The organism is Flavobacterium sp. SH_e (genome assembly GCF_025717045.1).
In the GTDB taxonomy this organism is placed as follows: domain Bacteria; phylum Bacteroidota; class Bacteroidia; order Flavobacteriales; family Flavobacteriaceae; genus Flavobacterium.
On record NZ_JAOVZN010000002.1, the window covers coordinates 57672 to 115342 of the forward strand.

Genomic DNA, 57671 nt, shown 5'->3' on the forward strand with positions numbered 1-57671 from the left:
TATCTAGGTTTCCCTCTTTAAATTCAAGAAGCTGATTGTAGCTTATTTTATAAAAAGAAATTTTTAACTGATCGACATTCTTATAGCTAAGAAAAGCTCTTGCATTTTGATTGTTGTATGTATATCGCTGAAGCTGAACTTTTAATGACTTAGAAGTAATGACTGATTTTTTTTGCAAAGCCAATTTATAAGCTGTAGATCTATTATTTAGTTTTAAAATGCTGTCAAGTAAAGCTACAGCTTTGCTATTGTAATCAGGTTTTAAAGTTTTTGATGCCTCTTGTGCAAGAATTGAAGCTTTTTCAAATTGAATTTTCTGAATAAGTAAATCGTCTTTTACGGTTTTTTGAAAACGATTTATAATATTTAGATATTCCTCGGTCTTGATATTCAGTCCGTTTTTAAAAAGTACGATACGATCCCATTGATTTTCCGGTTTCGGATTTATGGTTTCTTGTTTCTGATAAAGAGATAATACGTGTCGTAAATCGTCAAAGTTGATGAAATCTAAATTCAATTTTGTGAAATCAGCAGAGTTTCCTAAAAGATCTTTTTTGTACTTATTTACGATTTCCTGATCAAGAGCAAAATAAGAAAATTTTGAGCTGTAAATGGCTATATTTTCTTTGATGATATAATCGAATAAGTTTTCATTTTTCAATTCTTCAGAAGAGGAATAATTAAAAATCTGATCATATTTAGAAAGGGGTGTATTTTTTAAAACCAGTTCATTTTCTAAACTCTGTTTTAATGCTGAATTAATTTCGTCTCTAAAATTAATTGATGTCCAGGTTAAAAAATCACCACTTACAATATTGGTATTGGTTCTTTTTTGAATTTCAGAAATACCTTGGGTATAATAATAGTTTAGGCATTTTGCGTAAATTAAATTCAAAATTGCTTTTGAAGGTATAGAAACGCAGTATATTTCTGTTTTTAAATTATTTAAAATTTTATTTTGAGCATTTTCCTCAATAACTAATAGATATTTCGAATGATAGAAAAAACATTTTATCATTTCGGCTTCATTCTTATTTGAAACGGCATCTTTATAGATTTTTTCAACTAATTCATTAGCTGATTTGGTTTTTCCTTCATTTTCGAAATCAATTACTTTTTCCCAATTTTTATCGTTTTGCTGTGCAAATATTGTGGTAGAGATAAATAATAAAACAAACAGAATATTTTTCATAAAGTAGTTTTTCTCTATAGAGAGTCGTTTTTTAATAAAGGTTGGGAAGATTTAAAAATATTTTCGTACAAAGTACTAATTTATCCATAAAAGCAAATAACACATTTTATATTTCATTATTTTTGAAGAATAATTATTGAGTTTAATTAGTTATTTGCTATTTCGATTAACCGATTAAACAGTTTAACGATTAAACATTTTAAATGAAAACACATTTCATCGCCATTGGCGGAAGCGCAATGCACAATCTAGCATTAGCATTACATAATAAAGGATACCAAGTTACAGGAAGTGACGATGCTATTTTTGAACCTTCAAAATCAAGATTAGAGAAAAAAGGAATTCTTCCTGCAGAATTGGGCTGGTTTCCAGAAAAAATCACTTCAGATATTGATGCAATTATTTTAGGAATGCACGCAAAAGCGGATAATCCTGAATTATTAAAAGCGCAGGAATTAGGTTTAAAGATTTATTCATATCCAGAATTTTTATACGAACAATCTAAAAATAAAACACGTGTTGTAATTGGTGGTTCTCATGGTAAAACAACGATTACTTCGATGATTCTTCATGTAATGCATTATCATAATATTGCGGTTGATTATATGGTTGGTGCGCAATTAGAAGGTTTTGATACGATGGTCCATTTGACAGAAGAAAATGATTTTATGGTTTTGGAAGGAGATGAATATTTGTCTTCACCAATTGACAGACGTCCGAAATTTCATTTGTATCAACCAAACATTGCTTTGATTTCTGGAATTGCTTGGGATCATATTAATGTTTTTCCAACGTATGAAAACTATGTTGAACAGTTTGAGATTTTCATCGAAAAAATTACAAACGGAGGAATTTTAGTTTACAACGAAAATGATCCAGAAGTAAAACGTGTTTCAGAAGCGGCTACAAATCCGATTAGAAAAATTGCTTATTCGACTCCTGAATATTCAGTAAGCGATGGTGTGACTTTATTAAAAACTCCAGAAGGCGATATGCCAATTGAAGTTTTTGGCGCACATAATTTAAATAATCTTGCTGGAGCAAAATGGATTTGCCAAAATATGGGTGTTGATGAAGCCGATTTCTACGAGGCAATTGCAAGCTTTAAAGGCGCTTCTAAACGTTTGGAAAAAATTGCCGAAGGAAAAGGAAAAGTGGCGTACAAAGATTTTGCACATTCGCCAAGTAAAGTAGCTGCGACAACAAAAGCGGTTAAAGAACAATATCCAAGTAGAACTTTAGTTGCCTGTTTAGAATTGCATACTTATAGCAGTTTAAATGCCGAGTTTTTAAAAGAATACGAAGGGGCTTTAGAATATGCAGATGTTGCGGTTGTTTTTTATTCTCCAGATGCGGTAAAAATTAAACAACTGGAAGAAGTAACTTATGAGCAAATTGCTACTGCATTCAACAGAAAAGATTTAATAATTTATACAAACCCAACTGAATTTAAGGAATACTTATTCAACTTAAATTTAGATAATTCTGCACTTTTATTAATGAGTTCAGGAAATTACGGAGGTTTAAATTTTGATGATGTTAAAGGATTGATTTCTTAATTAGTCAATTAAAAAATTAGATAATGTGTCAATTGCTTTGCAGTTGGCACATTTTTTTTAATTATCTAACTGTGTTTTGAAAGATTTTTCTTCTTTTTAAATATCTTCGCATCTTAAAATTATAATTATGGAAGTGGGACATTTTGCTATAAAAAATTGGTCTGATGATGACAAACCTCGCGAAAAACTTATGCTCAAAGGAAAAGATGCCTTGAGTGATGCTGAATTATTAGCAATTTTAATTGGTTCTGGAAGCCGAAATGAATCTGCGGTTGCATTAAGCCAGCGTATTTTAGCTAGTGTTGGTGGATTAAATTCATTAGCAAAATTATCTATTGCTCAATTAATGAAATTTAAAGGAATAGGAGAGGCAAAGGCTGTTACAATTGTTGCTTCTTTAGAGTTATGCGCACGTAGGAGATCAGAAAAAGCAGTTGAAATGACTAGAATAACTTCGAGTAAAAAGGTTTTCGATTTAATGCAGCCAATAATAGGAGATTTATCTCATGAAGAATTTTGGGTGCTTTTTCTTAATAATTCCAATAATGTGATTTCAAAGGCTCAATTGAGTAAAGGAGGTATTGGCGGTACAATTGTTGACGTCAGATTGATTTTTAAATTGGCATTTGAAAAATATGCTACAGCCTTGATTTTGTGTCATAATCATCCTTCTGGAAGTTTGATTCCCAGTGATGCCGATAAACAAATTACTAGAAAAATTCGCGAAGCAGGAAACAAGTTAGATGTTAAAGTTTTAGATCATATTATTATAACTGAATCAAAATATTATAGTTTTGTAGATGAAGGAATTTTTTAATAGATGAATACCAAGATTACAGACATTTTTTTTGACTTAGATCACACACTTTGGGATTTTGATAAAAATTCAGAAATGGCTTTTGATCGTATTTTTAAAAGTAAATATCAAGAGATTATTACTGAAGATTTTATCAAGGAATATATTCCAATTAATCAAGAATGTTGGAGATTATATCAGAATGATAAAATTACGCATCAAGAATTGCGTTATAATCGTTTAAAGTTTTCTTTTGATGCATTGAATTATGCTATCTCAGAAGAAAATATTTTTGAAATTGCTAATGATTATATTGAGTTTCTTACTGATAATAATTACCTTTTTGATGGTGCAATAGAAGTTTTGGAATATTTGAAACCTAAATATAAACTTCATATTATTACAAACGGCTTTGCAAATGTTCAGGAAAAGAAGATTAATAATGCTTCACTTGGAGGTTATTTCAGCACCATTACAAATTCTGAGTTAGCAGGCGTTAAAAAACCAAATAATATTATATTTGATTATGCATTGAATCTGGCGAAAACTTCAAAAGAGAACAGCATTATGATTGGTGACGATTTTGAAGCTGACGTGAATGGCGCTTTGAATGCAGGTTTAGATGCCATTTTCTTTAATGAAAAAAAGCTGGATATTTCCGGAAATTATAAACAGATTAACCATTTACTAGAACTAAAAAAATATTTATAATGATGAAGATTAAAATTTTACTTACTGCACTTTTATGCTCATTTATTGGATTTGCACAGTCTGTTAATGATTACAAAGCTGTAATTGTACCTTTAAGATATGATTTTACAAAAACAGATAATCAATATCGCATGGCTACATTAAGCAAATCAAATTTATTAAAAGCAGGTTTTGAAGCTTTTTATACAAATGAGCAACTTCCTGAAGGATATACAGATCGTTGTCAGGTTTTGTATATTGATGTAATTAAAGATAGTGCATTTTTGACAACTAAACTTATTGTGCAGTTCAAAGACTGTTTTGGACAGGTTGTTTATACATCTGAAGTTGGAAAAAGTAAAGAAAAAGATTATGAAGTAGCTTACAGAGAAGCGTTAGATAATGCTTTTAAGTCAGTTTATGCTTTGCATTATAAATATAGTGGCAAAGAAGTAGCAACTTCAAGAACGCCAGTTGCTGCAAAAGCGGCTGTTGCAACAAGTGCTGCAACTACTGTAGCTGCAACTCAAGCTGTTTCAGTTACTCCTTCTCCAGATTTAAAAGATCCAAACTTGTTATATGCACAGCCAACAGAATCTGGATATCAGTTAATCGATAAAACACCAAAAGTAGTTATGAAACTTTTCAAAACTTCTCAAAGTAATGTTTTCATCGCTTCAAAAGATAATGTTCAAGGCTCTTTAATCTTAAAAGAAGATGGTCAATGGTATTTTGAATCTTATCAGAATGATAAATTAGTTTCAGAAAAAATTGTAGTTAAATTCTAAAGACAAAATACGGTTTAATAACCGTATTTATCTTTCCAACGGTTCTTTAAAAATTCGCGATTGCTATTCTCTCGAGAATTGCTTCCCGGATTATAAAGAACCGTTTCTTTTATAGCGTCTGGTAAGAATTCTTGTTCGGCAAAATTATTAGCATAATCATGCGAATATTTATATTCATCTCCATATCCTAATTCCTTCATTAATTTAGTTGGAGCATTTCGCAAATGAAGTGGAACAGGTAAGTCTCCAGTTTGTTTTACCAATTGCTGCGCATTACCAATTGCCATATAAGAAGCATTGCTTTTTGGCGATGTAGCCAAATAAATTGCACATTGACTTAAAATGATACGGCTTTCTGGATATCCGATCGTAGTAACAGCTTGAAATGTGTTATTTGCCATTATAAAAGCTGTCGGATTAGCATTTCCAATATCTTCACTTGACAAAATAAGCATTCTTCTGGCAATAAATTTCACATCTTCACCTCCTTCAATCATTCTTGCCAGCCAATAAACCGCACCGTTGGGATCGCTGCCACGAATTGATTTTATAAATGCCGAAATAATATCATAATGCTGTTCGCCGGTTTTATCATACAAGACAGTGTTTTGCTGTACTAGCTCCAAAACACGATCGTTCGTTATAGTGATTTCGTCACCCGAAGAAGCATTAATGACAAGTTCGAAAACATTAAGCAGTTTTCTACCATCACCACCCGAAATACGTAGCAAAGCTTCAGTTTCTTTAAGATTTATCTTTTTTGTCAATAAATAGGCATCAGTTTTCATTGCGCGTTCTAAAAGGGCCTCTAAATCGGCTTTTGTAAAAGCGTTTAAGATATAAACTTGACAACGTGACAATAATGCAGGAATAACCTCGAAACTCGGATTTTCTGTCGTAGCACCAACCAAGGTAATCCATCCTTTTTCTACAGCAGCCAAAAGTGAGTCCTGTTGTGATTTACTAAATCTATGTATCTCGTCAATAAATAGAATAGGATTTTTGGCGGTAAAAAGTCCACCACTTTGTTTTGCTTTATCGATAACATCGCGAATATCTTTCACTCCAGAATTGATGGCACTTAATATATAAAAAGGTCTTTTTGATTCTTGGGCAATGATTTGTGCCAATGTTGTTTTTCCGGTGCCAGGAGGTCCCCAAAAGATCAACGAAGGAATTATTCCTTTTGAAATTTGTTGTGTTAACGAACCGTTTGGTCCAACCAAATGCTGCTGGCTGATATAATCTTCTAATTTTTGCGGACGAATGCGCTCTGCTAATGGTGCTTCCATTTTACAAAATTACTATTTTAAGATTTAAATTTAATTTATTGAAAGTTAAAACAGCTTGCATATTGAAGGATTGTTCTAATTTGAGACAATTTAATGTTTTCTGATATGACAAATTATCAGTAAAATATTTTTGGATAGTTTTTTGAGTTCTCCTAAATGTTATTTTGTAAAAATATGGGCGATAGTAATTTTAAGTTTTCAAATTCGGTTATAGGACTTCCATTGTTTTTTGTCCTTTTTTTATGGATTGTCTATTGGCTACAGATCCGTTTTGATTTTGATTTTTACCGTTACGGAATTTATCCAAGAGATTTTCTATGCTTGCAAGGTGTTTTATTCAGCCCGTTCATTCATGAAAATTTAGATCATTTATACAATAATAGTATTCCATTATTAATCCTGTTGGCAGCGATGCAATATTTTTATCCAAAACAAACATTTGGCGTTATTGTATACGGAATAATATTTTCAGGATTAATTACTTGGTTAGTTGGAAGAGAGAATTTTCATATCGGCGCTAGCGGATTAATTTATGTTTTGGTAAGTTTCATTTTCTTTAAAGGAATTCAAACCAAATATTACAGATTGGTGGCTTTATCTTTGACTGTAATTTTGCTTTATGGTGGAATGATATGGTATGTTTTTCCAGATGTTGATCAATCTATTTCTTGGGAAGGGCATTTAGCAGGTCTTATTACGGGTTTTGTTCTTACATTGTTTTATAAAGCACCCGAATATGCAAAACCAATTGTTTACGATTGGCAGCGACCAGATTTTGATCCAAGCAATGATCCTTTTATGAAGCATTTTGATGAAAATGGAGATTTTATAAATATATCTAATGAAGAGGAGGAACAAATGGATTATTTCTCTTCAAGCCATCGAGTAAATTATATTATTACTAAGACTACAGAATCAGATAGTGAAAACTAAAACAGCGATTTCTTTAGAGAAAAAGAGTAAATTTGTTAGTGTAACAAATTAATTTTTAGCATTATGGAGAAAATAAAACTTTTAGTTTTGTTCTTGTGTTTTATTTTTAATACAAAAGGTATTGCGCAATGTGAAATCAAAAATAGGGTACAGGCAGATGGAAGTATGATATATTACTTTGAGCCTACTGTATTTTATACAACAAAATCAAAATCGCTTAAAATTAATATTGTTACTGACAAAGAGAATTATTTTGTTGCATTACAGCCAACTCCGTTTCCCGAAAAGAAAGTTGGAAAAAAAATCAAAGACGATTTAATAATCCATCTCGCAGATAATAAAACCTATAAATTAGTACATTACGACACACAATATAGACGTAATGATTCTATTATGCAGGTTCTTTATTTGATAGATAATAAAGATCTTGATGCGTTTTCAAATTATGAAGCGGTTAGTGCAGAAATTAATATGCAGGGCACAGAATTTATGAGAAGCTATAATTTTAAGCTTCATAAAAATGCTATAATCGAGCAGCTTAAATGCTTTTTAAAGAAAGAAGAAGATTAAACTATTCTTCGTCTTTTGCTTCAGGATGTTTTTTGGCTTCGATTTTCTTTTTAAGGTTTCGAATTAGGTTATTGAAAGTTACGGTAAGCGAGGCAGCATTAGTTGTTTGATTTCCATTGTTACGTGGAAGATATTCGTTACAATAGGTTAATTCAACCTGAAGGTCATCTGAAAATAAATAACCAGCTCCAATATTTAAACGATTCCGATCAAAGAAACTTTCACCCGTGACTTTTGTTCCAGATTTGAAATAAAGCTCATCTGAAGCAATTGCATATACAACGCCACTTCTTAATATTTTACTATTGATAGGTTGTATATATTTAATTTGCTGGCGATATCGAAAAACGTTTTCATAATCATCATCTTGATTTCTCATATGGCGGAATTCAGTACGCATTCTTGTGCTTAGAGTATATCCTGTTTTATGAAAATAGTATATGCCTTGAAGGGCAAAACGTGTTTCGGGAGATTCAAACTGACCTATTTCGGGTACATCTCTATTATTAAAATAAGCAATAAAAGCAGAGAATTTCCATCTTGGAGAAAAGTAGTAATGTCCCCATCCTCTTATAGATCTCTGTATAGTATTTTCGAATAAGTTTGGCGAAGATTCGGTACTGCTGTAAGCTGAGGCAAAATCTATTTCAGTGGCCCATTTTTTACTCAAGGTCTGGTTAAACTGAATTTCATTCCAAAACTGATTATATGTAGTATTTTGTCCGTAGCTGTTTGCAATTAATAAAATTACAAACAGGCATCGGAAAAGTATAATTTTTAGTTTTGAATTAGATTTTGAAAGCATTAATTAAAGGTATTTAATTATTCATTCGCATCTGAAATCTGAATTTTTTTAGCTTCTTTGTCGAACAGCTTCATACAGAAAAGCGCCGCAGGCAACCGAAACGTTTAATGATCCAATTGTACCAAACATTGGCAGCTTAGCTTTTTCATCTACTATTTTTAAAACTGAAGGATTGATTCCTCGATCTTCAGAACCCATAATAATCGCTACTGGTTCTGATAATGATACATCATATATGTTTTGGTCTGTTTTTTCAGTTGCAGCTACTGTTTTAATCCCAGAGCCTTGTAAATAGAAAATAGCATCTTTGATGTGTTCAACTTTGGAGATAGGGACATTAAAAACAGCTCCAGCCGAAGTTTTAACCGTGTCTCCATTCACAGGTGCTGAACCTGCTTTTTGTATGATGATTCCATTTACACCTGTACATTCTGCGGTTCTAATAATAGCACCAAAATTTCTTGCGTCAGAGATTTGATCTAATATTAAGAAAAGAGGTTTTTTGCCAGACTCGATTGTTGATTCAACAAGATGTTCTAAATCAATGAAGCCAATAGGAGAGATAGTTGCTACAGCTCCTTGGTGATTATTTGGAGTAAGACGATTTAGTTTTTCAACAGGAACATAAGAGAAGTTAACGTTTGCGCGTTTCATTACCTTCATTAAGTCTTTCATAAGTTCACCAGAAATATCTTTCTGGATGAATACTTTGTCTACTTCTTTTCCTGCCTGAATTGCTTCTATGATGGCTCTAATGCCAAATATTTGATGTTCTTTTTCCATTGGACAAATATAGGTAATATGTTTATATAAAAAAACCACCCCAAATGAATGGGGTGGTTTAAATAATAATTCTTTATAGAAATATTAATGTTCGTCTTCTATGAAACCAGTTCTTCTATAACCTTTAATTTCATAAATAGTTCCTGGATCATCTGAAAATTCAGCTTTAAAAGAGATACCGTCAACAGTATGGCCTCCAGTAGTTGTAGCTCCTTTTGGAGTGACTTTCCCTTCTGTAATGTTTACATTAACGTCATATGTTTCGATAACATCTTCTGTGTCAGGATCATCGTCAACTACGCTACTTGCTAAATTACTTCCTGCGAATGATGATGAACTTAAGGTAATTGGCGTTTTAACTTTAAAATTCCAAATATGACCTTCATCATCAAGCCAAATTTCTTTTCCATCATTTGCTGATGTATTGTAAGTAGAAATAAGAGCATAATCTGCTACCACTGTTCCATTAACTAATGTTTGGACATACCATTCTCCAGACATTGATTCAGTTGATGTTCCTCCTGGATCAGTGTCTCCAACTTCGTCACAAGCTACAAATGACGTAAGTACAAGCATTGCTGCAAGTACACGTGTTATGTTTAGTTTTATATTTTTCATTTTCTATAATTTAAATTTGAACTTTTTTCAGTACTACGTCAAAAGTGTAACCTGAAGACCATACTGTAGAGAATTTTACTGTTTGAGCAGCTGGGTCAGCAGTTAAACCTGACATAACGCAACCACCTCCGAAAGTACCAACTGTAAAAGTACTGATTGTATAATTGTTGTTTGGAATGCTGTTAGCAGTAACAATTACCGGACGTGCTAAATAACCGTCACCGTAATTTCTACCAACTGCGTAGTAAAGACCAATACCATCAGAAATTTCGTAAGTACCATTAGCGTTTTGCCAAATTTGTACATATTTCATGTTAGTGTATTGAGCAGTTAGAGAACCATTTCTAGTTGTAGTTGCTGTGTAAAGACCAGAAATACTATTAACTAAATCTCCATCGTCTACTACGTTTACAGTTCTAACAATTGTACCAGAAAAACCATCTTTGTTACTAGCAGAATAAGTAATTCTGTAAGTATCAGCAACATTAGTGTCTAATGTTTTTCCTCCTCTATAAGCTCCAACTACAGTTGAAGTAGCTGTGATTGGAGTAGTTCCTTCCAATGCAACTACACCAGGATCAGTAAAAGGTTCACCTTTTTTGATGTTTATTACATCTGAGCCATTAAGTTCAAGGGTTGGGTAAACAGTAACTCTTGATACTCCACCAGTTGAGTCGGCATCACAAGAAGTAAGTAGCAAAGCGCTAACTACTACTGTCATTATGTTTAAAAATATCTTTTTCATTGTTTATTTTTTATTAGTTAGCATCCCACCAAACTGGCTCAGTAATAGCTTTTAAAGCTGGAGCATTTGGATTTCTTGATTTTACGTTGTTAGGTAAAACAACTCTTTTTGGGAATTTACCTCCTGTAACATTCTCTACAGATACAGAGAATTGACCAGGAATATAAGACTCGCTTGATTGTGCTACAGTAGATACTTTAGGGTATCCTGTTCTGCTTTGCTCGAAGAATGATTCGTAACCGTTTCCAGGGAAACTAGCGATCCATTTTTGAGTAATAACAGCTTCAACTTGAGCAGCAGTTCCTGTTGCAGGGAATTCATAAGCTCCACCAGCAGCTAATAAAGCAGCAGCAGTTGTTCCGCCCCATCTTGTAATAGAAGCAGTAACACCAGCATCATATTTAGCTTTTGCACCAGTTCCACCATAGTATCTTGAAAGAGCTTCAGCTTGTAAGAAATAGCTCTCTTCTTTGCTAATGAAAAATACTGGAGTTGTTGGGCTTAATGTTACTAATGAAAGTCCAGTCGCAGTGTTTTCAAAATCACCTTGGTTATTTGGATTTCCAGCTCCGTAATATTTACCTAAACGTGGGTCAGCATTATCTTGTAAGTAAGAGTATAAAGTTTTACTTGCTCTAAGGTTAAGAGTAGTATTTAACTGTCTTCTGTCAGACTCATATAAAGGGTTACTTCTATCAGCAGCATCTTCAAATTGAGTCATAGCAGCATCAACATCTAAGAATGCAGCACCTGAGTTAATTAAAGTTGTAATTCCAGATTGAGCTAAAGAAGGATCAACTTCAGTTAATCTCAAGTGTAATTTTAATAACAAAGTGTTAGCATATTTTGTCCAGCTTGTCATGTTCCCAGCGAAAATAAAATCGTCAGCAGCAGGAGCATCACCTTTAGAAGCGCTTAAGTCTTTAGATAAAGCTAATTTCAAATCAGCAATCATTAAGTCATAAACTTCTTTTTGAGTGTTGAATTTAGGCTGTAAAATGTTTACATTGTTAGCTTCAGTGTAAGGAATTGCATCATACAAATCTGTTAAAACTTGAGATCCTTGAACTTCAAGTGTAGTTGCAATTAAGTAATAATTCCAGTTTCCTTCAGCTAGTGCTTGCGCTTTTACAACTCTAATGTCGTTTAAAGCATCATACATTGCTGTATAACCTGCTTGGTAATCGTTTGTTCCAATACTGTATGAATCAACGTCTTTGTATTGATTTGAAGTATTGTTTTGTGTCCAAAATTGTGACCAAAATCCACCGATAATGGCGTAGTATGATCCTTGAGCACCAGCTAGACCTGCAATACCAGCAGGAAGAATGGTACTGTTTGCTTGTCCAGGAGGCAATGCATCTGGATCTCTATTAATGTCAAATGTTTCATCACATGACACTAATAAGAAAAGAGCTGTAATTAATGTTACTATCTTTTTCATTTTTTCTATATTTTTTTTAGAATGATAATTTTAAAACTCCACCAACTGATCTTTGTGATGGGTTAGTACCGAACTCTCCAAAATCAGAACCTACACCTGTTCCGTAAGTACCAGTCTCAGGATCTGTATAAGGATTCTCTCCTGGAGTCCACATAAACAAGTTTCTTGCGTAAACTCCTAAAGTGATTTTGTTTAATCCCATGTTTTTGCTAAGTGCAGAAGGGAAATCGTAGTTTAAATTTATCTCTCTTAATCTTACAAATGTTTTGTCAATTACGTGAGTTCTTTCAATACCAGGATTGTTAGAAGTATTGTAGAATGTTGTTACTTTATCCCAAGCAATTGGAGTAGTGTTTTCTGTATAAGTTACAGCACCAGTTGTAGCATCTATATGCTCATTAACTGAGTTAGGAACAATAAATGGATTTCTGTCGTTGTAAGTAGTTTCAATACCATTACCTACGAAGTGAGAAAGTCTCTTAGTGTAAGAGTAGAATTCACCTCCTTGTTTCCAGTCCATTGATAAACCTAAGTTAAAGTTTTTGTATTTGAAGTTGTTTTGTAATCCCATTACGAAATCTCTTTGAGAGTTTCCGATTTTTTGGATATCATCACTTACTTCATACATACCAGTTGTAGGGTTTACAATATATTGTCCAGCAGCATTTGTTTTTGGAACTTGAGAAAAGAATGTACCAAGAGGCTCTCCTTTTGCAGCAGAATAAGTAACGCCGTAAGCTGTTGCTACGTCGATTCTGTCAAATCCATCAGCTAATTTAGTAACCTCACTCATGTTTTTAGTGAAAGTGTAAGTTAAGTTCCAAGTAAAGTCTTTGTTTTTAATTGGACTAGCACTAATAGAAAGCTCGATACCTTTATTTACTAATTCAGCAGCATTAATAAATTTTGAAGTATAACCAGTAGATGGATCTAATGGTAAAGCAACAATCAAATCAGAAGTTGTTTTGTGATATAAAGCGATATCATAGCTAATTCTGTTTTTGAAGAAAGATCCCTCAGCACCAACTTCATATTCTTTAGTTGTTTCTGGTTTTAAATCAGCATTTCCTAGTCTTGCAGCAGCTTCGTAGAAACTGATTCCTCCAATTGGAGATGCAATAATACCAAAATTAGCAGCAGCAGATCCAGGAACATAAGAGTTCTCAGTTACATAAGCTTGTGTATCGTTTGCAATTTTAGAACCTGCAGCTCTTAGTTTTAAGAATGTGTCTCCGTTATCAATTACGATAGCACCAAGAGATAATGCTGGGTAAAAATATGCATTGTTTCCAATTGGTAAAGTTGAAGTAACATCTTCTCTACCTGTAATTGTAGCAAAATATCTGTTTTTGAAAGCAAACTCGGCAGAAGCATAAACAGCTCCTGTTTTTCTCAAAGAGTTACTTTGAGTAATTGTTGGTCTAACAGCTGAGTTAGAAAGTTCGTAGTATCCAGGGATACCTAAGTTAGTAATTGTATTGAACAATTGATCAGACTCTCTTTTGTTGTAGTTGAAACCACCTAAAAGGTTTAAAGTCCAATCTTCACTTAAATTTGTATTGTAGTTTAAGTTAAAGAATGTATCAAATTCGCTGAATTCTGATCTTCCTTCTGTAACCCCCCCAACAACTTTGTTAGCTCCAGCAACAGCTTGTGGAGTACCTGGAAGATAATCTACAATTGCTCCGTAGCTTTTTTGTCTTTCAGTTCTAAGGTTACCACCAATTTGCCAAGTAGCTGTTAATTTATCAGTTATTTTATAGCTTAAATTAACGTTTCCAAAAATATTACTTCCGTAGATTTTTGTGCTATTCTCATTGATTGAGAAATAAGGATTAGTTGCGTAAGGTGTAAAATAGTAATCTGGAGTATTGAAGATATTGTTTTTGTAATCTCTTAAATCTACAACGCTAATATCTCTTGGGATTTGTAATAAATCTTGTTGTAAAGTAGATCCTTGTCCAGCATCATCACCTTGTCCAGTGTTAACAACACTTTGATCTTTGTAAACATAGTTTAATGCAGTTCTCAAAGTGAATTTTTTTCCTTTTAAACCACCATTGAAACCAACAGATTGTTTTTTGTATAAATCAGTGTCAGTAGGAACAACCCCATCACTGTTTACATTAGAAAATACTAAAGAGAAATCAGATGTGTCTCCACCACCGCTTAAGTTTACAGATTGTGTAGATAAAATACCAGTGTCGTAGAAATCTCTAACGTTATCATTTAATCCAACATAAGGCTTAATTTGTTGAGTTCCATTGTACACAGTTCCCCAAGGTCTAACCTCTCCATTGAATGCAGGTCCCCAAGAACCATTTTCGTTACTGTATGTGTTAGTTCCAGAGTATCCAGCTCCGTTCCATCCTTGTCCAAATTGGTTTTGTAAGTGTGGAACTCTAGCAACTTCACTAAATTCAGTTGAAGCTAACATGTCAACTTTAATTCCTGTGTTTGCTTTACCTTTTTTAGTTGTAATGATGATTACACCACCACCAGCTCTAGATCCATATAACGCAGATGCAGCAGCTCCTTTAAGAACTGTCATACTTTCAATGTTATTTGGGTCAAGATCTGTAATACCATTTCCTGAATCGTAAGATCTTGTAGAAGATGTTGATCCACTGTAGCTATTGTTAATTGGCGTTCCATCAACAACATAAAGTGGTCCACCTGGTTGAGTAATTGTGTTGAAACCACGAATTACAACTTTAGTAGAAGCTCCTGGTTGAGATGGAGCAGTAATATCAACTCCGGCAATTTTACCAGAAAGAGTTTCAAATGGGTTTGTGTTGACTACTTGAGTAAGTGCATCTGCTTTTAAAGTTGTAGTTGCATAACCAAGAGCTTTTTTCTCTCTTTTGATACCGAAAGCTGTTACAACTACGCCTTCAAGTTCTTGAGCTCCTGCATCTGCTAATTTTACATTTACAGTAGAAGAACTTGCTGCTACTTCTTGAGTTTTCATCCCAATGTAGCTAAATACCAAAATTTGGCTTGGTGATACTTTGATCGAGAATTTACCATCAAAGTCAGTTTGTGTTCCTGTTTTAGTTCCTTTAACTAATACACTAACACCCGGTAAAGGCATTCCTGCATTATCAGAAACTGTACCAGAAACAGCTCTTTCTTGCGCAAAAGAAAGTTGCGCGACTAGTACTAATAACAGTACTAAGAATCCATTGAACTTTAGTTTCATTTTTAAATATTTTGAATTAGTCCGACAAAAATCTTAATAATTTGTTAATCTACCTAATATAAAAAGCTTTTTTTTTAGTTAAATAATGATTTTGAGGTGAGTTTTTGCTGTTTTATCGATTAAAACAGGCTTAAAATTACAAAAGCGTAATTTTTAGTGTTAAATTTGATAATAATTAAAAATTTTGTCAACCGCTTAAATGTTAAATTTATAGACGAAGGGTATTTAAATGTTTTTTTTATAACTTTTATCTTAAAAAAACGTCTGGATTAACTGCTGAAATTTGTTAAAAAATCGTGAACCTTTAATATTCAGCGTTAATAGATATGTGAAAATTTTATGTTTTGATATGTCTTCGAAAACAAAAAGAAAGAGTTTTGTCTATTATATAGATTAAAAATAATGTTTCCTTTTGGATTGTTTTAAGAGTTTTTTGTTTTGCGATTTTCTTATATTTTTAATGGAATTAAGTTTAATGTAAAATTATGGTTAATAGTTTTTTTAAAATAAAAAAGCGGTCGCATGATATTTTGCAACCGCTTTTTATTTATTGTAATATTATAAGTTAGAATTTATCCCAAAACAACTTAGTTTCTGCAGCGTCGCCACCAATTGCGGCACTTGCTTCTGTATAACTTGCTTTATTTAATGATTGCTCTATAATTGGATAAGTATAGCGCATTGGAAAACCTGATACGGCATCAGGCGGTGCAAGTAAAACAGGAAAGTCTAATCTTCTGTAGAATGACCAGCCCTCAAATGAATTGTTATAAAAAGCGATCCAGCTTTGAGTTCCTATTTTTTGTTTCCATGTTCCTTCAGCAGTTGTGTAAGCAACATCAGGATTCGCTAAGTAAGTTGTAGCATCAGCTTCTGTACCTCCCCAGTCTAAAATGGAAGCGGTTATTGCTGCATTATAATGTGCTTCTGCATCTGAAGGAGTTCCATATAAAGATCTTTCAGCAGCTTCAGCCAATAGAAATTCAGCTTCAGCATAGTCTAAGATTGTTCCTGGAAAGTCTGGAGCCTGAATCGTTGGCGTAATATGTGTTTTTTGTGCGAATGAATTGCTCGCGCCATTTTCTCCTCCAATATATTCGATTTCTGGTGTCGATGGATCATCCATATTGTCGTCAAAGTATTTTGAACGTCTTGGGTCACTCAAATTGTTCATCATATCTATTATAGTGCTCGTTGGAACAAAATCAGAACGACCGCTCGCAACAAGATCTACATATAATGGATTGGTGTTTGGTGTAGCTGTAAGATACTTTAAATCTGCATTGTCAAGATTTGATGAGAATACAAATGGAGCTGCACTTGATACAGTCGCTTGTGCCAATGCACTTTCGGTAGGGATATCGGAAATGGTTATACCCATTCTTAATTTTAGAGTATTTGCAAACTTAATCCATTTTGTTATATCTCCACCATATATTCTGTCATTGTCTCCAAAGCTTTTACCGCCAGTATCTAATTTGGCTATTGCATTGTTTAATCGCGAGATTAAATCTTTGTAAATTGTTAAGCCGTCATCGTACTTTGGTGTTTTGTAGTTAAGGTTTATAGCTTGAGAATATGGAACATTCCCGAATGTCTCAACTAATATAGCATAGGTGTAAACGTTTAAAACTTCTATGATTGCAAGTTTGTTTTGTTTGTCTAAAGGGTTTTCTGTTAGGCCAAGGGGTGTATTGGTAATGTTTTTGGCACTTTGATCTAAGTCCTTTAGTACGTCTTTATACAAGAATTGCCAGTGTTGTTCTGGGATTGTTCTTGTAACTAAGTCGTAATTACTTTCGTCTGTGTAAACTGTCTCTGTGAAATATTGATTAATTAATCTAATAATGTTATTGTTGACATTTGTGTTTGTCATTTGATCAACCAAACTTTTTTGGGCACTTGTAAACAAAGCTTCTCCCGGTACATTTGATGGATCTTTTACGTTCACATTTAATTTTTCTATATCATCAGAGCAGGACGAAAATGTTACTGCGGTTAGTATGATTATAAATATCTTTTTCATGATTTCTTGATTTTAAAATTGGATTTTAATGTTGAAGCTAATGTCTCTTGTAGATGGTAAAGATCCTGTTGAGTAGCCTTGTAAGTTACCAGCTCCTAATCCTGATTCAGGATCTGCATCTGGTAAGTTTTTGTGTATAATCCAAAGATTTGTTCCAACAACGCTAAAAGTCATTCCGTTCATGAATGTGTTTTTTAATACCTTTTCTGGTAAAGAATATGTAATTGCTGTTTGTCTTAGTTTGATATAGCTCGCATCATATACAAATGCTTCATCTGGCAAACCTCTTCTGTACCCTTGAGCTCCAAAACGGCTTGCTTCAATTCTGGTAGTATTTACTGAGCCATCAGGGTTTACTCCTGGATTTATAAATCCTCCACTATCAGATCCAGAAGTCAAAGGGTTTCTGATAGGGTTTCCTAATTCATTTAAATAAGCTGTGTCATCTGGCAGACCTGTTGCTAAACCATAATAACGGTCTAGTGAGAATATCTGTCCGCCTTTTTGCATATCTATTAAGAATTCAAAAGAGAAGTTTTTATAAGTGAATTTGTTGTTTAAACCTCCTGTGTAATCTGGATTTGCATTTCCAATTGCATTATCTGATGTTGAAGTTTTTATATATTGACCATTACTTGGGTCAACAACTCGCTGTCCGTTTAAGTAAGTGTATTTTGTACCATATATTACACCATATGGCTGTCCGATAGCGGCATTTATTGTTACACCTCCTTGAAAAGATCCTAATTGTAAATTATCGATACCATCTAATAGGTCTAATACTTTGTTGCGATTTCTGGCAAAGTTTAAATTTACTTCCCACGAAAAACTATCTGTTTTTATCGGAGTACCATTTAAACTTATTTCAATTCCTTTGTTTTCAATTTCTCCAGCATTAATCAATTCGTATAAATATCCAGTAGAAGCAGTAAGCCTTAATGGGATTATCTGGTCAATCGAATTAGATTTGTAGTATGAGAAATCAAAGCCTAATCTTTTTTTGAAGAAAGAAAGTTCTAAACCTGCTTCGTAGCTTTTTGTGCGTTCTGGTTTTAGGTTCGGATTGTTCTTAGTGTCTTTTACTGATGCTGATGCTGCTCCAAATGCTGTGTTAACTGCATAAGTGTCTAGGACTCTGTCAAAACCGGGGCTGTTTCCAACTTCAGCATAGTTAAGTCTTACTTTTCCAAAGGATAGCCAGTCTGCCTTTACGAATTTAGAGAATACAAAACTGGTAGAAACAGAAGGGTAGTAGTAAGAACTATTTGCTTCGGGAAGAGTCGAAGAGTGGTCTCTTCTGATTGTTCCTTCAAGGAATAAATAATCTTCATATCCGAAAGATGCGCTTCCGTAAAGACCATCCACGCCTATAGCTTCATCTCTTTCAATAGGTGCTAATAATGGACTTACAGTATTTTGTAAGGAATATAATTTTGGTATAGCAAGTCCGCCGTTTGTTGCTGCGAATATTGAATTGTAGTAACTTCTTCTAATGTTGACTCCGACAACACCTTTTAAGTTTAACTTTTCTGTGATGTCTGTGTTGTAGTTCAACATGAAGTCATAGTTGTATTCGCTGAAGCCAATGTTTTTTCTTGAGTAGCCTGATGATGCTGGGCTTCTGTTAAGAGAGCCATCGCCACCTCCAGTTCCAATTCCGAAATTAGATGGTACACTTCCAATAGCTCTTCTTTCTTCTTGTAGTTCGTCATACGTGTCAACGGAAACTCGGCCAAAAGCATCTAACCAACTTGCGATTTTATAGTTTAAAGAAACATTTCCAATAAACCTGCTTCTGCTATCTGATTCGTAATTTTCATAGCGTTGAAAATAAGGGTTATCCCAAAATATTGGAGTCGGATTAGTGTATGAGTTAGGATTCCATGTTACATTTCTTCCAGTAAGTTGATAAGCTTGTTTTAGGCCTTGTATGTCAACGTTAGTTTGCCACCATTGTCTGAAATTTCCAGCGATGTTATCATTGTATCCTGTGCTGTTTCTACCAATTGTATTCGTTTTTGTAAAATTTCCATATCCCGCTACGGTTAATTTGTCGTTGATCAGGGTAGACGCGTTCAATGTGAAAGTGTTTCTCTTTAAACTACTGTTTGGCATTAAACCAGTTTGGTCAAGATTATTGGCTCCTAATCTTAGATAGCCATTTTCTAAGCCTTTGTCTATTGAGAAGGAATTGGTAAGAGCTACTGGTTTTTCAAAAAAAGTAATTGGACCATTTTTTGCAGCTACCCAAGGTGTAGCTTTCATGTAATTTGGTGATTCAGGGTAAAATGCATCCCATTGATAAACCATTAAATTTGGATCGAAAGCTTGACCATACGAAGCGTCTTCAGTTAATGGAGTTACATTATCTAAAATTCCATCTCCATTTATATCAATATGATCTAAATACGAATCTTCGTCTGGACCATAATAAGGTCCATATCCACCACCATATTGTTTTTGATATTTTATGAAAGTGCTTTTGTCGATAGAACCAATTGTTACACCTGAATTAACAGTAATGGAGAAACCTTTTGCTTTTTTGTTTCCTTTTTTTGTTGTTATAACAACAACTCCATTAGCGGCTCTTGATCCATAAAGTGCGCTTGCGGCAGAGCCTTTAAGGACGTTGATGGATTCGATGTCTTCAGGATTAATGTCTGATGCGGCGCTTCCGTAGTCATAACCAGCTCCTGATTGTTCCTGATCTCTAGTGTTTGAATTGTTGTTGCTTACTGGAACCCCATCAATAACAAATAAAGCTTGATTGTTTCCTGTTAGAGAAGAATTTCCTCTAATTACGATATTGGTGGAGCCTCCAAAATTTGTTGTTCTTTTTACTTGTACTCCAGAAACTTTTCCTGATATCGCATTTACAAAGTTGTCGCTTTTAACTGCGGCAAGGTTTTCTCCTTTAACTTCTTGAGTTGCATAACCAAGAGATTTTTTCTCTCTTGATAATCCTAAAGCTGTAACTACAACTCCTTCGAGTTGTTGTGCATCGCTTGATAGTTTAGCATTAACTTTTGTTGAGCTAGCTGGGAATTCCTGGGATTTCATTCCAATGTAGCTAAAAACTAAAACTTGACTTGGTGTTGCTTTGATAGAATATTTTCCATCAAAATCGGTTTGCGTTCCAGTTTTTGTTCCTTTTACTAGTACACTTACACCTGGTAAAGGCATATTTGCATCATCAGTAACAATTCCTGAAACAGTTCTTTCTTGCGCAAAGGTTAGTTGCGCGATTAGTGCTAGTAAAAGCACTAAGAATCTGTTAAACTTTGGTTTCATATTTGGTAAATATTTTGAATTAGTTATGTAATATTCGTAATTACTTACTAAAATTCCTAATATTTTGTTAACAGATTTTTGGAATAGCCTAAAATTTAACATTATAACAGATTGTAAGGATGCTGTTATAAAATTTTATTTCGGTTTGATTTGTGCTTCCATTGGCTATAATTATCTTTAATAAGCCATTTTTTGTTAGTAGTCCTAAACCTACGCCAGCACTGATTAAACTGTTGAATTTTTCGCTATTTTTTATTGAAGTTTGATCTTGGTAAATTCCATAATCAAGTATAGTATGTATGTATAAATTTGAACTAAGTAAATATCTGTATTCGGTAATAAATAGATTTGCAATATTTCCTTGTAAGCTATTTTCTGAGAAACCTCGAATTGAATTTAATCCTCCAAATCTGAAAAGTTCATTTGTTATATAATTATCGCTTTTTAAATATAAGATTTGGGGGTTGATGTAGATAAAGTTTTTTTTGTTTAATTCGAAATTGTAAGATAGATTTAGGTTGGCATAAAATTGATTCGTTGCTGCTGCGGTTTCGTCTGTGTTGTTTGTGGTTCTTTTTCCATAACCTAATAATAGATTTGCATATGATTTTCTTGGAAGCAAATAATTAGAGACGTTGTTTTTTTTGTATTCTAAAGTAGAGGTAAGATATGAGTTTTTGAAATCGCTGAGTGTTGTGCTGTTAGTATTCTGAATGTCACTTGATTCTGTTGATTGGTACCCGATATACACTTTAGAATTGTAGTTTAAATAGTATCCTAAATCTATTGCGGTCTTTGTGTTTTGAAATGTACTGTCCTGTTTAAAGATATTTAGTTGGGCTTTTATTCCTAATGCGGTTTTAAAAATATAAGGAACTTCAAGTCTTGTGTTGAATGTTGTCTGTTTATTGCCATCACTTTTCCAGTATAATGAAAATTGTTCACCTGCATGAAGAGTGTTTATTAAAGAAATATCTAAATATCCGTTAAGTTGTATTTTTTTGCTATCATCATTTGAAAATCCAATATAGCCATCAAAAGTGTTTGCTTTTCTTTTGTCAAGATAAGCGTAGACTTTTGTCGAGTCTTTGGTGAATAAGATTTCTGGATATTTGGTTTGAGAAATAAACTCAAAACTATTAATATCGTCAGAAAGTTTTTTAACAGTTTCTTGGTTGAAGGTGTTATTGAGGTATTTTCTGTTTAATTGTTTTAATGCTCCTTTAGGAAAATAATCTTTCAAAGAAGGATTGGTGTAATTTACAATAATTGAGTTGAGTGTTCTTTTTTTTTCGGAATCAAAATTTAAGTCAGCGTAAATTATAGAGTTCTTTTTTTTGATATTTTCCAGTTTGATTTTTGAAAATGCAAAACCGGCTTTTTCCTTGTCTGATATTTCTTGGGTTAAAAAATTTTCAAGTTCTGAGTAGGGAATAATTATGCTGTCTTTTGATGTTTTTTTTGAATCGTACAAGAGGCTATTTGTACCTATATATATATGTAGTTCTTTTATCTTATTTTTTAAGTCTATTATAGCTGTATAGGTGCTGTCATTTACCTTCTTGTTTTCTAGTGTTTTGGAATCTATGTAGCCTTGTTTTGTTAGTTTGTTTAAAGTTTCGGAAATTTCGTTGTTGAGAGATTTTATGTTAACATGTTTTCTGATGTAAGGAATGGAATCGATTGTTGAGTTTTGTTGTTTGTTAATTCCATTTATATTTAGATAAAAAGATTGCGCAAAACAATTTGTTGATAGAAGTAAAATGAGTATGTAATGTAATTGTTTCAAAAGCAATTGTTTTGTTAGTTAAATGTAAAGCAAATATCTAATGTTTCTTTGTGAAATCATAGATATAAATAATGTTGTTGAAAATTAATGATTTAACGTTTGTATAGTGAAAAATATTTTATACATTTGCAACCCCGTAAAAAGCGGGAATTTAATAAACATAATAATTTTTAGTATTAATTATGCCAACAATTCAACAATTAGTAAGAACAGGAAGAACTCAGATCACTAAGAAGAGTAAATCGGTTGCTTTAGATTCTTGTCCTCAAAGAAGAGGGGTTTGTACGCGTGTTTACACTACTACACCAAAAAAACCAAACTCTGCAATGCGTAAAGTTGCGCGTGTACGTTTGACAAATGGTAATGAGGTGAATGCTTACATCCCAGGAGAAGGACACAATCTACAAGAGCACTCGATAGTATTAGTGCGAGGTGGAAGGGTAAAAGATTTACCAGGTGTTAGATATCACATCGTTCGTGGAGCGCTTGATACGTCAGGTGTTGCAGGAAGAACGCAAAGAAGATCTAAGTACGGTGCTAAACGCCCAAAAGAAGCAAAAAAGTAATTTAAAAACTTTTAAGAAAAAGACATGAGAAAAAGAGCGGCAAAGAAAAGACCACTTTTACCGGATCCAAGGTTTAATGACCAATTAGTAACACGTTTTGTGAACAACTTAATGTGGGATGGTAAGAAATCTACAGCTTTTAAAGTATTTTATGATGCTATTGATATCATCGAGACTAAAAAGCAAAACGATGAGAAGACTTCATTAGAGATCTGGAAAGATGCTTTAACAAACGTTATGCCTCACGTAGAAGTACGTAGCCGTAGAGTTGGTGGAGCTACATTCCAAATCCCAATGCAAATTCGTCCAGACAGAAAAATTTCTATGGCAATGAAGTGGTTGATACTTTATTCTAGAAGAAGAAATGAAAAATCTATGGCACAACGTTTAGCGTCAGAGTGTTTAGCTGCTGCTAAAGAAGAAGGTGCTGCGGTTAAGAAAAGAATGGATACTCACAAAATGGCAGAAGCTAACAAAGCATTCTCTCACTTTAGATTTTAATTCGTAAGAAATGGCTAGAGATTTAAAATATACAAGAAATATCGGAATCGCTGCTCACATTGATGCTGGTAAGACAACAACAACTGAGCGTATTCTTTTTTATACTGGAAAGTCACACAAAATTGGTGAGGTGCACGATGGTGCTGCAACAATGGACTGGATGGCTCAAGAGCAAGAAAGAGGTATTACAATTACTTCTGCTGCTACAACTTGTACTTGGAACTTTCCAACTGTACAAGGTAAAGTTATTCCAGAATCGTTACCATACCACTTTAATATTATTGATACTCCTGGACACGTTGACTTTACTGTAGAGGTAAACCGTTCTTTGCGTGTACTTGATGGTTTAGTTTTCTTATTTAGTGCTGTTGATGGTGTTGAGCCTCAATCAGAAACTAACTGGAGGCTTGCTGATCAATATAGAGTTCCTCGTATGGGATTCGTAAATAAAATGGACCGTCAAGGTGCTAACTTTTTAGCTGTATGCGGACAGGTTAAAGATATGTTGAAATCGAATGCGGTTGCAATTACTTTGCCTATTGGAGATGAAGCGGATTTCAAAGGTATTGTTGACTTAGTTAAAAATCAAGCTATCGTATGGCATGATGAAACTCAAGGTGCTACTTTTGACGTTGTTGATATTCCAGCTGATATGGTTGATGATGTTAAGCATTACCGTTCTATTCTTATCGAAGAGATTGCGACTTATGACGAGAATCTTTTAGATAAGTACATGGAAGATGAAAATTCTATTACTGAAGAAGAAATCAACAACGCTTTAAGAGCGGCTACTATTGATATGGCAATCATTCCTATGCTTGCTGGTTCTTCTTTCAAAAACAAAGGTGTTCAATTTATGTTGGATGCTGTTTGTAAGTATTTACCATCTCCATTAGATAAAGAAGGTATTGAAGGAATTCACCCTGATGATGCTGAATTATTAGAAGAAGATCAAACTAAAATTATCCGTAGACCAGATGTAAAAGAGCCGTTCGCTGCTTTGGCATTTAAAATTGCTACTGACCCATTCGTAGGTCGTTTAGCTTTCTTCCGTGCTTATTCTGGACGTTTGGATGCTGGTTCTTATGTTTTAAATACTCGTTCTGGTAACAAAGAGAGAATCTCTCGTATTTACCAAATGCACGCTAACAAACAAAATCCAATCGAATTTATTGAGGCTGGAGATATTGGAGCTGCTGTAGGATTTAAAGATATCAAAACTGGAGATACTTTATCTGACGAGAAGCACCCAATTATCTTGGAATCTATGAAGTTCCCAGAGCCAGTAATTGGTATTGCTATCGAGCCTAAAACTAAAGCTGACGTTGATAAAATGGGTATGGCTTTGGCTAAATTAGCTGAAGAGGATCCAACATTTACTGTAAGAACTGACGAGGCTTCAGGTCAAACTATTATTTCTGGTATGGGTGAGCTTCACTTAGATATCTTAGTTGATCGTATGAAACGTGAGTTTAAAGTAGAGGTTAATCAAGGTGAGCCACAAGTTGAGTACAAAGAGGCGTTTACTAAATCTGCTCAACATAGAGAAACTTACAAAAAACAATCTGGAGGTCGTGGTAAATTCGGTGATATCGTATTTAGAATCGAGCCTGCTGATGAAGTTGATGGTAAAGTTCCTGTAGGATTACAGTTTGTTAACGAGGTAAAAGGTGGTAACGTTCCTAAAGAATATATCCCTGCTGTTGAAAAAGGTTTCCGTGAGGCTATGAAAACAGGTCCATTAGCTGGATATGCTGTTGATAGTTTAAAAGTAACTTTATTAGACGGATCTTTCCACCCTGTGGATTCTGATGCTCTTTCTTTTGAATTAGCTGCTAGAATGGGTTATAAAGAATCTGGACGTGCTGCTGGAGCTGTTATTCTTGAGCCAATCATGAAAATCGAAGTTATTACTCCTGAAGAAAACATGGGTGATATCGTAGGTGACTTGAACCGTCGTAGAGGTCAAGTTAATGACATGGGTGATAGAAATGGTGCTAAGACTATCAAAGCTGATGTGCCTTTATCAGAAATGTTTGGTTATGTAACAACATTAAGAACATTATCTTCTGGTAGAGCTACTTCAACAATGGAGTTCTCTCACTATGCAGAAACACCTTCTAATATTTCAGAAGAGGTAATCAAAAAAGCAAAAGGTAACGCTTAATTTTAAGAAAATGAGTCAAAAAATCAGAATAAAACTAAAATCTTACGATCACATGTTGGTAGATAAATCTGCTGAAAAGATCGTAAAAACAGTAAAAACTACTGGAGCAGTTGTAACAGGTCCAATTCCGTTGCCAACTCACAAAAAACTTTTCACTGTCTTACGTTCTCCGCACGTTAACAAAAAAGCGAGAGAGCAGTTTGAAGTAATGTCATACAAGAGATTGATTGATATTTATTCATCTTCATCTAAAACTATTGATGCTTTAATGAAACTTGAATTGCCAAGTGGAGTTGAAGTTGAAATTAAAGTATAATTTTTTATATTTTTTTTATATAAAAAGCGAGACAGGAATGTCTCGCTTTTTTTTGTTGTTAAATAGTTGTTTTTGATATAATATTTCTACAGTTGTAAAATTTGACAAATGCTGTAAATGTCTTTGTTTTAAGGAGGTGCGACGGTTTTTTGTTGCGAATTTTTTAAATAATTGTTAAGTGTGATATTGGTTTTGGTGGAAAAGTGTGATTTGTGTTTTTGAGTAAAAGAAGCTTGTTTTGGTGTTGTTTTGATGCTTGGATTTTGATAATGAGCGATTTAATTTTTGTAACCGTTTGGTTTATTCAATTTTAATATCTACTTTTGCACTCCCTGTTTGGAAATTTCTGTTATTTTCAAATTGAAGGGAATTTTAGTAATTAATAATTAATATTTATGTCTGGGTTAATTGGTAAGAAAATCGGCATGACTAGTATTTTCGACGAAAACGGGAAAAACATTCCTTGTACAGTAATCGAAGCTGGTCCATGCGTTGTTACCCAAGTCAGAACCAACGAGGTTGACGGGTATGAAGCGTTGCAACTTGGTTTCGATGACAAAAACGAGAAACATTCTACTAAAGCTGCTTTAGGGCACTTTAAAAAAGCTGGAACTGTTGCTAAGAAAAAAGTCGTTGAATTCCAAGATTTTGCAACTGAACAAAAATTAGGAGATCTTATTGATGTTACTATTTTTGAAGAAGGAGAATTTGTAGATGTACAAGGTGTGTCTAAAGGTAAAGGTTTCCAAGGTGTTGTTAAACGTCACGGTTTTGGTGGAGTTGGACAAGCTACTCATGGTCAGCACAACCGTTTAAGAGCGCCAGGTTCTGTAGGAGCTTCTTCTTATCCATCTAGAGTATTCAAAGGAATGCGTATGGCTGGAAGAATGGGAGGAGAAAATGTAAAAGTTCAAAACCTTAGAGTTTTAAAAGTAGTTGCTGAGAAGAATCTACTTGTTGTTAAAGGGTGTATTCCTGGACACAAAAACTCTTATGTAATCATTCAGAAGTAATGGAAGTAAAAGTATTAGATTTCAACGGAAAAGATACTGGAAGAAAAGTTCAACTTTCTGATTCAGTATTCGCAATTGAACCAAACAATCACGCTGTATATCTTGATGTTAAGCAATATCTTGCTAATCAAAGACAAGGTACTCACAAGGCTAAAGAAAGAGCTGAAGTAACTGGAAGTACACGTAAGATTAAAAAACAAAAAGGAACTGGTACTGCTCGTGCAGGAAGTGTTAAGAGTCCATTGTTTAAAGGTGGTGGAACAGTTTTCGGACCAAGACCTAGAAGTTATTCATTCAAATTGAATAAAGGATTGAAGAGATTAGCTAGAAAATCAGCTTTCTCAATCAAAGCAAAAGAGTCAAATATTGTAGTTTTAGAAGACTTTAATTTTGAAGTTCCAAACACTAAAAATTTCATTAACGTTTTGAAAGCTTTAGGGTTAGAGAATAAAAAATCTTTATTTGTGTTGGGTGAGTCAAATAAAAACGTATATTTGTCGTCACGTAATTTAAAGGCTTCAAACGTCGTAACTAGCTCAGAATTAAGCACTTACGCAATATTAAACGCTAACAATTTAGTGCTTTTGGAAGGTTCTTTAGAGTTAATTGAAGAAAATTTAAGTAAATAATAGGAATATGAGCATTATTATTAGACCTATAGTAACGGAAAAAGTAACCAAAGAAAGTGAAGTTCTAAACCGCTTCGGATTCGTTGTTAACAAAAAAGCAAACAAAGTTGAAATTAAGAAAGCTGTTGAAGCTGCTTATGGAGTAACTATCGTTTCTGTTAATACAATGAATGTGAGACCAGATAGATCTACTAAATACACTAAAAGTGGTTTAATCAGTGGAAAGACAAATGCTTATAAAAAAGCAATTGTACAAGTACAAGAAGGAGAAACAATTGATTTTTACAACAATATCTAAGATAGAAAAATGTCAGTAAGAAAATTAAAACCTATTACCCCGGGTCAGCGATTTAGAGTTGTGAATGGTTATGACGCTATTACAACTGATAAGCCGGAACGCTCTTTGATAGCGCCGATAAAAAACTCAGGAGGTAGAAATAGTCAAGGAAAGATGACCATGCGTTATACGGGTGGTGGTCACAAGCAGAGATATCGTATCATCGATTTCAAAAGAACTAAAGATGGAATACCAGCTACAGTTAAATCAATCGAATACGATCCAAATCGTACTGCATTTATCGCTTTATTAGCTTATGCTGATGGAGAGAAAACTTATATTATCGCTCAAAACGGATTGAAAGTGGGTCAGAAATTAGTTTCTGGACCAGAGTCTCAACCAGAGATTGGTAATACTTTGCCTTTAAGCAGAATTCCTCTTGGAACTGTTATATCTTGTATTGAGTTACGTCCAGGACAAGGAGCTGTTATCGCTCGTTCAGCTGGAACTTTTGCTCAGTTAATGGCAAGAGACGGGAAATACGCAACAATTAAAATGCCATCAGGTGAGACAAGATTAATCTTGTTAACTTGTTCGGCTACAATTGGAGCTGTTTCTAACTCTGACCACCAATTAGTTGTATCTGGTAAAGCAGGTAGAACAAGATGGTTAGGAAGAAGACCTAGAACTAGACCGGTAGCGATGAACCCTGTTGATCACCCTATGGGAGGTGGTGAAGGACGTTCTTCTGGAGGGCACCCACGTTCAAGAAACGGATTGCCAGCTAAAGGTTACAGAACTCGTTCTAAGAAAAACCCGAGTAACAAGTATATCGTAGAACGTAGAAAGAAATAATAAGATATGGCACGTTCATTAAAAAAAGGACCTTTCGTTCATTATAAATTAGACAAGAAAGTTCAAGAAAACGTAGAAAGTGGTAAAAATGCAGTTGTTAAGACTTGGTCTAGAGCTTCAATGATTACACCAGATTTCGTTGGACAAACTATCGCAGTTCATAACGGTCGTCAATTTGTACCAGTTTACGTAACAGAAAACATGGTAGGTCACAAATTAGGAGAGTTTTCACCAACTAGATCTTTTAGAGGTCATGCTGGAGCAAAAAATAAAGGTAAAAAATAAAAGAAGCAATGGGAGTTCGTAAAAGAGAAACAGCAGATGCGAGAAAAGAGGCTAATAAGTCTATCGCTTTCGCAAAATTGAATAACTGCCCTACTTCACCTAGAAAAATGCGCTTAGTAGCGGACTTGGTAAGAGGTCAGAAGGTAGAAAGAGCACTTAACATTTTAAGATTCAGTTCTAAAGAAGCTTCAAGAAAATTAGAAAAACTATTATTATCTGCAATCAATAACTGGGAGCAAAAAAATAGTGAAGGTAATTTAGAAGAAGCTGGATTATTTGTTAAAGAGATCAGAGTAGATGGTGGAATGATGTTAAAAAGACTTCGTCCAGCTCCTCAAGGTCGTGCACACAGAATCAGAAAACGTTCTAATCACGTAACAATCGTGCTTGGAGCTATCAATAACACACAAAGCAATTCTTAAGCAGCATGGGACAAAAGACAAATCCAATTGGAAATAGACTTGGTATCATCAGAGGATGGGACTCAAACTGGTATGGTGGAAATGATTACGGCGATAAATTAGCTGAAGATCACAAAATCAGAAAGTATATCCACGCTCGTTTATCAAAAGCTAGTGTATCTAAAGTAATCATCGAGAGAACTTTGAAACTTGTAACCGTTACTATCACTACTGCTAGACCTGGTATCATTATCGGAAAAGGTGGGCAAGAGGTAGACAAGTTGAAAGAAGAACTTAAGAAAGTTACTGACAAAGAGGTTCAAATCAACATCTTTGAAATTAAAAGACCTGAGTTAGATGCTTATCTTGTGGCTACAAGCATCGCTCGTCAAATCGAAAGCCGTATTTCTTACAGACGTGCAATCAAAATGGCTATTGCTGCTTCTATGCGTATGAACGCTGAAGGTATCAAAGTTTTGATTTCTGGTCGTTTGAATGGTGCTGAGATGGCGCGTTCGGAAGGTTTCAAAGAAGGTAGAATTCCTCTATCAACTTTCAGAGCTGACATTGATTATGCTCTTGCTGAAGCTCACACTACTTACGGTAGAATGGGGATTAAAGTGTGGATCATGAAAGGTGAAGTTTACGGTAAGAGAGAACTTTCTCCACTTGCTGGAATGGACAAAAAACAATCTGGTACAGGTGGTGGAAAAGGTGGAGATGCTCCTAGAGGCAAATCTAACTTTAACAAAGGTGGAAAACCAGACGCTCGTAAAAGAAAGTAAATTTTTAAACTAAAGAAAAATGTTACAGCCTAAAAGAACAAAATACCGTAAGGTACAAAAAGGTAGAATGAAGGGTAACTCTCAAAGAGGGCATGAACTTTCAAATGGAATGTTTGGAATTAAATCTGTACATGAAGATGGAATGTTTTTAACATCTCGTCAAATCGAAGCTGCGCGTATCGCTGCAACTCGTTACATGAAGAGAGAGGGACAATTATGGATTAAAATTTTCCCAGACAAACCTATTACTAAGAAGCCTCTTGAAGTACGTATGGGTAAAGGTAAAGGAGCAGTTGAGTATTGGGCTGCTGTTGTTAAACCAGGAAGAATTATGTTTGAAGTTGGAGGAGTTCCATTGTCAGTTGCAAAAGAGGCTTTACGTCTTGCGGCTCAAAAGCTTCCAGTTAAAACTAAGTTCGTCGTTGCTAGAGATTTCGAAGCATAATCTATATTTATTATGAAACAATCAGAAATAAAAGATCTTTCTGCAGCGGAGTTGCAAGAAAAGCTTAGTCAAACTAAGAAAGTATATGCTGACCTAAAAATGGCTCATGCTATCTCTCCAATTGCTAACCCACTTCAAATTAGAAGCGTTAGAAGAACAGTTGCAAGATTGGCTACAGAGTTAACTAAAAGAGAGTTACAATAATTGTATTCTGCTGAAAGATGGAAGAAAAAAGAAATTTAAGAAAAGAAAGAATAGGTGTTGTTACTTCAAATAAGATGGATAAATCTATCGTTATTGCTGAAGTAAGAAAAGTAAAACACCCATTATACGGTAAGTTCGTGTTGAAAACTAAGAAATATGTTGCACACGACGAAACAAACGACTGTAACATTGGAGATACTGTAAGAATTAGCGAAACGCGTCCTTTAAGTAAAACAAAATGTTGGAGATTAGTTGAAATCTTAGAAAGAGCTAAATAATTATGGTACAACAAGAATCAAGACTAAAAGTAGCAGATAACACGGGAGCTAAAGAAGTTTTAACTATTCGTGTTTTAGGAGGTACTAAAAGAAGATATGCCTCTGTTGGTGACAAAATTGTAGTTTCTATCAAAGATGCAACTCCAAACGGAAACGTGAAAAAAGGGGCTGTTTCAACTGCAGTTGTTGTGCGTACTAAAAAAGAAGTGAGAAGAGCTGATGGTTCTTATATCCGTTTCGATGACAATGCATGTGTTCTTTTGAACGCTGCAGGAGAAATGAGAGGAACTCGTGTTTTTGGTCCGGTAGCAAGAGAACTTCGTGAAAAACAATTCATGAAAATTGTATCATTAGCACCAGAAGTGCTTTAATTCGTTTTAAGATGATAAAGCTAAAAATAAAATCAGGAGATATCGTAAGAGTTATTGCTGGAGACCATAAAGGTGCTGAAGGTAAAGTTTTACGTGTTTACCGTGAAAAAAACAAAGCGATCGTTGAAGGTGTAAACATGGTTTCTAAACATACTAAACCAAGTGCTAAAAACCCTCAAGGTGGTATCGTTAAGAAAGAAGCTTCTATTCAAATTTCTAACATTGCTTTAATTGATCCTAAAACTAAGGAAACAACTAGAGTAGGTATTAGAGTAGAAGGAGATAAGAAAGTAAGATTTTCAAAAAAATCTAATCAAGTACTATAGTAATGGCATATACACCTAGACTAAAAGAAGAATATAAGAGTAGAGTAATCTCTGCTCTTAAAGAAGAATTCGGATATACAAACGTGATGCAAGTTCCTAAACTTGAAAAAATCGTTTTGAGCCGTGGAGTTGGTGCAGCTGTATCTGATAAAAAACTTATTGACTATGCGGTTGATGAGTTAACAAAGATCACTGGACAAAAAGCAGTTTCTACAATCTCTAAGAAAGACGTTGCGTCTTTCAAATTGAGAAAAGGAATGCCTATTGGAGCAAAAGTTACTTTGCGTGGAGAAAGAATGTATGAGTTTTTAGATAGACTTATCACTTCTGCTTTGCCACGTGTTAGAGATTTTGGTGGTATTAAAGCTACTGGATTCGACGGAAGAGGTAACTACAATCTTGGAGTTTTAGAGCAAATCATTTTCCCAGAAATTGATATTGACAAAGTAAACAAAATTTCAGGAATGGATATTACTTTTGTTACTACTGCAAAAACAGACAAGGAGGCAAAGTCATTATTGGCTGAATTAGGATTACCTTTTAAAAAGAATTAAGACATGGCTAAAGAATCAATGAAAGCCCGCGAGGTTAAAAGAGAGAAAACGGTAGCTAAATATGCTGAGAAGAGAAAAGCTTTATTAGAAGCTGGAGACTACGAAGGTTTACAAAGATTACCTAAAAATGCTTCACCAGTTCGTTTACACAATCGTTGTAAATTAACAGGTAGACCTAGAGGTTATATCCGTCAATTCGGTATTTCACGTGTAACTTTCCGTGAAATGGCTAACAATGGGTTAATTCCAGGAGTTAAAAAGGCTTCTTGGTAATCTCGCAATAAGTTATTACTTTTGCAAACCAAAAAATAATTTTAATTGATTAAAGGTTCGGGAGACACCCGTCTCCCGAAAACCATAATCGCAATCAAATACATATGTATACAGATCCTATTGCAGATTATTTGACTAGAGTTCGTAACGCTGTGGCTGCAAACCACAAAGTTGTTGAAATTCCAGCATCTAATCTTAAAAAAGAGATAACTAAGATCTTATTTGATCAAGGTTACATCTTAAGTTACAAATTTGAGCAGAACACTGTACAAGGTTCTATCAAAATCGCTTTAAAGTACGATAAAGATACTAAAGAGCCTGTAATCAAAGATATCCAAAGAATTAGTAAACCAGGTTTACGTAAGTACGCTGGTGCTGCCAAATTACCTAGAATCCTTAATGGATTAGGAATTGCTATTGTTTCTACATCAAAAGGTTTGATGACTGGAAAACAAGCTAAGCAGTTAAATGTAGGTGGTGAGGTAATTTGTTACGTATACTAATTTTAAACACTAGATAAGATGTCAAGAATAGGTAAAAGCCCAATTGTAATCCCTGCTGGTGTAACTGTTGAAGTTAAAGACGGTATTATTACAGTAAAAGGAAAAAGAGGTCAACTAGTTCAGGAGTTTTCGGACGTAAATGTAACAGTTGAAGGCGATCAAGTTTTAGTAGAAAGATCGTCTGATCATAAAGACCATAGAGCAAAACACGGATTATTTAGATCTTTGATCAATAATATGATTGTTGGTGTTTCTGAAGGTTTCACAAAAGAACTAGAATTAGTTGGAGTAGGTTATAGAGCTTCAAACCAAGGTCAAAAATTAGATTTAGCTCTTGGATATTCTCACAATATTGTTTTAGAGATTGCTCCTGAAGTATCTTTGGAAACAGTATCTGAAAAAGGTAAGAACCCAATCGTAAAATTAACATCATTTGATAAACAACTTTTAGGACAAGTTGCTGCGAAAATCAGAAGTTTCCGTAAGCCAGAGCCATACAAAGGTAAAGGTGTTAAATTTGTGGGTGAAGTATTAAGAAGAAAAGCAGGTAAATCAGCTTAAAATATAAGATTATGTCATTAACAAAATCTGAGAGAAGACAGAGAATTAAATTCAGAATTAGAAAATCGGTTAGTGGTACTGCTGCAAGACCTAGACTTTCTGTTTTTAGAAGTAATAAAGAAATTTACGCTCAAATCATTGATGATGTAAATGGAGTTACTATATTAGCTGCATCTTCAAGAGAAAAAGAAATAGGAAAAGGTACTAACGTTGAAGTAGCTGCTGCTGTTGGAAAACTAGTTGCGGAGAAAGCGTTAAAAGCTGGGATTGATACCATCACTTTTGATAGAGGTGGATATTTGTATCACGGTCGTATTAAATCATTAGCAGAAGGCGCAAGAGCCGCTGGACTTAAATTCTAATATATTATGTCTAAATACAAAAATGTAGAATTGGTAAAACCTAGTGGTCTTGAATTAAAAGATCGTCTAGTTAGTGTTAATCGTGTTACTAAAGTTACAAAAGGAGGTAGAGCTTTCGGTTTTTCTGCTATTGTAGTTGTAGGTGATGAAAATGGAGTAGTTGGTCACGGATTAGGAAAATCTAAAGACGTTTCTGAAGCAATTGCGAAAGCAGTAGAAGATGCTAAGAAAAACTTAGTTAGAATTCCTTTGAATGGACAATCTGTTCCTCACGAACAAAAAGGTAAATTTGGTGGTGCACGTGTATTCTTAATTCCAGCATCTCATGGTACTGGAGTTATTGCTGGTGGAGCTGTTCGTTCAGTTCTTGAATCAGTAGGTATTCACGATGTATTGTCTAAATCTCAAGGATCATCAAATCCACATAACGTAGTAAAAGCAACTTTTGATGCTTTATTGCAAATGAGAAGCGCTCATACTGTTGCAAAACAGAGAGGAGTTTCTTTAGAAAAAGTTTTTAAAGGTTAATTAGGAAATTATGGCTAAATTATTAGTAAAACAAGTAAGAAGCAAAATCAACTGCCCTCTTTCTCAAAAAAGAGGATTGGAAGCTTTAGGTCTACGTAAAATTGGACAAGTTGTGGAGCATGAGTCAAATCCTGCTATCCTTGGGATGATAAACAAAGTTAAACACTTAGTTTCTGTAGAAGAAGCTAAATAACAAATACTGTTATGAATTTAAGTAACTTACAACCTGCTGAGGGGTCTACACACAATCAAAATAAAAGATTAGGTAGAGGAGAAGGTTCTGGAAAAGGTGGTACCGCTGCACGTGGACACAAAGGAGCAAAATCTCGTTCTGGTTATTCTAAAAAGATTGGTTTTGAAGGGGGTCAGATGCCACTTCAAAGACGTGTACCTAAGTTTGGTTTCAAAAACATCAATCGTAAAGAATACGAAGGTGTTAATTTAGATACTCTTCAATTATTAGTTGATAACGGTGTAATTACTGATTCTGTTTCTATGACAGATTTCGTAGCAAATCGTCTAGCTTCTAAAAATGAAATCGTTAAGATTTTAGGTAGAGGAGAATTGAAAGCAAAATTAAAAGTAACTGCCCACAAATTTACTGCTACTGCAAAAGCTGCTATTGAAGCTGCTGGTGGAGAAGCTGTAACTATATAACTTATCTATTAAGATGAAGAAATTTATTGAATCAATAAGTAATGTTTGGAAAATCGAAGAACTAAAGAATAGAATCTTAATTACATTGGGATTGCTTTTAGTATATCGTTTTGGAGCACACGTTACGCTTCCTGGAATTGACGCAACGCAATTGACTGGTTTAGCGGGACAAACTAAAAATGGTCTAGGATCTATTCTAGACATGTTCACCGGGGGTGCTTTCTCTAAGGCTTCAGTTTTTGCCTTAGGTATCATGCCTTATATTTCTGCGTCTATTGTTGTTCAGTTGATGGGGATTGCGATTCCATATTTACAAAAACTTCAAAATGATGGGGAAAGTGGTAGAAAAAAGATTAATCAAATCACTCGTTGGTTGACAATCGCTATCACATTGGTTCAAGGTCCAACTTATATCTATAATTTATACAGAACATTGCCTAGTAATGCATTTTTGCTAGGCTTTAATTCTCCTGAATTTTTGTTCTCGTCTGTTATCATTTTAGTTACTGGTACAATTTTTGCTATGTGGCTGGGTGAAAAAATTACAGATAAAGGTATTGGAAATGGTATTTCATTGTTAATTATGGTTGGTATTTTAGCTCGTTTACCGCAAGCTTTTATCCAAGAGTTTACAACTCGTGTTACCAATAACAATGGAGGTCCAATGTTATTAGTTATTGAAATTATTGTGTGGTTATTAGTTATCATTTCTTGTGTATTGCTTACAATGGCAGTACGTAGAATCCCTGTACAGTATGCTCGTCGTACAACTACAGGAGATTACGAGCAAGATTTGGCAGGAGGTAATAGACAATGGATTCCCCTTAAGCTTAATGCTTCTGGAGTTATGCCAATTATTTTTGCTCAGGCAATTATGTTTATTCCTGCGGCTGTAGCTGGATTGTCTAAATCAGATACATCACAATCTATTGTTGGTGCATTTAGTAATATGTTTGGTTTCTGGTATAATTTTGTTTTTGCAACTTTAATTATTGTATTTACATTCTTTTATACTGCAATCACTGTACCTACTAACAAAATGGCTGATGATTTAAAGAGAAGCGGCGGTTTTATTCCTGGAGTTCGTCCTGGAGCAGAAACTTCTGATTTCCTTGATAAAGTGATGTCTTTAATAACTTTCCCAGGATCTTTATTCCTTGCTTTGATTGCTGTGTTCCCAGCTATTGTTGTAAGTATTATGGATGTACAACAATCTTGGGCAATGTTTTTTGGGGGTACCTCATTAATAATTATGGTTGGTGTTGCAATAGATACTATTCAACAGATCAATTCATACTTGTTAAACAAACATTATGATGGTTTAATGAAGACTGGTAAAAATAGAAAAGCGGTAGCTTAATATATTTATGGCAAAACAATCAGCAATAGAACAAGACGGATCAATAATTGAAGCATTATCAAATGCTATGTTCCGTGTGGAGTTAGAAAATGGACATATTGTAATTGCTCATATTTCTGGTAAAATGCGAATGCATTACATCAAATTACTACCTGGTGATAAGGTGAAACTAGAAATGAGTCCTTACGATTTGTCAAAAGCAAGAATTACTTATCGATATTAAAGGATATTCACTATGAAAGTTAGAGCATCAGTAAAAAAGAGAAGTGCCGAGTGCATTATCGTGCGTAGAAAAGGGAGACTGTACGTAATAAACAAAAAGAATCCTAGATTTAAACAAAGACAAGGATAATTATGGCAAGAATAGCAGGGGTAGATATCCCAAAAAACAAAAGAGGTGTTATCGCACTTACCTATATTTTCGGATTAGGAAAAAGTAGAGCTATTGAGATTTTAGAAAAAGCTCAAGTTAGCCAAGATAAAAAAGTTCAAGATTGGAATGATGATGAGATCGGAGCGATTCGTGAAGCTGTTTCATTTTACAAAATTGAAGGAGAATTACGTTCTGAAATTTCTTTAAACATTAAACGTTTAATGGATATTGGATGTTACAGAGGTATTCGTCATAGATCTGGTCTTCCATTAAGAGGACAAAGAACTAAAAACAACTCAAGAACAAGAAAAGGTAAAAGAAAAACTGTTGCTAACAAGAAAAAAGCAACTAAATAATAAGTAATATGGCTAAAGCAACTGCAAAAAAACGTAAAGTTATCGTTGAATCAACGGGTGAGGCTCATATTTCTGCCACTTTTAATAACATTATTATTTCTTTGACTAATAAGAAAGGTGAAGTTATCTCTTGGTCTTCAGCTGGTAAAATGGGTTTCAGAGGTTCTAAAAAGAACACTCCTTATGCAGCTCAAATGGCAGCAGAAGATTGCGCTAAAGTAGCACTTGAGGCAGGACTTAAAAAAGTGAAAGTTTATGTAAAAGGACCAGGTAATGGACGTGAGTCTGCTATCCGTTCTATTCATAACGGTGGAATTGAAGTTACAGAGATTATCGATGTTACTCCAATGCCACACAACGGATGTCGTCCTCCAAAAAGACGTAGAGTTTAATTTTTTATTTTTATAGTATAAACAAGGTAGAACATAGATTATCGAAGGATTAGACCTGAATTCATAATTTCTACCTTAAAATTTTTTTTAAAATGGCAAGATATACTGGTCCTAAAACCAAAATCGCTCGTAAATTTGGCGAAGCAATCTTCGGAGATGATAAATCTTTCGAAAAAAGAAATTACCCACCTGGACAACACGGGATGGCTAAAAAAAGAGGAAAAAAATCTGAGTATGCTGTTCAGTTAATGGAAAAGCAAAAAGCTAAATATTCTTACGGAATTTTAGAAAAACAATTCAGAAATTTATTCGAAAAAGCATCAGCGACTAAAGGAGTAACTGGTGAAGTTCTATTACAATTATGCGAAGCAAGATTAGATAATGTTGTTTTTAGAATGGGAATTGCTCCATCTAGAAGAGGTGCGCGTCAAATCGTTTCTCACAGACACATTACTGTAAATGGAGAGGTTGTTAATATTCCTTCTTACCACCTTAAGCCTGGTGATAAAGTTGCAGTTCGTGAAAAATCTAAATCTTTAGAAGCTATCGAACGTTCTTTATCAAATTCAAGTCATGTTTATGAATGGATTACTTGGAACAATGATCTTAAAGAAGGAACTTTCGTTTCTGTACCTGCGAGACTTCAAATTCCAGAAAACATTAAAGAACAATTAATCGTAGAGTTGTACAACAAATAATAATTGACTTAGTCGAAATTTATGGCAATATTTAATTTTCAAAAGCCCGATAAAGTTATCATGATCGATTCAACCGATTTTGAAGGTAAATTTGAGTTTAGACCTTTAGAACCTGGTTATGGATTGACAGTTGGTAATGCACTTAGAAGAGTTTTGCTTTCAGCGTTAGAAGGTTATGCAATTACATCTGTTCGTATCGAAGGTGTAGATCATGAGTTTTCTACTATTTCAGGTGTTGTTGAGGATGTTACCGAGATTATCCTTAATCTAAAACAAGTACGTTTCAAACGTCAAATTGAAGATATCGATAATGAATCAGTTACTATTTCTGTTTCTGGTAAAGATCAATTGACAGCAGGTGATTTTCAAAAATTTATCTCAGGTTTTCAAGTTTTGAATCCAGACCTTGTTATCTGTAATTTAGATTCTAAAATCAAATTGAATTTCGATTTAACTATCGAAAAAGGTAGAGGATACGTGCCTGCTGAAGAAAACAAAAAACAGAATGCTGCAATTGGAACAATTTTTACAGATTCTATTTTTACTCCGGTAAAAAATGTAAAATATGCAATCGAAAATTTCCGTGTAGAGCAAAAAACAGATTACGAAAAATTAGTTTTTGAAATCAAAACTGATGGATCTATTAATCCTAAAGATGCCCTTACTGAAGCTGCTAAAGTTTTAATTCACCATTTCATGTTGTTTTCTGATGAAAGAATTACACTTGAGGCTGACGAAATTGCACAAACAGAATCGTATGATGAAGAGTCATTGCATATGAGACAATTGCTTAAAACTAAGCTTGTTGATATGGATTTATCTGTGAGAGCATTAAATTGCTTGAAAGCGGCTGAAGTTGATACACTTGGTGATTTAGTATCGTTCAATAAAAATGACCTAATGAAATTCCGTAATTTCGGTAAAAAATCTTTAACTGAACTTGATGAACTTGTTGCAGTGAAGAATTTAACTTTCGGAATGGATTTAGCTAAATACAAATTAGATAAAGAATAATTTACTTCATATTTTGCTCTCCATAGTGGATTGTAGCAAGATGAAGATAAAAAAAACACGTCATGAGACACGGAAAAAAATTCAACCACTTAAGCAGACAGACTGGACATAGAAAAGCTATGTTGGCTAATATGGCTTGTTCTCTTATCGAGCACAAACGTATTAACACTACTGTTGCTAAAGCTAAAGCGCTTAAACAATTTGTTGAGCCTTTAATTACAAAATCAAAAGAGGATACGACTCACAACCGTCGTATTGTTTTTGCTTACTTACGTAATAAATACGCTGTAACTGATTTGTTCAGAGATGTTGCTGCTAAAGTAGGTGACCGTCCAGGTGGATACACTCGTATCATTAAAGTTGGAAATCGTTTGGGAGATAACGCTGATATGGCGATGATCGAACTTGTTGACTTCAATGAGCTTTACAACGGAGGTAAAAAAGAAGTTAAAAAAGCGAAAAGCCGTCGTGGTGGAAAAGCTAAAAAAGCTGAAACTGCTGCTCCAGAAGCTCCTGCTGCTGAAACAGAAACGACTACTGAAGCTTCTGAATAATTATGAGAGTAATCATTCTATAATATTAAAGGATAAACTAATTTTTAGTTTATCCTTTTTTTTTGATTTTTTTGAAACCAGAAAAATGTAACTTATTTAAAATGTTAGGTTTTATTTTTACGAATGAAAGTTTTAAAAAATCTTGGAAGCGCTCTTTTAAAGAAGTAAATTTGCAAAATATCTAATTATAAATGAAGCTTTTTAAGTTTCATACACAATTAAAAAAACAATACAAATTAAAGAATGAAATACACAACACGACAAAGCGCCATTTTATTACTAAGTGATGGAACTATTTTTCATGGAAAGTCTATCGGTATTAGCGGTAAAACTTTTGGTGAAGTTTGTTTTAATACTGGAATGACCGGATATCAGGAGATTTTTACAGATCCTTCGTATTTTGGGCAAATTATGGTTACTACTAATCCACACATCGGGAATTATGGTATAAATGATTTAGAAGTTGAATCAGACAGCGTGAAAATTGCTGGTTTAGTTTGTAAAAATTTTAGCTTTAACTATTCTAGAGAAGGTGCTTCTGGTAGCCTAGAAGATTATTTTGCAAAACAAAATTTAATCTGTATCTCTGATGTGGATACTAGAGCTCTGGTTAGTTATATTCGTGATAATGGTGCAATGAATGCTGTTATCTGTACAGATGGAACTTCAATTGAAGATCTGAAAAAAGAATTGGCAAATGTGCCAAATATGGAAGGTCTTGAGTTAGCCTCAAAAGTGTCTACAAAAGAGCCTTATTTTGTAGGGGATGAAAATGCGACATACAAAATTTCGGCACTTGACCTTGGAATTAAAAAGAATATTTTAAGAAACTTTGCAAAAAGAGATTGTTATATTAAGGTTTTTCCATACGATACAAGTTACGAGGAGTTAAGCGCGTTTAATCCAGACGGATATTTCTTGTCTAATGGACCTGGAGATCCGGACCCGCTTTATGGAGTAATAGAGGTTGCTAAGAACATTATTGCAGATGATAAACCTTTGTTTGGAATCTGTTTAGGTCATCAGATTATTGCATTAGCAAATGGAGTTCAGACTTATAAAATGTTTGGAGGGCACCGAGGAATTAATCATCCAGTAAAAAATCTTCTTACAGGTAAAGGGGAGATTACTTCTCAAAATCATGGATTCGCTGTAAAAAGAGAAGCTTTAGAAGGTCATCCAGAGTTAGAACTGACTCATATACATTTAAATGATGATACAGTTGCAGGAATGCGAATGAAGAATAAGAATTGTTTTTCTGTTCAATATCACCCAGAAGCTAGTCCGGGACCACATGATTCGTCATATTTGTTTGATCAATTTGTTGAGAACATTAAAAGTAGTAAGGTCTAAAACGATGTAGTTAATAAATAAAGGTGTTTAATGGCTAAAATGCGTTTATAGTATTAAATATTTTTATAATTTCGAAAAAAAAATATAATTTATTAATAAAAAACAAAAATAATGAGTATTATAATTAAAGTTCACGCAAGACAAATTCTTGATTCTAGAGGTAATCCTACTATTGAAGTTGATGTAGTAACTGAAAATGGAGTTTTAGGTAGAGCTGCTGTTCCATCTGGAGCATCAACTGGAGAGCACGAAGCTGTTGAATTACGTGATGGAGGTAAGGCTTACCTAGGTAAGGGTGTTTTGAATGCAGTGAACAATGTAAATACTGTTATTGCTGAAGAATTAGTTGGGACTTCTGTTTTCGAGCAAAACACAATTGACCAATTAATGATTGATTTGGATGGAACTCCAAACAAATCTAAATTAGGGGCTAATGCTATTTTAGGTGTTTCTTTGGCTGCAGCAAAAGCTGCTGCTAATGAACTTGGTCTGCCATTATACAGATATGTAGGTGGAGTTTCTGCTAATACATTGCCTGTTCCGATGATGAACATTATCAATGGAGGTTCTCACTCTGATGCACCTATCGCATTCCAAGAGTTTATGATTTTCCCAGTAAAAGCAACTTCTTTTACACATGCAATGCAAATGGGAACTGAAATTTTCCACAACTTGAAAAAAGTATTACACGATAGAGGTTTAAGTACTGCAGTAGGTGACGAAGGAGGTTTTGCTCCAAACTTAGCTGGTGGAACTGAAGATGCTTTAGATACTATTAAACTTGCGGTTGAAAAAGCAGGATATTCTTTCGGTGACGAAATTATGATTGCTCTTGACTGTGCTGCTTCTGAGTTTTATGTAAACGGTAAATACGATTACACTAAATTTGAAGGAGAAACTGGAAAAATTAGAACTTCTGAAGAACAAGCTCAATATTTAGCTGAGTTAGCTTCTAAATATCCAATTATTTCTATCGAAGACGGTATGTACGAAGATGACTGGGATGGATGGAAAGCTTTAACTGAAAAAATCGGAGACAAAGTACAATTAGTTGGTGATGATTTATTCGTTACTAATGTTGAACGTTTGTCAACTGGTATCGAAAAAGGAATTGCTAACTCAATCTTAGTAAAAGTAAATCAAATTGGTACTCTAACTGAAACTATCGCAGCTGTAAACATGGCAAAAAATGCTGGTTATACATCTGTAATGTCTCACCGTTCTGGAGAAACTGAAGATAATACAATTGCAGATTTAGCTGTTGCTTTAAACTGTGGTCAAATTAAAACTGGTTCTGCGTCTCGTTCAGATCGTATGGCTAAATACAATCAATTATTGAGAATTGAAGAAGAATTAGGAAATACAGCTTATTTCCCTGGTTTAAATGCTTTTAAAATCAAATAATTGAACGAATTATATATTGGGAAAAACCATCTGTTTTTGCAGATGGTTTTTTTTTGGACTTTTAACAAATTCATAGCAGTATTCTTTTTTTAATTAGTCTTAAATTCATTAGATTTGATAAATTATTATTTAAAGAATTATTTCCAGTATATTATGTCAAAAATAGCTACATTAGAAATAGATGGTAAAAAGATTGAGCTTCCGGTAATCACAGGGAGTGAAAACGAATCAGCTATCGATATCAACAAATTACGTGATTTAACGGGTGTTATTACAATTGATCCAGGTTATAAAAATTCAGGATCTTGTACAAGTGAAATCACTTTCCTAGATGGAGAAGAGGGAATTTTACGTTACAGAGGATATTCAATCGAAGATCTTGCTGAAAAAGCTAGTTTCTTAGAAGTTTCTTATCTTTTGATTTTTGGAGAATTGCCAACCGCTGCACAATTAGAAGAATTCGAAAATGGTATTAAAAAACATTCTTTGGTAAACGAAGAAATGAAAAATATCATTGACGGTTTCCCTAAAACGGCTCACCCAATGGGAGTGTTATCTGCTTTAACTAGCGCATTGACAGCTTTTAATCCTAAAGCGGTTAATGTTGATAACGAAAAAGAAATGTACGAAGCTATTTGTAAAACAATGGCAAAATTTTTAGTGATAGCTACATGGACTTACAGAAAATCTATGGGGTATCCTTTAAATTATTATGATAATACAAAAGGGTATGTAGAAAGTTTTATGCAATTAATGTTTAAATTACCTACAGGGCCTTATGCTGCAAATCCAGTAATCGTAAATGCTTTAGATAAATTATTCATTCTTCACGCAGATCACGAGCAAAACTGTTCTACATCTACAGTTAGAATGGTAGGTTCATCTCACGCTGGTTTATTTGCTTCAGTTTCTGCAGGAGTTTCTGCACTTTGGGGACCACTTCACGGTGGAGCAAATCAAGCTGTACTTGAAATGCTAGAAGAAATTAACAAAGACGGTGGAGATACAGATAAATTTTTAGCGAAAGCAAAAGATAAAAATGATCCATTCCGTTTAATGGGATTCGGACACAGAGTTTACAAAAACTTTGATCCAAGAGCTAAAATCATCAAAAAAGCAGCGACAGAAGTATTAGAAACGTTGGGTGTTGAAGATCCGATTTTAGAGATTGCAAGAAAATTAGAAAAAGCAGCTCTTGAAGATGAATACTTCAAATCAAGAAATTTATATCCAAACGTTGATTTCTACTCTGGGATTATTTACAGAGCATTAGGAATTCCGACAGATATGTTTACCGTTATGTTTGCAATTGGAAGGCTTCCAGGTTGGATAGCTCAATGGAAAGAAATGCGTGAAAACAAAGAGCCAATCGGAAGACCGAGACAAATTTATACTGGACATCCTTTAAGAGAGTTCAAGTCTAATAAATAAAAAAACGAAAGCTTCACTTACATGTGAAGCTTTTTTTATCTTTGCTCAAAATATAATAAAGTTATGTTGCAATTAAATGTAAAGAACGAAACGTCTCGGCTTCGTGCTGTAGTTCTGGGTTCTGCTGTTCATAATGGTCCAACTCCAACTATAGAAGAGGCGTATGACCCTAAATCATTGGAACATATTAAGGCAGGAACTTATCCTGTAGAAAAAGATATGGTTGCTGAAATGGATGCTTTTAATGCTGTTTTCAAAAAGTATGATGTTGCCGTTTATCGCCCAGAAATGATTGAAAATTACAATCAGATTTTTGCTAGAGATATAGGTTTTGTAATTGATGATGTTTTTGTAAAATCTAATATTCTACCAGATAGAGAACGCGAATTAGATGCAATTCAATATGTAATTGATCAGATTGACCCAATAAAAGTAGTTCGTCCTCCAGAAGAAGTCCATATAGAAGGAGGAGACGTTATGCTTTGGAATGATCATATTTTTATTGGGACTTATAAAGGAAGTGATTATAAAGATTACATTACGGCAAGAACCAATATGCAAGGTGTAAATTATATCAAATCTTTGTTTCCTAATAAAATTGTGAAAGAGTTTGATTTAGTAAAATCTAAATTGGAAGCAAGAGATAATGCATTGCATTTAGATTGTTGTTTTCAACCTGTTGGGAAAGATAAAGGTATTATATATAAAAGAGGTTTTCGTGAAGAAGCTGATTATTTGTATTTAGTGAAACTTTTTGGAAAAGAAAATCTATTTCATATTGAAAGAAATGAAATGTATAATATGTTTTCAAACGTGTTTTCAATTGATGAAAATGTTGTTGTTTCTGAAAAGAATTTTACAAGATTGAATAACTGGCTTCGTGAAAATGGTTTTACTGTGGAAGAAATTCCGTATGCTGAAATTTCGAAACAGGAAGGTTTGTTGAGATGTTCAACTTTACCATTAATTAGAGACTAAAAATAGTTTTTTTCAAGTTTGAGGTTTCAAGTTTTTAGAAGACACGAAACCTGAAACCTGAAACTTGAAACTTGAAACGAGAAAATATATAAAAAATGAGACAAACTACTAATGCTATCGTGATGATTCGCCCAGTTGCATTCAGAATGAATGAACAAACGGCTGTCAATAATTATTATCAAAAGGTGTTAGACGGACTTTTGCCAAGTACTGTTAATGCTAAAGCGCAACAAGAATTTGATGCTTTTGTAGAAAAGCTAAGAGCGGTTGGCGTTGATGTAACAGTTGTTGATGATAATTTAGAGACTGATACTCCAGATAGTATTTTTCCAAATAACTGGGTTTCGTTTCATGAAAATGGAGATGTAGCATTGTATCCAATGTTTGCAGAAAACCGTCGTCAAGAACGTCGTGAAGATATTTTGGATACTTTGGAAGAAAAAGGATTTGAAATTACCAATATAATGGACTATACTTCTGCAGAAGAAGATGGCATTTTCTTAGAAGGAACAGGAAGTTTATTATTAGATAGAGCAAACGGAAAAGCATATTGCGCTTTATCACCAAGAGCTGACGAAGAATTGTTTATAGAGTTCTGTGAAGATTTTGATTATGCTCCAGTTATTTTCGAAGCTTTTCAAACAGTTGATGGAGAACGAAAACTAATTTATCATACTAATGTTATGATGTGTTTAGGCGAAACTTTTGCAGTAATTTGTGCAGATTCGATTGATGACAAGAAAGAACGCAAAATGGTTCTGGATAGTCTTAAGCAAGATCAAAAAGAAGTTGTTTTGATTACCGAAGCTCAAGTAAATAATTTTGCAGGAAATATGCTGGAAGTTCGAGGGAAAGATGATAAACGATATATTGTAATGAGTGCATCAGCTCATCAAAGTTTAACTCCGAAACAAATAGCACAATTAGAAAACCATGCTGAAATTTTAAGTTCAAGTTTGGATACAATTGAAGCTTGTGGTGGTGGAAGTGCAAGATGTATGATGGCCGAAATTTTCTTACCAAGAAGTTAAAATAAAAGATCTAATAAAAAGAAAGGGATAAAATCATGTTGCGATTTTATCCCTTTCTTTTTTAATATTTGATTAAACTAAAAATTTCCTTTAATAATATTTACAATTGCACTTACAATATATTGTATGCCAATTGAAATAACTATAAAGCCAACAATTCTAGAGATTGCAACAATTCCTGAAGCACCTAATATTCTTGCTAAATAATGAGCACTTTTTAGAATGGCAAAAATAGCAACTGCAATGGCAAGAATCGCTAATGAAGAAATTATGATTTCGTTTAACTCGTGATGTTCTTGATAAAAAGCAATTAAAAGGGACATTGAGCCAGGACCAGCAAGCATCGGAATTGCCAAAGGGGTTAATGCAATATCATTTCTCTGTTGTGCTTCATTTTCAATTTTTTTATTGATCCCGCGCTTTTTATTGAATTTCCCTGAAAGTAAAGAGAAACCAGAATTCACAATTACTATTCCGCCGGCAATTCTTAAAGCATCGATGCTAATTCCGAAAAAGGTTAGGACATATTGGCCGATGAAATAAGAAACTAATAATATTATAAAAACGTTAATTGCGGTCCAAAGCGAAATTCGAGATCTTTCTTTTTGGGAGTCGTGTTGCGTTAATCCAACAAAGATTGGCACAGTTCCGATTGGGTTTAGTACCGAGAATAATGCGGCAAATAAGTAAATGAATAATTCCATAGAATATTGGTTAGTGAAGTAAAAGTAGTTATTTTTTGATGTTTTGTATGAAATTATGTTAGAATAATATTTTTTAATTGCTATTGATTCTGAATCAAAGACATAGGATTAAATGGTTCTTTTTAATTACTTTTGCAGTCTAAATAAAAACAATGAAAAGTAAAAAAACACTAGTTATAGGAGCATCAACAAATTCAGATCGTTATTCATATAGAGCCGTAAATATGCTGGTAGGAAAAGGGCATTCTGTTTTAGCAATTGGACAAAAAGCAGGAGAAGTTGCTGGCGTGAAAATTCAAACTAAAGCCATACCAGTTAAAAATATTGACACAATTACTTTGTACCTAAACCCAGTACGTCAAAGAGATTATTACAATTATATTATTGAAGCACATCCTAAACGTGTAATTTTTAATCCGGGAACTGAAAATCCAGAATTGTACCAATTATTGGAGTTAAATGATATTCAGGTTGAAGTAGCTTGTACATTAGTTTTATTGGCAACAAATCAATATTAAGAACTTTAAAAATGAGAATAGGCTTCGGAAAACAATATTGAAATAGGTGTTTTTTCTGGATAAAATTCCAGTATTTATAAGCATTGAATTTAATTGCTGTAATGCGAGCTAAACCATTAAAAGTATTACTTTTGTCGTCATGGAATTTTCATCAAAATTAATCGAAAAAGCGGTAAACGAAATGTCGCAATTGCCTGGTATTGGTAAGCGTACAGCTCTTCGGCTAGTTCTTCATCTGCTAAAACAGCCTAAAGAACAAACTTCTTTTTTATCTCAGGCATTATTAAATATGCGTGAGGATATCAAATTTTGCGAAAGTTGCCATAATATTTCGGACACTAAAATCTGCGAAATTTGTGCAAATCATCTCAGAAATCATGAGACGATATGTGTTGTAGAAGATATTCGTGATGTTATGGCGATTGAGAATACAGGTCAGTACAAAGGAATTTATCATGTTCTTGGAGGAAAGATTTCACCTATTGAAGGAGTTGGTCCAAATCAGCTAAATATTTCAAGTTTGGTTGAGAAGGTAAAATCTGGCAAAGTGGCTGAAATTATTTTTGCTTTAAGTTCGACGATGGAAGGAGATACAACAAATTTTTACATCTATAAACAAATTATAGATGCAGAAATTATAATCTCTACAATTGCTCGAGGAATATCTGTTGGAGATGAATTAGAATATGCAGACGAAGTAACATTAGGAAGGAGTATTTTGCATAGAGTTCCTTTTGAAAAAACATTTAAAAATAATTAAACTAAACCCCCAAATGACAAGTAGGTTTTTCGATACATTAAAGGAAAAGCTATATTTGCGATAAAATTGAACCAATGACAAAAAAAAGCTTTTTTCTATTTTTCTTAATGTCAATATTATTTACATCGTGTATTCCAATTAAAGATTTGGTTTATCTTCAAGACAAAAATAATTCAGATGAGAAGACAACTATTGCAGCTGTGGAATCAAAACCATATCGATTACAAGTAAATGATGTTCTAAGTGTTAATATAAAAGCAATTGATCCAAAATTGGTTTCTATCTTCAATACAACGGAAAGTCAAAGTAATCAAACTTCAAAATCAGAAGCAGGTCTTTATTTTGATGGTTTTACAGTTGATGATCATGGTAATATTAGAATGCCAATTTTAGGTGAAATTAATGTAATTGGCTATACTCTCGAAGAAGTTCGCTTGAAAATTGAAAAAAAATTGCTTGAGGAATATTTTAAAAGTGAAGCAAATGTTTTTGTAACAGTTAAATTAGCGGGTTTTAGATATACAATCAATGGAGAAGTCGGAAATACAGGAACTAAAGTGTTATTTAAGGAAAACGTTACCATTCTGGAAGCTGTAGCAAATGCTGGAGATATTACTACTGTAGGTAATAGGAAAGAAGTTACTGTAATTCGTCAAAGTCCAACGGGAGTTCAAATGCATAATATTGATCTTACAGATGTAAATGTCATGAAATCACCATATTATTATTTGCAACCGAATGATTATATCTATATCAAACCAGTGAAACAAAAAACGTGGGGAACTGGGCAGACAGGATTACAATCGTTAACTACAATTATTACCTTATTGTCTTTGGCAACAACGGTTTTCCTTATTGTTAAATAAAAAAAGATTTTTAAAATGTTAGATATTAAAGACTTTTCCATTTTTGAGAATCATTATAATTTTGATTTTAAAGGTTTTTTGTTGAAAATTGCTAGTTACTGGAAATGGTTTCTGATTAGTTTAATTATTACTTTCACAATTGCTTATCAAGTAAACATTCGTAAAGAAAAAATTTACGGAATGCAGACTTTGGTTTCTATTAAAGAGGAAAGTAATCCTTTTTTTACTTCTAATACAAGTTTAGTTTTTAACTGGGGAGGAATTTCAGATCAAGTAAATGGAATTTCTACAATTTTGCAATCCAGATCTCACAATGAGTTAGTAGTTGATAAACTTCAATTCTATATTGATTATTTAGAGCAAGGAAAGTATAATTTTATAGATTCTTATGGAGCTGTACCGTTTTATATAGATATCGACAAAACAAAAGGACAGATTGCAAATACATTAATAAGTATAAAATTTCTTAGCGAAAATGAATATGAAATTCAAATTCCGTTCGAAAATAGCTCAGTTCCATTAATCACTTATAGCACTAATACCTATGGTAATACTTCTGTACAACCAGTTAGTTTTGTAAAAAGATATAGAGTTGGAGATCGAGTAGAGCTTCCTTTCTTAAATTGGAAACTTCAAATAACAGATAATCCTGGCTTTTATAAAGGGAAAGAATATTTTATAAAATTTAATGATTTTGATGGGACGGTGGCTCGCTACAGAGGAGTAAGCGTAGAGCCATTAAAAAATAGCGGTTCAATATTAACCTTGTCTTTACAGGGAACAAATAAAGCAAGAATGGTGGATTATTTAAATTCTACTGTAAAAATGCTTATTAAAATACAACTTGATGGTAAAAACCAATTTGCGACAAATACTATTAGGTTTATAGACAGTACCCTTGTTGCAATGGAGTCTCAACTTAAGCAAACAGGTAATGAATTAAAGTCTTTTCAAAAAGATAAAAATATTTTTGAAATCGAAGATGGTGGAGCTAAAGTTTCAGATAAGATAATGAATTTTGATGTTGAAAGAGATCAAGTAACTAGAAAGATCGCGTATTATAATTCATTAAAATCATATCTAAACAGTAGTGATGATTACTCCAGATTGCCAGCTCCATCAGTTGCGGGAATTGAAGATCAGAATATTGTTGCCAATGTTTCAAAGCTTATAGCACTTTCGGCTCAAAGATCTGAAATGGCATATGCCGTAAAGAGTGAAAAAATATTTAAAGATTTTGATAACCAAATGGCAGCAGTAAAAAATGTTCTTCAAGAGAATATTGCTACTGCAAAAGCATCTTTATTGTATGACTTGTCTTTAGTCAATGCTAAAATTGGTCAGGCAGAAAGTACAGTTAAAAGACTTCCGGCAGAACAACAGGAATTATTGAAAATCAAAAGAAAGTATGATTTAAACGATAATATTTATACCGAGTTTCTTCAAAAAAGAAATGAGGCAGAAATTGTAAAAGCTTCTAATTTATCGGATATTCATTTTATAGATCCGGCAAAAGACATAGGAGGTGGGCTTATTGGGCCTAAAACCTCAGTGAATTATGTATTGGCTTTGTTTTCAGGAATTTTAATTCCGTTGTTATTTGTTTTTGTAATTTTCTTTATCAATAATTCGATTCAAAATACAGAAGATATTAGTAAGATAACCCAAATACCATTACTTGGGGTTATTGGAGTGAATAAGGATTCTGTAAATTTAGCTGTTTTTGATAAACCCAAGTCCGCTCTTTCTGAGGCTTTCAGAGGAATACGATCTTCACTTCAGTTTTTATATAAAAAACAGAAAGTAAATGGGGCAAAAACTTTAATGATTACCTCTTCAATTAGTGGGGAAGGAAAAACGTTTTGCTCTATCAATATAGCAACAGTTTTTGCTTTAAGCGAAAAGAAAACGGTAATTGTTGGTTTGGATTTAAGAAAACCAAGATTAGCAGATGAGTTTAAATTAACTACGCCTCTTGGAGTTGTTAATTATCTAATTAGACAAAATAGTTTAGAAGAAATTACTAACTCAACTCCTATTCCAAATCTAGATGTAATACTTTCAGGACCAATTCCTCCAAATCCTTCAGAGCTTATTTTAAGTGATGCTATGAAAGAATTAATCGATGAATTAAAATTGAAATATGATTACATAATTCTTGATACGCCACCAGTTGGTTTAGTAGCAGATTCGTTAGAGTTAGTGCAGTTTGCAGATGTTATCTTGTATATTGTTAGACAAAATTATACGAAGAAAGACATGATAACGATGTTAAACACAAGACTTAAGCGTGGCGAATTAAGTAATGTTAGTATTGTGTTGAATGGCTATGAGAATAAAGCAAAATACGGAGCAGCTTATGGCTACGGATATGGTTATGGAGCTTACTCAAATGGTTATCATGAAGAGGAACCAAAAAAAGGATTTTTGAAAACACTTTTAAATCGATTTAGAAAAAGCTAAATTTTGATAAATGGAAAATAAAACAAAAAATACAATTTTAATTACGGGAGGAGCTGGATTTATCGGTTCAAACTTGACGGAGTATTTTTTAGGTTTAGGATATAAAGTAGTTTGTTTAGATAACTTCTCGACAGGGCATCATCATAATTTAAAAGATTTTTTAAATAATTCTGATTTTAAATTAATTGAAGGAGATATTCGAAATTTAAGCGATTGTAATTTGGCAGTCGAAGGAGCAGATTACGTTTTGCATCAAGCGGCTTTAGGTTCTGTTCCTAGATCAATTAAAGATCCAATAACTACAAACGATGTGAATGTTTCTGGGTTTTTAAATATGCTGACTGCTGCACGCGATGCAAAAGTGAAGAGATTTGTTTATGCTGCAAGTTCTTCAACTTATGGAGATTCGCAAGGATTACCAAAAGTAGAAGATGTTATTGGGAAACCATTGTCGCCATATGCAATTACTAAATATGTGAATGAGTTGTATGCAGAAATTTTCAGCAAAACATACGGATTGGAAACAATAGGCCTTCGTTATTTTAATGTTTTTGGAAGAAAACAAGATCCTAATGGAGCTTACGCTGCTGTTATTCCAAAGTTTGTAAAGCAATTTATGAATCACGAAAGCCCAATAATTAATGGAGATGGAAATTATTCTCGTGATTTTACATATATCGACAATGTGATTCAGATGAATGAACTGGCTATGACTTCTCAGAATCTAGAGGCAATTAATTCTGTTTATAATACTGCTTATGGTGATAGAAATACACTAAATGATTTGGTGAAATATCTAAAAGAATATTTGTCTGAGTTTGATCCAAAAATAAAAGATGTTTCAGTTATTTATGGAGAAAACAGAGCAGGTGATATTCCTCATTCGCTGGCAAGTATTGAGAAAGCAAAAAATATGTTAGGATATAATCCAAAATATTCTTTACAAGAAGGGTTGAAAGAAGCAGTTGGGTGGTATTGGAATAATTTAAAATAAATAGATCAAGATAAAAGAGATCAAATGAAAATTACAAAAATTTGCTGCATTGGTGCAGGATATGTTGGTGGACCAACGATGGCGGTTATTGCTCAAAAATGTCCACATATTCAGGTTACAGTTGTTGATTTAAATGAACAAAGAATAGCGGATTGGAATGATCCTAATCCTGAAAACATTCCGATTTATGAACCAGGTCTTTCTGAAATTGTAGCAGAAGCAAGAGGTAGAAATTTATTTTTTTCTACTGATGTTGATAAGGCAATAGACGAAGCTCAAATGATATTTATTTCAGTAAACACTCCGACTAAAACTTACGGTAAAGGTAAAGGAATGGCGGCTGACTTAAAATATATTGAATTATGTGCTAGACAAATAGCAAGAGTAGCAAAACAAAATAAAATTGTAGTTGAAAAATCAACTCTGCCAGTTCGTACTGCTGAGGCAATTAAGAGCATATTGGATAACACTGGAAATGGTGTTCAATTTCAAATTCTATCTAATCCAGAGTTTTTGGCAGAGGGGACTGCGGTAACAGATTTATTAAATCCAGATCGTATTTTGATTGGTGGAGACACAACTGAAGGCGGTGAGGAAGCAATTAATGCATTGGTTGATGTTTATTCAAATTGGGTAAATAAAGATAGAATTTTGACAACAAATGTTTGGTCATCAGAATTGTCTAAACTTACAGCAAATGCATTTTTAGCACAACGTATATCTTCAATAAATGCAATGTCAGAACTTTGTGAAAAAACAGGCGCAGATGTGAATGAAGTTGCGAGGGCTATAGGCATGGACAGCAGAATAGGGCCAAAATTTTTAAAAGCTTCTGTAGGATTTGGAGGTTCTTGTTTTCAAAAAGACATTCTAAATTTAGTTTACATTGCAAAATCATACGGACTAAATGAAGTTGCAGATTATTGGGAACAAGTAATTATTATGAACGATCATCAAAAAAGAAGATTTTCAAATAAAATTGTTCAGACATTATATAATACAGTAGCTGATAAGAAAATTGCATTTTTGGGTTGGGCCTTCAAAAAAGATACAAACGATACTAGAGAATCTGCAGCAATTTATGTTGCTGATGACTTAATAAATGAACAAGCTAAAATTTCAGTCTTTGATCCGAAAGTTTCTAAAAATAAAATGTTAAACGACTTAGATTATTTGGAAACAAGAACAAGTAAGGAAAATATTGATGCTTTGAATGTGTTTGAAAATGCTTATGAAGCTTGTAAAGGAGCACATGCTGTTGCAATCTTAACGGAGTGGGATGAGTTTACAGCTTATGATTGGAAAAAGATTTACGATTCAATGCATAAACCAGCTTTTGTTTTTGATGGAAGAAATATTTTGAATGCTAAACAATTAGAATCAATAGGTTTCGTTTATAATGGTATTGGGTCATAAATTGGTTTTGTAGTTTGTAAGAGATATGAAGTGATACGAATTTGCTTCATTCATAAAGAAGAAAAAATGAATTGGTACGTAGTTTATACAAAACCTAAATGGGAAAAGAAAGTTGCGGATAAGCTTAATCAGCTGGGAGTCGAATGCTATTGTCCTTTAATTACTCAGGTTAAACAATGGTCAGATCGAAAAAAGAAAATTGAGACGCCACTTTTTAATTCTTATGTTTTTGTGCAATTACCCGATTCAGAGCGGAATTTAGTATTTCAAGTTGCTGGTGTTGTTAGATATTTGTTTTGGCTTGGAAAACCTGCAATTGTAAAGGATCAAGAAATTGAAGTTATTAAAAAAAGTCTAAAAGCAACAAATATTAGCGATATATCGGTTTCGACGTTTCAAGTTGGTGATAAGATCAAATTAGAGTCGGGAGCATTCAGTAATCAAAACGCAATTGTACAAGAGGTATCTAATAGTTATTATGTCCTAGTATTAGAAGCATTAGGGTGTGTATTGAAGATAAAATATAAATGATTTTAAAAATCAGATGATAACAGAAGAAAAAGTCCTTTTGGGAATTTTTTCTTCTGTTTTTTTTATTATGTATTTATTTACAGTCTGATTAATAGATTGTTGTGAATATTTGTTTTTGCATTGTAAGTTGTTTTGCTAGTATTACGTGAAACCGTATTGAATTACTAGACTTATTATGCTATATTTGCCGAAAATGATTAATTTAGGTATCTGAGTCAGAATTTTGTGACTGAGAACGGCGAAGCCATGAGTTTAAGTGACCAGAATAAATTAAAAAAATATGAAGTTGGAAAATAATGTAAGAATTGCAGTTATAGGCTTAGGTTATGTAGGATTGCCTCTAGCGCGATTATTTGCTACCAAATATTCAGTTATTGGATTTGATATAAACGAATCAAGAGTTAGTTCCTTACAATCTGGAACCGATAGCACTTTAGAAGTCGAAGACAATGTCTTACAGAAAGTTTTAGTAAAAAGCTTAAATGAAGAAAAAGGCTTGTACTGTACTACGTCAATAAATGATATTAAAGAATGTAATTATTATATAGTTACTGTTCCTACGCCTGTAGACAAAAATAATAGGCCAGATTTGACTCCTTTGTATAAATCGAGTGAAACGGTCGGGAAAGTTTTGAAAAAGGGAGATGTTGTTATTTATGAATCAACTGTATATCCAGGAGTTACAGAAGAGCAATGTGTGCCCGTTTTAGAAAAAGTTTCAGGTTTAAAATTTAACGAAGACTTTTTCGCAGGATATTCTCCCGAAAGAATCAATCCTGGAGATAAAGAACATACTGTTGAAAAAATTTTAAAAGTTACTTCGGGTTCAACTCCAGAAATAGGTTTGAAAGTTGATGCTTTATACAAATCCGTAATTACAGCAGGAACACATCTTGCGCCTACGATAAAAGTGGCAGAAGCTGCAAAAGTTATTGAAAATTCTCAGAGAGATATTAATATCGCTTTTGTTAATGAATTGGCCAAAATATTTAATTTAATGAATATTGATACACAAGAAGTATTAACGGCAGCAGCTACTAAATGGAATTTTTTACCTTTTAAACCAGGTCTTGTCGGGGGGCATTGTATAGGAGTTGATCCTTATTATTTAGCACAAAGAGCACAAGAATTTGGATATCATCCTGAAATAATTTTAGCTGGAAGACGTTTAAACGATAGCATGGGAGAATATGTCGCTTCACAGATCGTAAAGCTGATGATAAAAAAAGGAATTTCAGTTAATGGTGCAAATCTGTTAATGTTTGGAATTACTTTTAAAGAAAATTGTCCAGATGTCCGTAATACTAAAATTGTTGATGTTATAAAAGCTTTAAAAGATTACGGAATAACAGTTACTGTTTTTGATCCACTTGCTAATATTGAGGAAGTAGAGAGAGAGTATAAACTAGAAACTGTAAATATTTTGCCTAAAGAAAAATTTGATGCATTGGTATTAGGAGTAGCACACTCAGAATTTCTTGAAATTGATTTTTCAAATTTGCAAAAAGACAAAAGTTTAATTTATGATGTAAAAGGAGTTTTAGGATCTTTAGCTGATAATAGGCTTTAAGTTTTTAAATTTTCTTTTTTTATTTAAAAATATATGAGTTCAAATAAATCCGTTACACATGTAATTCTTACTGGAGGAGTTGGAAGTAGACTATGGCCTCTTTCGCGCAAAAGCCGACCGAAACAATACCTTGAAATATTTGATGGAAAATCTTTGTTTGAAATGACTGTTGAGCGAAATAGTCATTTAGCAAATAAAGTGATGGTTGTTGGAAATGTTGACAATTTTCAACTGAGCGGCAAAGTAATGGATAAAACAAGTACTTCATATATAAATATTGTTGAAGCTACTCCTAGAAATACTGCTGCGGCAATTGCATTTGCGGCATTTGCTTCAGAGCCAAATGATATTTTAATTATAACTCCTTCTGACCATATTATTGATTTAATGGAGAATTATAATGAGGCAATAAATGAAGCGATCTCTAAAGCTGATGAGGGATTTATTGTGACTTTTGGTGTAATTCCAACTAAACCAGAAACAGGTTATGGTTACATAGAAGCCAAGGGAGATAATGTAGTTTCATTTCGTGAAAAACCAAACGAAACGACTGCAAAAGAATTTATTGCAAAAGGTAATTTTCTATGGAATAGTGGAATGTTTTGTTTTAAAGCAAGTGTCCTTTTGGAAGAATTAAAACAATTTCAGCCAGATGTTTATAGAAAATCAAAACAGGTATGGGAAGCAAGTAACGATGGTTTCTTAGATTTAGATTTATCTATGGAAATTCCATCAATAAGCATCGATTATGCCGTAATGGAAAGAAGTAAAAAAATTAAAGTTGTACCAGCTTCTTTTTCTTGGTCAGATTTAGGCTCTTTTGAATCTGTTTATGATTATTTAATATCTAAAGGACATCCAACTGATGTTAAAGGTAATATGGTTATCGGATGTGATAAACATACAACCTTTCTTGGTTTAGAAAATACTATTTTTGTTTATACTGATACTGCTAATCTGATTTTGCAGAAAGAGAGTTCACAAGACGTAAAAGATATTTATACTGAATTAGAAAAACAGAATTCAGAATTATTAAAGTAAAGTAATCAAAAAGATAAAATGAAAAAAATTCTTATAACTGGAGGTGCTGGTTTTATTGGATCACATGTAGTGAGAAGATTTGTTAATAAATATCCAGAATATCACATTTTCAATTTGGATGCATTAACTTATGCAGGAAATCTTGAGAATATTAAAGATATTGAAGATAAGTCTAATTATACCTTCGTAAAAGGAGATATAGTTGATGAAGTTTTCATTAATGAACTTTTTTCAATACATAGTTTTGATGGTGTTTTGCATTTAGCAGCTGAATCTCATGTTGACCGTTCGATCGAAGATCCTTTAGCATTTGTTAAAACAAATGTAATTGGCACCATGAATTTGTTAAATGCGACAAAAAACCAGTGGAAGAATAATTTTGATGGAAAAAGATTTTATCACATTAGTACAGATGAAGTGTATGGAAGTTTAGGAGCAGAAGGATTATTTACAGAAACAACGGCGTATGACCCTAATTCACCAT

Annotated in this window: 65 protein-coding genes (2 of these 65 cut by a window edge); 53 read left to right on the forward strand and 12 right to left on the reverse strand. The window is 33.6% G+C overall.

Annotated features, from left to right (window positions below; translation table 11 throughout):
* Positions 1–1192: the start of a carboxypeptidase-like regulatory domain-containing protein gene (locus OD917_RS03190; RefSeq protein ID WP_263522101.1), read on the reverse strand. The gene continues 5081 nt to the left of window position 1, outside the view; 1192 of the gene's 6273 nt are visible here — the first part of the coding sequence; the start codon lies at positions 1190–1192; the stop codon falls past the left edge of the window.
* A gap of 203 nt (positions 1193–1395) precedes the next feature.
* On the opposite strand from OD917_RS03190, the gene OD917_RS03195 reads away from it, so the two are divergent.
* The 4 genes from OD917_RS03195 (at position 1396) to OD917_RS03210 (ending at position 5025) form a co-directional block, all read left to right on the forward strand.
* Positions 1396–2751 (forward strand): UDP-N-acetylmuramate--L-alanine ligase, encoded by a 1356-nt coding sequence (locus tag OD917_RS03195; protein ID WP_263522102.1) that lies wholly within the window; start codon positions 1396–1398, stop codon positions 2749–2751.
* Positions 2752–2878: 127 nt separating this feature from the next.
* Entirely contained in the window at positions 2879–3568 is a 690-nt protein-coding gene (gene radC / locus OD917_RS03200; RefSeq protein ID WP_263522103.1) for a RadC family protein, read from the forward strand.
* Positions 3569–3571: 3 nt separating this feature from the next.
* Positions 3572–4258: a YjjG family noncanonical pyrimidine nucleotidase gene (locus OD917_RS03205; RefSeq protein ID WP_263522104.1), complete on the forward strand. Its 687-nt coding sequence runs from the start codon at positions 3572–3574 to the stop codon at positions 4256–4258.
* Positions 4259–4260: 2 nt separating this feature from the next.
* Positions 4261–5025 carry a hypothetical protein gene (locus OD917_RS03210; protein WP_263522469.1) on the forward strand — a complete coding sequence of 255 codons (765 nt, stop codon included), beginning with the start codon at positions 4261–4263 and terminating at the stop codon, positions 5023–5025.
* Positions 5026–5039: 14 nt separating this feature from the next.
* Here OD917_RS03210 and OD917_RS03215 read toward each other — a convergent pair whose 3' ends face one another.
* A complete protein-coding gene (locus tag OD917_RS03215) occupies positions 5040–6317 on the reverse strand; it encodes a replication-associated recombination protein A (RefSeq protein WP_263522105.1) in 1278 nt (425 codons plus the stop codon).
* Between the two features lie 174 nt (positions 6318–6491).
* Here OD917_RS03215 and OD917_RS03220 point away from each other — a divergent pair, with 174 nt between their 5' ends.
* Both OD917_RS03220 and OD917_RS03225 read left to right on the forward strand, forming a co-directional pair.
* Complete coding sequence (locus OD917_RS03220) at positions 6492–7250, forward strand: rhomboid family intramembrane serine protease (protein ID WP_263522106.1); 759 nt, start codon at positions 6492–6494, stop codon at positions 7248–7250.
* 63 nt (positions 7251–7313) lie between these two features.
* Positions 7314–7820, forward strand: a complete 507-nt coding sequence (locus OD917_RS03225; protein WP_263522107.1) for a hypothetical protein — start codon at positions 7314–7316, stop codon at positions 7818–7820.
* Position 7821: 1 nt separating this feature from the next.
* On the opposite strand, the gene OD917_RS03230 is transcribed toward OD917_RS03225, so the two are convergent.
* From OD917_RS03230 to OD917_RS03270, 9 genes are all read right to left on the reverse strand, one after another.
* A complete protein-coding gene (locus OD917_RS03230) occupies positions 7822–8625 on the reverse strand; it encodes a DUF2490 domain-containing protein (RefSeq protein ID WP_263522108.1) in 804 nt (267 codons plus the stop codon).
* A 48-nt stretch (positions 8626–8673) separates the two neighbouring features.
* Positions 8674–9408, reverse strand: a complete 735-nt coding sequence (gene rlmB, locus OD917_RS03235; protein WP_263522109.1) for a 23S rRNA (guanosine(2251)-2'-O)-methyltransferase RlmB — start codon at positions 9406–9408, stop codon at positions 8674–8676.
* An 84-nt stretch (positions 9409–9492) separates the two neighbouring features.
* Complete coding sequence (locus tag OD917_RS03240; protein ID WP_263522110.1) at positions 9493–10026, reverse strand: lipid-binding protein; 534 nt, start codon at positions 10024–10026, stop codon at positions 9493–9495.
* A gap of 10 nt (positions 10027–10036) precedes the next feature.
* A complete protein-coding gene (locus OD917_RS03245) occupies positions 10037–10771 on the reverse strand; it encodes a BT_2262 family domain-containing protein (RefSeq protein ID WP_263522111.1) in 735 nt (244 codons plus the stop codon).
* Positions 10772–10784: 13 nt separating this feature from the next.
* Positions 10785–12215, reverse strand: coding sequence for a SusD/RagB family nutrient-binding outer membrane lipoprotein (locus tag OD917_RS03250; protein ID WP_263522112.1), 1431 nt, complete (start codon positions 12213–12215; stop codon positions 10785–10787).
* Positions 12216–12231: 16 nt separating this feature from the next.
* The gene (locus OD917_RS03255) at positions 12232–15417 is read right to left on the reverse strand and encodes a SusC/RagA family TonB-linked outer membrane protein (RefSeq protein ID WP_263522113.1); all 3186 of its coding nucleotides are present in this window, start codon (positions 15415–15417) and stop codon (positions 12232–12234) included.
* Positions 15418–15982: 565 nt separating this feature from the next.
* Positions 15983–17443 (reverse strand): SusD/RagB family nutrient-binding outer membrane lipoprotein, encoded by a 1461-nt coding sequence (locus OD917_RS03260; protein ID WP_263522114.1) that lies wholly within the window; start codon positions 17441–17443, stop codon positions 15983–15985.
* Positions 17444–17455: 12 nt separating this feature from the next.
* A complete protein-coding gene (locus tag OD917_RS03265; protein ID WP_263522115.1) occupies positions 17456–20734 on the reverse strand; it encodes a SusC/RagA family TonB-linked outer membrane protein in 3279 nt (1092 codons plus the stop codon).
* An 88-nt stretch (positions 20735–20822) separates the two neighbouring features.
* A complete protein-coding gene (locus OD917_RS03270; protein ID WP_263522116.1) occupies positions 20823–22523 on the reverse strand; it encodes a hypothetical protein in 1701 nt (566 codons plus the stop codon).
* Positions 22524–22705: 182 nt separating this feature from the next.
* On the opposite strand from OD917_RS03270, the gene rpsL reads away from it, so the two are divergent.
* The 37 genes from rpsL (at position 22706) to ctlX (ending at position 46324) form a co-directional block, all read left to right on the forward strand.
* Positions 22706–23089 carry a 30S ribosomal protein S12 gene (gene rpsL / locus OD917_RS03275; RefSeq protein WP_007136570.1) on the forward strand — a complete coding sequence of 128 codons (384 nt, stop codon included), beginning with the start codon at positions 22706–22708 and terminating at the stop codon, positions 23087–23089.
* Between the two features lie 24 nt (positions 23090–23113).
* On the forward strand, positions 23114–23590 hold the full coding sequence (rpsG, locus tag OD917_RS03280; protein ID WP_026727879.1) for a 30S ribosomal protein S7: 477 nt from the start codon (positions 23114–23116) through the stop codon (positions 23588–23590).
* A gap of 10 nt (positions 23591–23600) precedes the next feature.
* Positions 23601–25757, forward strand: a complete 2157-nt coding sequence (gene fusA, locus OD917_RS03285; protein ID WP_026727878.1) for an elongation factor G — start codon at positions 23601–23603, stop codon at positions 25755–25757.
* Positions 25758–25767: 10 nt separating this feature from the next.
* Positions 25768–26073, forward strand: a complete 306-nt coding sequence (rpsJ, locus tag OD917_RS03290; protein WP_007803605.1) for a 30S ribosomal protein S10 — start codon at positions 25768–25770, stop codon at positions 26071–26073.
* Between the two features lie 395 nt (positions 26074–26468).
* On the forward strand, positions 26469–27086 hold the full coding sequence (gene rplC / locus OD917_RS03295; protein ID WP_144217592.1) for a 50S ribosomal protein L3: 618 nt from the start codon (positions 26469–26471) through the stop codon (positions 27084–27086).
* Positions 27086–27715: a 50S ribosomal protein L4 gene (gene rplD / locus OD917_RS03300; RefSeq protein WP_125722315.1), complete on the forward strand. Its 630-nt coding sequence runs from the start codon at positions 27086–27088 to the stop codon at positions 27713–27715. Before rplC ends, rplD begins: the two co-directional genes overlap by 1 nt.
* A 7-nt stretch (positions 27716–27722) precedes the next feature.
* Positions 27723–28013, forward strand: coding sequence for a 50S ribosomal protein L23 (gene rplW, locus OD917_RS03305; protein WP_008464286.1), 291 nt, complete (start codon positions 27723–27725; stop codon positions 28011–28013).
* 9 nt (positions 28014–28022) lie between these two features.
* On the forward strand, positions 28023–28847 hold the full coding sequence (gene rplB, locus OD917_RS03310; RefSeq protein ID WP_008464287.1) for a 50S ribosomal protein L2: 825 nt from the start codon (positions 28023–28025) through the stop codon (positions 28845–28847).
* A 6-nt stretch (positions 28848–28853) separates the two neighbouring features.
* The gene (gene rpsS / locus OD917_RS03315; protein WP_008464288.1) at positions 28854–29132 is read left to right on the forward strand and encodes a 30S ribosomal protein S19; all 279 of its coding nucleotides are present in this window, start codon (positions 28854–28856) and stop codon (positions 29130–29132) included.
* An 8-nt stretch (positions 29133–29140) separates the two neighbouring features.
* A complete protein-coding gene (gene rplV / locus OD917_RS03320) occupies positions 29141–29554 on the forward strand; it encodes a 50S ribosomal protein L22 (RefSeq protein WP_007803631.1) in 414 nt (137 codons plus the stop codon).
* Between the two features lie 5 nt (positions 29555–29559).
* Complete coding sequence (rpsC, locus tag OD917_RS03325; RefSeq protein WP_008464292.1) at positions 29560–30318, forward strand: 30S ribosomal protein S3; 759 nt, start codon at positions 29560–29562, stop codon at positions 30316–30318.
* A 19-nt stretch (positions 30319–30337) separates the two neighbouring features.
* Positions 30338–30763: a 50S ribosomal protein L16 gene (gene rplP, locus OD917_RS03330; RefSeq protein WP_008464295.1), complete on the forward strand. Its 426-nt coding sequence runs from the start codon at positions 30338–30340 to the stop codon at positions 30761–30763.
* A gap of 12 nt (positions 30764–30775) precedes the next feature.
* On the forward strand, positions 30776–30967 hold the full coding sequence (gene rpmC / locus OD917_RS03335; RefSeq protein ID WP_008464297.1) for a 50S ribosomal protein L29: 192 nt from the start codon (positions 30776–30778) through the stop codon (positions 30965–30967).
* A 17-nt stretch (positions 30968–30984) separates the two neighbouring features.
* Positions 30985–31245 carry a 30S ribosomal protein S17 gene (rpsQ, locus tag OD917_RS03340; RefSeq protein ID WP_007803646.1) on the forward strand — a complete coding sequence of 87 codons (261 nt, stop codon included), beginning with the start codon at positions 30985–30987 and terminating at the stop codon, positions 31243–31245.
* A 2-nt stretch (positions 31246–31247) separates the two neighbouring features.
* Entirely contained in the window at positions 31248–31616 is a 369-nt protein-coding gene (gene rplN, locus OD917_RS03345) for a 50S ribosomal protein L14 (RefSeq protein WP_007803649.1), read from the forward strand.
* An 11-nt stretch (positions 31617–31627) separates the two neighbouring features.
* Positions 31628–31942 (forward strand): 50S ribosomal protein L24, encoded by a 315-nt coding sequence (gene rplX / locus OD917_RS03350; protein WP_026727873.1) that lies wholly within the window; start codon positions 31628–31630, stop codon positions 31940–31942.
* A gap of 2 nt (positions 31943–31944) precedes the next feature.
* A complete protein-coding gene (gene rplE / locus OD917_RS03355) occupies positions 31945–32496 on the forward strand; it encodes a 50S ribosomal protein L5 (RefSeq protein WP_012022484.1) in 552 nt (183 codons plus the stop codon).
* 3 nt (positions 32497–32499) lie between these two features.
* Entirely contained in the window at positions 32500–32769 is a 270-nt protein-coding gene (rpsN, locus tag OD917_RS03360; protein ID WP_008464305.1) for a 30S ribosomal protein S14, read from the forward strand.
* 104 nt (positions 32770–32873) lie between these two features.
* Positions 32874–33272 carry a 30S ribosomal protein S8 gene (rpsH, locus tag OD917_RS03365; RefSeq protein ID WP_008464306.1) on the forward strand — a complete coding sequence of 133 codons (399 nt, stop codon included), beginning with the start codon at positions 32874–32876 and terminating at the stop codon, positions 33270–33272.
* Between the two features lie 18 nt (positions 33273–33290).
* Positions 33291–33833 carry a 50S ribosomal protein L6 gene (gene rplF, locus OD917_RS03370; RefSeq protein WP_263522122.1) on the forward strand — a complete coding sequence of 181 codons (543 nt, stop codon included), beginning with the start codon at positions 33291–33293 and terminating at the stop codon, positions 33831–33833.
* A gap of 11 nt (positions 33834–33844) precedes the next feature.
* Positions 33845–34195: a 50S ribosomal protein L18 gene (rplR, locus tag OD917_RS03375; RefSeq protein WP_008464310.1), complete on the forward strand. Its 351-nt coding sequence runs from the start codon at positions 33845–33847 to the stop codon at positions 34193–34195.
* Positions 34196–34198: 3 nt separating this feature from the next.
* Positions 34199–34723: a 30S ribosomal protein S5 gene (rpsE, locus tag OD917_RS03380; protein WP_085949269.1), complete on the forward strand. Its 525-nt coding sequence runs from the start codon at positions 34199–34201 to the stop codon at positions 34721–34723.
* Positions 34724–34733: 10 nt separating this feature from the next.
* A complete protein-coding gene (gene rpmD, locus OD917_RS03385) occupies positions 34734–34916 on the forward strand; it encodes a 50S ribosomal protein L30 (protein ID WP_008464315.1) in 183 nt (60 codons plus the stop codon).
* 11 nt (positions 34917–34927) lie between these two features.
* The gene (gene rplO, locus OD917_RS03390) at positions 34928–35380 is read left to right on the forward strand and encodes a 50S ribosomal protein L15 (RefSeq protein ID WP_091496646.1); all 453 of its coding nucleotides are present in this window, start codon (positions 34928–34930) and stop codon (positions 35378–35380) included.
* Between the two features lie 13 nt (positions 35381–35393).
* Complete coding sequence (gene secY, locus OD917_RS03395; protein ID WP_007803669.1) at positions 35394–36740, forward strand: preprotein translocase subunit SecY; 1347 nt, start codon at positions 35394–35396, stop codon at positions 36738–36740.
* A gap of 7 nt (positions 36741–36747) precedes the next feature.
* Positions 36748–36963, forward strand: coding sequence for a translation initiation factor IF-1 (infA, locus tag OD917_RS03400; protein ID WP_007136545.1), 216 nt, complete (start codon positions 36748–36750; stop codon positions 36961–36963).
* Between the two features lie 12 nt (positions 36964–36975).
* Positions 36976–37092, forward strand: a complete 117-nt coding sequence (ykgO, locus tag OD917_RS03405) for a type B 50S ribosomal protein L36 (RefSeq protein WP_002987490.1) — start codon at positions 36976–36978, stop codon at positions 37090–37092.
* A 2-nt stretch (positions 37093–37094) separates the two neighbouring features.
* A complete protein-coding gene (gene rpsM / locus OD917_RS03410; protein WP_008464322.1) occupies positions 37095–37469 on the forward strand; it encodes a 30S ribosomal protein S13 in 375 nt (124 codons plus the stop codon).
* Between the two features lie 8 nt (positions 37470–37477).
* Positions 37478–37861 carry a 30S ribosomal protein S11 gene (gene rpsK, locus OD917_RS03415; RefSeq protein WP_026727866.1) on the forward strand — a complete coding sequence of 128 codons (384 nt, stop codon included), beginning with the start codon at positions 37478–37480 and terminating at the stop codon, positions 37859–37861.
* Positions 37862–37953: 92 nt separating this feature from the next.
* On the forward strand, positions 37954–38559 hold the full coding sequence (rpsD, locus tag OD917_RS03420; protein WP_008464326.1) for a 30S ribosomal protein S4: 606 nt from the start codon (positions 37954–37956) through the stop codon (positions 38557–38559).
* A 21-nt stretch (positions 38560–38580) separates the two neighbouring features.
* A complete protein-coding gene (locus OD917_RS03425) occupies positions 38581–39573 on the forward strand; it encodes a DNA-directed RNA polymerase subunit alpha (RefSeq protein ID WP_008464329.1) in 993 nt (330 codons plus the stop codon).
* A 62-nt stretch (positions 39574–39635) separates the two neighbouring features.
* Positions 39636–40127, forward strand: coding sequence for a 50S ribosomal protein L17 (gene rplQ, locus OD917_RS03430; RefSeq protein WP_198857779.1), 492 nt, complete (start codon positions 39636–39638; stop codon positions 40125–40127).
* A gap of 243 nt (positions 40128–40370) precedes the next feature.
* Entirely contained in the window at positions 40371–41480 is a 1110-nt protein-coding gene (carA, locus tag OD917_RS03435) for a glutamine-hydrolyzing carbamoyl-phosphate synthase small subunit (protein WP_263522132.1), read from the forward strand.
* Positions 41481–41591: 111 nt separating this feature from the next.
* On the forward strand, positions 41592–42884 hold the full coding sequence (eno, locus tag OD917_RS03440) for a phosphopyruvate hydratase (RefSeq protein ID WP_263522135.1): 1293 nt from the start codon (positions 41592–41594) through the stop codon (positions 42882–42884).
* A gap of 153 nt (positions 42885–43037) precedes the next feature.
* Positions 43038–44315, forward strand: coding sequence for a citrate synthase (locus OD917_RS03445; RefSeq protein WP_111285054.1), 1278 nt, complete (start codon positions 43038–43040; stop codon positions 44313–44315).
* Positions 44316–44378: 63 nt separating this feature from the next.
* The gene (locus tag OD917_RS03450) at positions 44379–45293 is read left to right on the forward strand and encodes a dimethylarginine dimethylaminohydrolase family protein (RefSeq protein ID WP_263522137.1); all 915 of its coding nucleotides are present in this window, start codon (positions 44379–44381) and stop codon (positions 45291–45293) included.
* Positions 45294–45388: 95 nt separating this feature from the next.
* The gene (gene ctlX, locus OD917_RS03455; protein ID WP_263522139.1) at positions 45389–46324 is read left to right on the forward strand and encodes a citrulline utilization hydrolase CtlX; all 936 of its coding nucleotides are present in this window, start codon (positions 45389–45391) and stop codon (positions 46322–46324) included.
* Between the two features lie 77 nt (positions 46325–46401).
* Here ctlX and OD917_RS03460 read toward each other — a convergent pair whose 3' ends face one another.
* Entirely contained in the window at positions 46402–47028 is a 627-nt protein-coding gene (locus tag OD917_RS03460) for a MarC family NAAT transporter (protein WP_263522141.1), read from the reverse strand.
* A 152-nt stretch (positions 47029–47180) separates the two neighbouring features.
* Between OD917_RS03460 and OD917_RS03465 the strand changes: the two genes are divergently transcribed.
* From OD917_RS03465 to rfbB, 10 genes are all read left to right on the forward strand, one after another.
* Entirely contained in the window at positions 47181–47546 is a 366-nt protein-coding gene (locus OD917_RS03465; protein WP_263522143.1) for a CoA-binding protein, read from the forward strand.
* A 139-nt stretch (positions 47547–47685) separates the two neighbouring features.
* Positions 47686–48306, forward strand: a complete 621-nt coding sequence (gene recR, locus OD917_RS03470; protein ID WP_263522145.1) for a recombination mediator RecR — start codon at positions 47686–47688, stop codon at positions 48304–48306.
* A gap of 74 nt (positions 48307–48380) precedes the next feature.
* The gene (locus OD917_RS03475; protein WP_263522146.1) at positions 48381–49172 is read left to right on the forward strand and encodes a polysaccharide biosynthesis/export family protein; all 792 of its coding nucleotides are present in this window, start codon (positions 48381–48383) and stop codon (positions 49170–49172) included.
* Between the two features lie 15 nt (positions 49173–49187).
* On the forward strand, positions 49188–51635 hold the full coding sequence (locus OD917_RS03480; RefSeq protein ID WP_263522147.1) for a polysaccharide biosynthesis tyrosine autokinase: 2448 nt from the start codon (positions 49188–49190) through the stop codon (positions 51633–51635).
* A 10-nt stretch (positions 51636–51645) separates the two neighbouring features.
* Positions 51646–52629, forward strand: coding sequence for an SDR family oxidoreductase (locus OD917_RS03485; protein ID WP_263522148.1), 984 nt, complete (start codon positions 51646–51648; stop codon positions 52627–52629).
* Between the two features lie 24 nt (positions 52630–52653).
* Complete coding sequence (locus OD917_RS03490; protein WP_263522149.1) at positions 52654–54045, forward strand: UDP-glucose 6-dehydrogenase; 1392 nt, start codon at positions 52654–52656, stop codon at positions 54043–54045.
* A 66-nt stretch (positions 54046–54111) separates the two neighbouring features.
* Positions 54112–54576, forward strand: a complete 465-nt coding sequence (locus tag OD917_RS03495) for a UpxY family transcription antiterminator (protein ID WP_263522150.1) — start codon at positions 54112–54114, stop codon at positions 54574–54576.
* 280 nt (positions 54577–54856) lie between these two features.
* A complete protein-coding gene (locus tag OD917_RS03500; RefSeq protein ID WP_263522151.1) occupies positions 54857–56146 on the forward strand; it encodes a nucleotide sugar dehydrogenase in 1290 nt (429 codons plus the stop codon).
* Between the two features lie 33 nt (positions 56147–56179).
* On the forward strand, positions 56180–57187 hold the full coding sequence (locus tag OD917_RS03505) for a mannose-1-phosphate guanylyltransferase (protein ID WP_263522152.1): 1008 nt from the start codon (positions 56180–56182) through the stop codon (positions 57185–57187).
* Between the two features lie 18 nt (positions 57188–57205).
* Positions 57206–57671, forward strand: partial view of a dTDP-glucose 4,6-dehydratase gene (gene rfbB / locus OD917_RS03510; protein WP_263522153.1) — the 5' end (the start) only. The gene runs 581 nt beyond the window's last position; only the first 466 of its 1047 coding nucleotides appear in the window; the start codon lies at positions 57206–57208; its stop codon lies beyond the right edge, outside the window.

Excerpts from the sequence above, each read along its gene's own strand:
- rpsN (WP_008464305.1), top strand. The coding sequence starts at position 32,500 with ATGGCTAAAGAATCAATGAAAGCCCGCGAGGTTAAAAGAGAGAAAACG.
- eno (WP_263522135.1), top strand. The coding sequence starts at position 41,592 with ATGAGTATTATAATTAAAGTTCACGCAAGACAAATTCTTGATTCTAGA.
- OD917_RS03220 (WP_263522106.1), top strand. The coding sequence starts at position 6,492 with ATGGGCGATAGTAATTTTAAGTTTTCAAATTCGGTTATAGGACTTCCA.
- rpsD (WP_008464326.1), top strand. The coding sequence starts at position 37,954 with ATGGCAAGATATACTGGTCCTAAAACCAAAATCGCTCGTAAATTTGGC.
- rplB (WP_008464287.1), top strand. The coding sequence starts at position 28,023 with ATGTCAGTAAGAAAATTAAAACCTATTACCCCGGGTCAGCGATTTAGA.
- OD917_RS03505 (WP_263522152.1), top strand. The coding sequence starts at position 56,180 with ATGAGTTCAAATAAATCCGTTACACATGTAATTCTTACTGGAGGAGTT.
- OD917_RS03445 (WP_111285054.1), top strand. The coding sequence starts at position 43,038 with ATGTCAAAAATAGCTACATTAGAAATAGATGGTAAAAAGATTGAGCTT.
- OD917_RS03475 (WP_263522146.1), top strand. The coding sequence starts at position 48,381 with ATGACAAAAAAAAGCTTTTTTCTATTTTTCTTAATGTCAATATTATTT.
- OD917_RS03245 (WP_263522111.1), bottom strand. The coding sequence starts at position 10,771 with ATGAAAAAGATATTTTTAAACATAATGACAGTAGTAGTTAGCGCTTTG.
- rpsG (WP_026727879.1), top strand. The coding sequence starts at position 23,114 with ATGAGAAAAAGAGCGGCAAAGAAAAGACCACTTTTACCGGATCCAAGG.
- OD917_RS03230 (WP_263522108.1), bottom strand. The coding sequence starts at position 8,625 with ATGCTTTCAAAATCTAATTCAAAACTAAAAATTATACTTTTCCGATGC.
- rplC (WP_144217592.1), top strand. The coding sequence starts at position 26,469 with ATGTCTGGGTTAATTGGTAAGAAAATCGGCATGACTAGTATTTTCGAC.
- OD917_RS03195 (WP_263522102.1), top strand. The coding sequence starts at position 1,396 with ATGAAAACACATTTCATCGCCATTGGCGGAAGCGCAATGCACAATCTA.
- OD917_RS03250 (WP_263522112.1), bottom strand. The coding sequence starts at position 12,215 with ATGAAAAAGATAGTAACATTAATTACAGCTCTTTTCTTATTAGTGTCA.
- rplE (WP_012022484.1), top strand. The coding sequence starts at position 31,945 with ATGGCATATACACCTAGACTAAAAGAAGAATATAAGAGTAGAGTAATC.
- rpmC (WP_008464297.1), top strand. The coding sequence starts at position 30,776 with ATGAAACAATCAGAAATAAAAGATCTTTCTGCAGCGGAGTTGCAAGAA.
- secY (WP_007803669.1), top strand. The coding sequence starts at position 35,394 with ATGAAGAAATTTATTGAATCAATAAGTAATGTTTGGAAAATCGAAGAA.
- rplN (WP_007803649.1), top strand. The coding sequence starts at position 31,248 with ATGGTACAACAAGAATCAAGACTAAAAGTAGCAGATAACACGGGAGCT.
- rplW (WP_008464286.1), top strand. The coding sequence starts at position 27,723 with ATGAGCATTATTATTAGACCTATAGTAACGGAAAAAGTAACCAAAGAA.
- infA (WP_007136545.1), top strand. The coding sequence starts at position 36,748 with ATGGCAAAACAATCAGCAATAGAACAAGACGGATCAATAATTGAAGCA.
- radC (WP_263522103.1), top strand. The coding sequence starts at position 2,879 with ATGGAAGTGGGACATTTTGCTATAAAAAATTGGTCTGATGATGACAAA.
- rplO (WP_091496646.1), top strand. The coding sequence starts at position 34,928 with ATGAATTTAAGTAACTTACAACCTGCTGAGGGGTCTACACACAATCAA.
- rplR (WP_008464310.1), top strand. The coding sequence starts at position 33,845 with ATGTCATTAACAAAATCTGAGAGAAGACAGAGAATTAAATTCAGAATT.
- OD917_RS03215 (WP_263522105.1), bottom strand. The coding sequence starts at position 6,317 with ATGGAAGCACCATTAGCAGAGCGCATTCGTCCGCAAAAATTAGAAGAT.
- OD917_RS03460 (WP_263522141.1), bottom strand. The coding sequence starts at position 47,028 with ATGGAATTATTCATTTACTTATTTGCCGCATTATTCTCGGTACTAAAC.
- OD917_RS03240 (WP_263522110.1), bottom strand. The coding sequence starts at position 10,026 with ATGAAAAATATAAAACTAAACATAACACGTGTACTTGCAGCAATGCTT.
- rplF (WP_263522122.1), top strand. The coding sequence starts at position 33,291 with ATGTCAAGAATAGGTAAAAGCCCAATTGTAATCCCTGCTGGTGTAACT.
- OD917_RS03205 (WP_263522104.1), top strand. The coding sequence starts at position 3,572 with ATGAATACCAAGATTACAGACATTTTTTTTGACTTAGATCACACACTT.
- rplP (WP_008464295.1), top strand. The coding sequence starts at position 30,338 with ATGTTACAGCCTAAAAGAACAAAATACCGTAAGGTACAAAAAGGTAGA.
- OD917_RS03265 (WP_263522115.1), bottom strand. The coding sequence starts at position 20,734 with ATGAAACCAAAGTTTAACAGATTCTTAGTGCTTTTACTAGCACTAATC.
- OD917_RS03465 (WP_263522143.1), top strand. The coding sequence starts at position 47,181 with ATGAAAAGTAAAAAAACACTAGTTATAGGAGCATCAACAAATTCAGAT.
- rplV (WP_007803631.1), top strand. The coding sequence starts at position 29,141 with ATGGGAGTTCGTAAAAGAGAAACAGCAGATGCGAGAAAAGAGGCTAAT.
- rplX (WP_026727873.1), top strand. The coding sequence starts at position 31,628 with ATGATAAAGCTAAAAATAAAATCAGGAGATATCGTAAGAGTTATTGCT.
- OD917_RS03210 (WP_263522469.1), top strand. The coding sequence starts at position 4,261 with ATGAAGATTAAAATTTTACTTACTGCACTTTTATGCTCATTTATTGGA.
- rpsC (WP_008464292.1), top strand. The coding sequence starts at position 29,560 with ATGGGACAAAAGACAAATCCAATTGGAAATAGACTTGGTATCATCAGA.
- rplQ (WP_198857779.1), top strand. The coding sequence starts at position 39,636 with ATGAGACACGGAAAAAAATTCAACCACTTAAGCAGACAGACTGGACAT.
- carA (WP_263522132.1), top strand. The coding sequence starts at position 40,371 with ATGAAATACACAACACGACAAAGCGCCATTTTATTACTAAGTGATGGA.
- rpsK (WP_026727866.1), top strand. The coding sequence starts at position 37,478 with ATGGCTAAAGCAACTGCAAAAAAACGTAAAGTTATCGTTGAATCAACG.
- rpsS (WP_008464288.1), top strand. The coding sequence starts at position 28,854 with ATGGCACGTTCATTAAAAAAAGGACCTTTCGTTCATTATAAATTAGAC.
- OD917_RS03450 (WP_263522137.1), top strand. The coding sequence starts at position 44,379 with ATGTTGCAATTAAATGTAAAGAACGAAACGTCTCGGCTTCGTGCTGTA.
- OD917_RS03495 (WP_263522150.1), top strand. The coding sequence starts at position 54,112 with ATGAATTGGTACGTAGTTTATACAAAACCTAAATGGGAAAAGAAAGTT.
- fusA (WP_026727878.1), top strand. The coding sequence starts at position 23,601 with ATGGCTAGAGATTTAAAATATACAAGAAATATCGGAATCGCTGCTCAC.
- rpsJ (WP_007803605.1), top strand. The coding sequence starts at position 25,768 with ATGAGTCAAAAAATCAGAATAAAACTAAAATCTTACGATCACATGTTG.
- rlmB (WP_263522109.1), bottom strand. The coding sequence starts at position 9,408 with ATGGAAAAAGAACATCAAATATTTGGCATTAGAGCCATCATAGAAGCA.
- OD917_RS03480 (WP_263522147.1), top strand. The coding sequence starts at position 49,188 with ATGTTAGATATTAAAGACTTTTCCATTTTTGAGAATCATTATAATTTT.
- rpsM (WP_008464322.1), top strand. The coding sequence starts at position 37,095 with ATGGCAAGAATAGCAGGGGTAGATATCCCAAAAAACAAAAGAGGTGTT.
- ctlX (WP_263522139.1), top strand. The coding sequence starts at position 45,389 with ATGAGACAAACTACTAATGCTATCGTGATGATTCGCCCAGTTGCATTC.
- OD917_RS03225 (WP_263522107.1), top strand. The coding sequence starts at position 7,314 with ATGGAGAAAATAAAACTTTTAGTTTTGTTCTTGTGTTTTATTTTTAAT.
- rpsL (WP_007136570.1), top strand. The coding sequence starts at position 22,706 with ATGCCAACAATTCAACAATTAGTAAGAACAGGAAGAACTCAGATCACT.
- rplD (WP_125722315.1), top strand. The coding sequence starts at position 27,086 with ATGGAAGTAAAAGTATTAGATTTCAACGGAAAAGATACTGGAAGAAAA.
- recR (WP_263522145.1), top strand. The coding sequence starts at position 47,686 with ATGGAATTTTCATCAAAATTAATCGAAAAAGCGGTAAACGAAATGTCG.
- OD917_RS03255 (WP_263522113.1), bottom strand. The coding sequence starts at position 15,417 with ATGAAACTAAAGTTCAATGGATTCTTAGTACTGTTATTAGTACTAGTC.
- OD917_RS03500 (WP_263522151.1), top strand. The coding sequence starts at position 54,857 with ATGAAGTTGGAAAATAATGTAAGAATTGCAGTTATAGGCTTAGGTTAT.
- ykgO (WP_002987490.1), top strand. The coding sequence starts at position 36,976 with ATGAAAGTTAGAGCATCAGTAAAAAAGAGAAGTGCCGAGTGCATTATC.
- rpsH (WP_008464306.1), top strand. The coding sequence starts at position 32,874 with ATGTATACAGATCCTATTGCAGATTATTTGACTAGAGTTCGTAACGCT.
- OD917_RS03485 (WP_263522148.1), top strand. The coding sequence starts at position 51,646 with ATGGAAAATAAAACAAAAAATACAATTTTAATTACGGGAGGAGCTGGA.
- rpsQ (WP_007803646.1), top strand. The coding sequence starts at position 30,985 with ATGGAAGAAAAAAGAAATTTAAGAAAAGAAAGAATAGGTGTTGTTACT.
- rpmD (WP_008464315.1), top strand. The coding sequence starts at position 34,734 with ATGGCTAAATTATTAGTAAAACAAGTAAGAAGCAAAATCAACTGCCCT.
- OD917_RS03260 (WP_263522114.1), bottom strand. The coding sequence starts at position 17,443 with ATGAAAAAGATATTTATAATCATACTAACCGCAGTAACATTTTCGTCC.
- OD917_RS03490 (WP_263522149.1), top strand. The coding sequence starts at position 52,654 with ATGAAAATTACAAAAATTTGCTGCATTGGTGCAGGATATGTTGGTGGA.
- OD917_RS03425 (WP_008464329.1), top strand. The coding sequence starts at position 38,581 with ATGGCAATATTTAATTTTCAAAAGCCCGATAAAGTTATCATGATCGAT.